The following is a 53777-nucleotide window of genomic DNA, read 5'->3' on the forward strand; positions in this document are numbered from 1 at the left end:
GTCTCGGCCGCTGGGAGGAGGCGCTGGCCGAGGCCCGGGAGGTGTGCGCGCTGCGCGAGCGGGTGCTCGGCGCCGACCATCCGGACACGCTGGTCAGCCACCGTGAGATCGCCGTCGGTCTGGGCTGGCTGGGCCGCTGGGCGGACGCCCTGACCGCGTACCGGCACGTCGCCGAGGCCCGGGAGCGCGTGCTGGGCCCCGAGCACCCCGACACCCTCGCCGCCCGCACCGACGAGGCCCACTGTCTGCGGCAGCTCGGCCGGCAGGTGAGTTGAATGGGCCGCGGCCCTACGGGTACCGGGACGAAGCGGTGATACGACACATTCCGCACGACCGTCCAAGGAGTTCCCATGGCGGACCTCAGCCCCATCGACCTGCAGAAGGCGCTCAGCGGGATGGACTACCCCACGGACAAGAAGCACCTGGTGGAGGTCGCCCGCAAGAACAAGGCCGACGACAAGATCGTGAGTCGTCTCGACGGCTTGAAGGAGGACCACTTCGACGGACCGAACGAGGTCCAGAAGGCGGTGTTCAACTCCTAGCCGGCAAGTGCCGTCCCACGGACCCGGTGCGTCCCCGGCCGCGTAGGCTCGGCGGATGGACCTGACCACCGCCCTGCTTCGGACAGAAGCCGCCGAGGGCGCACCGGCCCTGCTGCTGCGCCCCTGGGACCGTGGGGACGCGCCGCGGCTCGCCCGGGCCCACCGCGACCCGGCGCTGCGCCGCTGGGCCACCGCACCCGTCCATGACGAGGCGAGCGCGACCCGCTGGATCCAGGTGCAGCGCGACGGCTGGGACAGCGGCGACCGCTATGCCTTCGCCGTCGTCGAGCCGGCCCCCGCGGAAGCGGAGCTGGTGGGCCATGTGGCCCTCAAGAGGACGGCCGACGGCGCCGAGGTCGGCTACTGGACGGCCGCCCACGCCCGGGGCCGCGCCGTTGCTCCCCGCGCGCTGCGCGCCCTGACCGAGTGGGCCTTCGCGTCCTTCGGTCTGTCCCGGCTCGACCTGCTGCACCAGACGGACAACACCGCGTCCTGCCGCGTGGCGCAGAAGGCCGGCTACGCCCTGTGCGGCCTGCTGCCGGCCGCCCCGCCCGACTTCCCCCTCCCCGGCCACCTGCACACCCGCGTGCACACCGGGGCTTAGACCCCCGTCGTTCCGATCGTTCCTGCGTCGCGCGCCCTAGTCCGCCGACGCCGACCAGCCCTTCGCCTCGATGCGGGAGCCGTCCGCCGGGCGGCGTTCGTCGAAGAGAGGCCCGGCGCCCGTCTCGACCCGCAGCGCGTCGACGTACGCTCCCCGTCCGACGTAGAGCCGGTCCGTCGTGCAGCGCCAGCGCAGGGTGAGACTCGGGGCGGCCGGCAGCGGTGCTGTGAGCCGGTGCCAGACGCGGCCCGACCAGCCGGTGACCGTGCCCGAGGGATGCTCCTGGGCCGGTCCACCGGTCACGGCGGCCGTGCTGAACGGCACCGGCTGCCAGCTGCCGCCGCCGTCCGTGGACGCCTCCAGAGCCAGGACGTCCGCCCGCGGCTCGGTGTCCCACCACAGCCCGCAGGTCAGCCGCGCCCCGCCCGCCGCCGTGTCCAGCGGCGGCAGGGTCAGCGTGGCCGACGTGGCGCTCGCCGTTCCGGAGAACCAGGCGGTACGGCCTTGCCGTGGGCGCACCGGCACGGCGCGCGCCAGGTTGGTCCCGGCGGCCACGCGCGGCGCGGAGCCGGAGCGCCAGCCGCGCACCGGATGCACCGAGTTGCCGAGCACGACCAGGAACGAGTCGGTCGTCGGGTCCAGCACCAGCGACGTACCGGTGAAACCGGTGTGACCGGCGGTGCGCGGGGTGGCCATCGCCCCCATGTACCAGTGCTGGTAGAGCTCGAAGCCCAGTCCGTGCTCGTGGCCGGGAAAGGCGGTGTTGAAGTCGGTGAACATCAGCTCCACGGAGGCCGGGCGCAGGATGCGCGTCCGGCCGTGGCGGCCGCCGTCGAGCAGGGTGCGGGCGAGCACGGCCAGGTCCCAGGCGCAGGAGAACACACCCGCGTGACCCGCGACCCCGCCCAGGCTGTAGGCGTTCTCGTCGTGCACCTCGCCCCACACCAGCCCCCGGTCCAGACCGGACCAGGGTCTGCGGGCGTCCTCGGTGGCGGCGATCCTCGGCTTCCAGGAGGCGGGCGGGTTGTAGCGGGTGCCGGTCAGACCGAGCGGTCCGGTGATCTCCTCGTGCAGCAGGGCGTCCAGAGGGCGCCCGGTGATCCGCTCCAGGACCAGTTGCAGCGAGATCAGGTTCAGGTCGGAGTAGAGGTAGGCGGTGCCCGGCGGGTTCAGCGGGGCCTCGTCGTAGATCAGCCGCAGCTTCTCCTCGCGCGTCGGCGCGTTGTAGAGCGGTATCCAGGCACGGAAACCCGAGGTGTGGGTGAGGAGCTGACGGACCGTGACGTCCTGCTTGCCGGCGGCCCCGAACTCCGGCAGATACGAGGCGACCGTCCCCTCCAGGCGCAGCGCGCCGCGCTCGATCTGCTGGACGGCCAGCAGCGAGGTGAAGAGTTTCGAGACCGACGCCAGGTCGAAGACGGTGTCCTCGGCCATCGGGATCTGCTGCTCGGGCGGGAACTCGACGCCGGTGTCAGTCTTCTCGTCGTAGGCCCGGTAGCGCACCGCCATGCCGATCGGCTCGTGCAGTGCGACGGTCGCGCCGCGCCCGGCGAGCAGCACCGCCCCGGCGTACCACGGGTGCTTGGGGGAGGGCCGAGGAACGCCTTGGCGTCGCAGACCAGTTGCCGCAGATGCCCGGCGAGCAGCCCGGCCTGCTCCGGCGAGCCGTGCCGGAGCGTCGGTCCGCCGGTGTGCGGCTCCGCGGCCGCCGCCGGACCCGCCGGGAACGGGACGAGCGCCAGCGCTCCGCCCATGGACAGGGCCGCCGCGCCCAGTTGACGCCGGGTCAGTCCGCCCACCGTTTCCTCCCGCTCACTACCCGAAAGTATCTTTCCGCGATCGTGGAGCCGCGTGAAACTTTCCCGTCAGCCCGGAGGTGTGTCAACAGGGGCTGCGCGCGACAGAATCTGACGGAGTATCAGAAAGGGTCTTCCGCCCTGTCGCCGGCTGCGGCATCCTGCGCGCATGCAGACGGAGCTGAGCAGGAAACTGGGCGTCGAGCACGCCGTCTTCGGCTTCACGCCGTTCCCCGCCGTCGCCGCCGCCATCAGCAGGGCGGGCGGCTTCGGGGTGCTCGGCGCGGTCCGCTACACCGCCCCCGAGGAGCTGCGGCGCGACCTCGACTGGATCGAGGCGCACGCCGAGGGCCGGCCCTACGGCCTGGACGTCGTCATGCCCGCCAAGAAGGTCGACGGCGTCACCGAGGCCGACGTCGAGGCCATGATCCCCGAAGGGCACCGGCAGTTCGTCAAGGAGACCCTCGCCCGGTACGGCGTGCCCGAGCTGCCCGACGGGGAGGCCTCCGGCTGGCGCATCACCGGGTGGATGGAGCACGTCGCCCGCGCCCAGCTCGACGTGGCCTTCGACTACCCGATCCGGCTGCTCGCCAACGCCCTCGGCTCCCCGCCCGCCGACGTCGTCGCCCGCGCCCACGACCGCGGCGTGCTGGTCGCCGCACTGGCGGGCAGCGCCCGGCACGCCCGCAAGCACCGGCAGGCCGGCATCGACATCGTCGTCGCCCAGGGCTACGAGGCGGGCGGGCACACCGGCGAGATCGCCACCATGGTGCTCACGCCCGAGGTCGTCGAGGCCGTCGACCCGCTGCCCGTGCTCGCCGCCGGCGGCATCGGCAGCGGCCGGCAGATCGCCGCCGCCCTCGCGCTCGGCGCCCAGGGCGTGTGGCTGGGCTCGATCTGGCTGACCACCACCGAGGCCGACCTGCACTCGCCCGCCCTGACCCGCAGACTCCTCGCCGCCGGCTCCGGCGACACCGTCCGTTCCCGCGCCCTGACCGGCAAGCCCGCCCGCCAGCTGCGCACCGCCTGGACGGACGCCTGGGACGACCCCGCCGGGCCGGGCGCCCTGCCGATGCCGCTGCAGGGGCTGCTGGTCGCGGAGGCGGTCTCCCGCATCCAGACGTACGAGGTCGAGCCGCTGCTCGGCACGCCCGTGGGACAGATCGTCGGCCGGATGCGCGAGGAACGCAGCGTGCGCGCCGTCTTCGACGACCTCACCCGAGGCTTCGAGCGGGCCGTCGACCGCGTCAACCGCATCGCAGGAAGGAGCGGACAGCCGTGACCTCCACGGGATCAGCCGCGACACCCACGGGAGCGGACATGGCTCCCAGGGGATTCTGGGCCCAGGCCACCGCCGACCCCGGGCGCGTCGTGCTCGTCGCACCCGACGGCGAGCGGTGGACCGCCGGCCGGCTGCACCGCGCCGCCAACCGCCTGGTGCACGGGCTGCGCGCGGCCGGCCTGCGGCGCGGCGACGCCTTCGCGGTCGTCCTGCCCAACGGCCCCGAGTTCCTCACCGCCTACCTCGCCGCCACCCAGGCCGGCCTCTACCTCGTGCCCGTCAACCACCACCTGGTCGGCCCGGAGATCGCATGGATCGTCGCCGACTCCGGCGCCAAGGTCCTCATCGCCCACGAGCGGTACGCCGATGCCGCCCGCGCCGCCGCCGACGAGGCCGGGCTGCCCCCGGTGCACCGGTACGCCGTCGGCACGGCCGAGGGCTTCAGGCCGTACCCCGAACTCCTCGACGGCCGGCCCGAGTCCGCCCCCGACGAGCGCACCCTCGGCTGGGTGATGAACTACACCTCGGGCACCACCGGCCGCCCCCGCGGCATCCGCCGCCCGCTGCCCGGCACACCCCCGGAGCAGGCCCATCTCGGCGGCTTCCTCGGCATCTTCGGCATTCGGCCGTTCGACGACAACGTCCACCTGGTGTGCTCGCCGCTCTACCACACGGCCGTCCTGCAGTTCGCGGGCGCCTCCCTGCACCTCGGCCACCGGCTCGTGGTGATGGACAGGTGGACACCCGAGGAGATGCTGCGGCTGATCGACACCCACCGGTGCACGCACACCCACATGGTCCCGACCCAGTTCCACCGGCTGCTCGCCCTGCCCGAGGAGGTCCGGCAGGCCTACGACGTGTCGTCCCTGCGGCACGCCATCCACGGCGCCGCCCCGTGCCCGGACCATGTGAAGCGGGCGATGATCGAGTGGTGGGGCCACTGTGTGGAGGAGTACTACGCCGCCAGTGAGGGCGGTGGCGCCTTCGCCACCGCCGAGGACTGGCTGAAGAAGCCCGGCACCGTCGGCAGGGCCTGGCCGATCAGCGAACTCGCCATCTTCGACGACGACGGCAACCGGCTGCCGCCCGGCCGGCTCGGCACGGTGTACATGAGGATGAGCACCGGCGGCTTCGCCTACCACAAGGACGAGGACAAGACCCGCCGGGGCCGCATCGGCGACTTCTTCACCGTCGGCGACCTCGGGTACCTCGACGAGGACGGCTACCTCTTCCTGCGCGACCGCAAGATCGACCTGATCATCTCCGGCGGGGTCAACATCTACCCGGCCGAGATCGAGTCCGCGCTGCTCGCCCACCCGGCGGTCGCCGACGCCGCCGCCTTCGGGGTGCCGCACGACGACTGGGGCGAGGAGGTGAAGGCCGTCGTCGAACCCGCGCCCGGCCATGAAGGCGGCCCCGGCCTCGCCGCCGAACTGCTCGCGCACTGCGCCGAGCGCCTCGCCGGGTACAAGCGGCCCCGCAGCATCGACTTCGTCGCCGAGATGCCCCGCGACCCCAACGGAAAGCTGTACAAGCGCCGGCTGCGCGAGCCGTACTGGGCGGGCCGGGCCCGGCCGGTGTGAGCTACGGAAGGCCGTCGTCGTCGCGGGCGCAGGCGGCGTCCGCGACGTCGTCGCCGGTGTCCGCCGCGCCGGTGATCAGCTCGACACAGCACAGGCCCGCCTGCGGCTCCAGCACCGCGGTGGTGCGCGGATGCCCGGAGGCGGCGAGGTAGCCGCACAGGAAGGCGTGGTTCATCCCGCACACCAGCGCCGGCGCCTGAGCGGCCACCGGGTGGAACGGGCAGTTGTGCAGCACGGTACGGCCGCTGCCGTCCTCGGCGGGCTCGAACCCGAGGGACTCCAGGAAGCCGGTCACGTCCCGCCCACGCGCCTCGGCACCCAGGGAGGCGCCGCGCTCCTGCGCCACACGCAGCGCGGCGTGGTGCGCGCTCTCGCCCGGCTGCGCCCCCGTCACCGCCTCGGCCAGCAGGGACGCCAGCAGCTCGTGCCGGCGCGGCGGCAGCGTGATCTGCAGCGTCTGCGCGCTGGGCTCGTACACCTTCGGCGCGCGGCCCACCCGGCGCGGCCCGTGCCCGCCGTGCCGGGCCTGCAACAGCCCCGAGTCGACCAGCTTGTCGAGGTGGAAGGCGGCCAGCTTGCGGGAGATCCCGACCGCCGCCGACGCCTCCTCCCGGGTCACCGGCCGCCGGGCCCGCCGCACGAAGTCGAACAGCCGCCGCCGGGAGTCGTCACCCAGCACGGCGAGCGCGGCCACGGAGTCGGTGGTGGTCGGGCCCGGGGCTCCCGCGGCGGGGGAATCGAACGTCACCCGCCCACCGTAACTCCGCCGGGCGGGCGTTGACGCCGGCCTTGACCCGCGACCGGAATAAGACCAACAATCGTTGGTGAAATACCCCCCAGGTGAGGTGCCGGTATGACGGTCAACGCCGATCTTCGTCAGGCCAAACAGCCGGTCAGCGGTGCGCTGGCGGGGCCGTACGGTCACCCCTTCCATCCGATCCTGGTCACGGTGCCGATCGGCGCGTGGGTGAGCAGCCTGGTCTTCGACATCGCCTCCCATGTCGTCGACCGGCCCGCCTTCCTGGTGCGCGGCTCGATGTGGCTGATCGCCATCGGGGTGATCGGCGCGCTGGCGGCGGCCTGCGTCGGTTTCCTCGACCTGTTCGCGATCCCGACCGGCACCCCCGCGTTCCGCACGGCGCTGGTCCACATGACGCTGAACCTCGCCGTCACGGCCGCCTACGCCGGTGGCTGGGCCTGGCGGCACAGCGGCGGCCCCGCCGGACAGGAGGGCGTCGGCGCCGGACAGCTGGCGCTCTCCGCCGTCGCGCTCGCCGCCCTCGGCCTGTCCGGGTATCTCGGCGGAAAACTCGCCTACCGCTTCGGCGTGCGGGTCGCCGACGAGGCCGCACAGGCCGACGGCTACCGCACCCGGCCCCCGTCCTGACCCACCTGGAGACGCCCATGGACATCGCCGCTCTGATCGCCTGGATCGTCACCGCCCTCGGCGGTTTCGTCCTGCTCGCCCGCTGGATCGCACGCGGCGGCCTGCGCCCCGCGCAGCAGGCGTCGCCGACCCGCCTGCCCGCGCCCGTCGTCTTCGGCCACTTCCTGCTCGCCGCCGCCGGACTGGTGGTGTGGATCGTCTACCTCGCCGCCGACAAGGACGCCCTGGCCTGGACGTCCTTCGGCGTGCTGGTCGCGGTCGCCCTGCTCGGCTTCACCCTGTTCGGCCGCTGGCTGCCCGTCTACCAGGGCACGGCCGGCGAGACGGCGCCGCCCGAGCGTCATCTGCCCGTCCCGGTGGTCGCCGCCCACGGCGTCCTCGGCGCCGCCACCCTGGTGCTGGTGCTGCTGTCGGCACTGGGCGTCGGCGGCAGCTGACGGACGCACCGCACGGCGCCCGGGAGACGGACCCCGGGCGCCGCCGGTGTCACCGGTGCTCGCTCACCCGGATCACGCGCAGCCCCGGCGAGGTGAGGATGTCCCGCTCGCAGAACCGGGAGGTCACCCACTCGCCCCGGGAGAACAGCCGCGTCTGGTCGGCGAAGTGCGGCGAGGCGGGGTCCGAGGACTGGGAGTACGTCAGCAGGGTGCGGGCCACTGGGCAGCGCGAGCCGTCCCAGCCCACCGCCTGGATGTAGCTGGAGCCGTGGGCCACCTCGGTGTAGCCGCCGCCCGCCGCGTTCCACACCGGCTCGACCTTGTTCCACACGCCGAGCGACTCCGTTCCCCCGGGCACCGGGATGCGCTGCCCGCCGCGCACCACGAACTGGTGCTCGCCCAGCGGGGAGTCCAGCGCGATGCCCGCCGCCCGCAGCTCGGCCACCGTGTCCGCGAGGGCCGTGGCGAACGCCGGGGCGTCGGTGTTCAGCGTGTTCGGGGTGGACACCGGGTCGGCCGGCGAGAACGGCACCTTCCACAGCTGCGCGGCCGGCATCTTGCGCCACAGCCGGTCGAAGAGCAGCGCGCCCCGGCTCGCGGTGTTCACGGTGCGGTCCCAGGCCGCCAGCACCCCGCACGCCTCCCGCACGTCGACGGCCCTGCCGTCACTGCCGGTCGCCGTACCGCCCGGCAGCGCCGCGCACGCCGTCGCCGCGTCGGCGGCGGCCAGGTCGCCCGCGGGCACCCGGTTCGCGAACTGCTGTGCCTGCAGGTCCTGTACGGTCAGCCCGCCGCGCTCCGCCATCGCCGCCACGTCCCGCAGCGCGCCCCGGGTGCGCAGCGTGCGCGCGGTGCCGACGGTGCCGAAGATCCGCTCGTAGCCGGTCAGCGGCCGGTCCGCGTTGGCCAGCCAGGCGCTGTCGTTGGAGTTCTCCGCGTACGGCGCGTCCTTCAGCACCGGCATCCGCGCCGGCCCGAACACCCCGGGCTGCACCGCGTCGGGGTCGCTGCCGAGCGCGCAGTCGCCCCGCGAGCCGTCCAGGACGGCCAGGCCGGACGCCGGGTAGGTGGCCCGGCCCAGGGGAGTGGAGCAGCGCTGCGCCAGGTCGTCGGTGACCCGGGGCAGCACCTGCGACTGCGTGTACAGGCTGTGGCCCCGGAAGTCGGCGGCGATCGTGTTCACCCACGGCAGGCCCTGGGTGCGGCGCAGCGAGGCGAGCACGTCGTCCGTGGAGCGGGCCCGGCTGAAACCGAGCGCGGTGTCGGCGCCGCGCAGGTTGACGGCGTTCGGATCACCCACCGCGTACGCCGTCGTGGCCGTCCAGGGCAGCGGCAGCCCGGCACCGAGCGACGTCGTCACCGGGCCGTACCGGGTCCACCACTGCGTCCGCGTGAGGGAAGTGCCGTCCTGGGCCGCGACGGTGACGGTCCGCCGGGTCATCCGCTCCCGCTCGCCGTCGACCAGGTAGACCGTCGGGTCGGCCGGATCCAGCGTCAGCTGGTGGAGACTGAGGGTGACACCGGTGGCCACGGTGTGGCTCCAGGCGACGTACGCGTTGTGGCCGATGGAGATCGTCGGTGAGCCGAGCAGCGAGGCGCCGGACACGTTCAGCACGCCGGGGATGGTCTGCTGGGACTGCCAGAAGCGGCGGCCGCCCTGCCAGGGGTAGTGCGGGTTGCCGAGCAGCAGACCGCGGCCGTTCGCGGTCGTCGCGCCGCTGAAGGCGACCGCGTTGGACCCCATGTCGGCGGTGTCGGTGGCGAGCAGCGCCCGCGCGGCCCGCGCGGCGTCCGCCGTGCCGGGCGCCTGCGTGCCCGGCTGTCCGGCCACCGGCGGCCGGGCGGCCGTGATGCCGTCGATCGCCCTGCCCTGCCCGCCGAGCACGGCGAGCGCGTAGGAGCGCGCGGCCACGTCCAGCGCGCTGACCGGCCGCACCCAGGAGGCGCCCCGGCACGCCGGGTCGGTGATCGGGTTGCGGGCCAGCCAGGCGTTGTACCCGGCGGCGAAGCCGCGCATCAGCTCCTTGACGTCACGGCTCGGCCCGGCCGGCGCGGGCGTGGCCATCAGCCGCTCCACCGTGCCCGCCTCCCGTACGCCGCGGAAGTACAGGTCGCTGGAGAGGTTGGTGGCGGCCGAGGACAGCGAGCCGTCGGTCGGCGCGTCCGCGCCGAACCACCGCGAGCGCTCGCCCCGGACGGTCACGAAGCCGTCGGCCAGCGTGCAGACCTGGTCGGCGGCCTGCGCCCAGCCGGTGCCGAAACCGAGGTCGGCGTAGGAGCGGGCGAGGATGTGCGGGATGCCGTACTCGGTGTAGCGGATGACCGCGGACAGCCCGCCGTGCGCGGGGTGGTCCTGGCGGCCGGTCCGGTCCGCCGCGGCCGCCGGCAGCGCGGACACGGCGGTGAGCAGCGCGGCGGCCGCTACGGCGGCTCGTCTCAGGCGGGTGCGCATCGTGCCTCCCAACATCGTCGGGGGAAGGAGCGGTTGAGCGTACCAGCCGGTATGTGTCCCTGGCTGCAGGCGAGTTGACAGGGATCGCCCGCCGGGCGGCGCCACGACTCCGCCCCCGGCCGCCCGGGTGCCAGGGACGCGGGCGACCGTCCCCCGGACGCGCACATGTCTTGACCGCCCCGGCGCACCGGCCGAGGATCATGAGGCATGACGCCCGGACACGGCAGCACCGTCGACGGGGTGCTGCGCCGCAGCGCCCGCCGCACCCCCGCGCGCACCGCCGTCACCTACGGCGAGCGCTCCTGGACGTACGAGGAACTCGACGACGCCGTCTCCCGCGCGGCGAGCCTGCTCCTGGCCCAGGGGCTCGCACCGGGCGACCGGGTCGCCGCCTACGGCCACAACTCCGACGCCTATCTCATCGCCTTCCTCGGCTGCGCCCGCGCGGGCCTGGTGCACGTGCCCGTCAACCAGCACCTCACCGGCGACGACCTCGCCTACCTCGTCCACCAGTCGGGCAGCTCCCTCGTCCTCACCGACCCGGACCTCGCCGGCCGGCTGCCCGACGGCGTACGGACCCTGCCGCTGCGCGACGCGGACGACTCGCTGCTCGCCGGGCTGACCGGGGCCACGCCCTACGACGGGCCGGAGCCGCGCGGCGAGGACCTGGTGCAGCTGCTGTACACCTCCGGCACCACCGCCCTGCCCAAGGGCGCGATGATGACCCACCGGGCGCTGGTCCACGAGTACCTGAGCGCCATCACCGCCCTCGACCTGAGCGCCGGGGACCGCCCGGTCCACTCGCTGCCGCTGTACCACTCGGCGCAGATGCACGTCTTCCTGCTGCCCTACCTCGCCGTCGGCGCCACCAACGTGATCCTCGACGCCCCCGACGGGGAGCGGCTGTTCGACCTGATCGAGGCCGGCCGCTGCGACAGCCTCTTCGCGCCGCCCACGGTGTGGATCGCCCTGGCCAACCGGCCCGACTTCACCACCCGGAACCTCGACGGGCTGCGCAAGGCCTACTACGGGGCCTCGATCATGCCGGTGCCCGTGCTGGAGCGGCTGCGCGCCCGGCTGCCGCACCTGGCCTTCTACAACTGCTTCGGGCAGAGTGAGATCGGCCCGCTGGCGACCGTGCTGGGACCCGACGAGCACGAGGGGCGGCTGGACTCCTGCGGCCGGCCGGTGCTGTTCGTGGACGCCCGGGTGGTGGACCAGGACGGCAAGGACGTGCCCGCCGGGACGCCCGGTGAGATCGTCTACCGCTCGCCGCAGCTGTGCGAGGGCTACTGGGACAAGCCCGAGGAGAGCGCCGAGGCGTTCCGCGACGGCTGGTTCCACTCCGGGGACCTCGCGGTGCGCGACGCCGACGGCTACTTCACGATCGTCGACCGGGTCAAGGACGTCATCAACTCCGGTGGCGTGCTCATCGCCTCCCGCCAGGTCGAGGACGCCCTGTACACGCACGAGGCGGTCGCCGAGGCCGCCGTGATCGGGCTGCCCGACGAACGCTGGATCGAGGCGGTCACCGCGGTCGTCGTCCCGCGCGGCGAGGTGACGGAGGCCGAACTCATCGACCACGCCCGGGAGAAGCTCCCCGCCTTCAAGGCGCCCAAGCGGGTCGTCTTCGCCGACGCGCTGCCGCGCAACGCCAGCGGGAAGATCCTCAAACGGGAGCTGCGGGACCGGCTCAAGGAGGGATGAGAGGGCGTCAGCGCAAAGCCGCGTCCACCAGGCGCCGGATCTCCCGTGCGCCCACCGCGCCGCCGCTCACCAGCCGGTCGAAGACCAGCCCGTCCACGCAACGCAGCAGCGTCAGCGTGCGTTCCTCGGCGTCCGCGTGCCCCTGGGCCGCGACGAAGCCCCGCACCAGATCGCGGCCCGCGTTCTCACGCGGCAGCAGGATCTCCCTCAGCTCCGGGTGCCGCACGCTCTCCAGCGCGCACGCGTAGCGCGCGAGGGAGCGGCGCCGCCCCTCGCCGGTCAGCCGGCGCTCGGTGAGCGCGGCGATCCCGGCGGCCAGGTCCTCGGCCGTGCGCGGCGCCGGCGTCGCCTCCCCGGCCGCCCGCAACTCGGCCTGGTCGAGCGCCACCAGCCGGCGCACCAGCGCGGTCAGCAGCGCCTGCCGGGTGCGGAAGTACGCCGAGGTCGTCCCGGACGGCAGCCCGGCCGCCCGGTCCACCGCGCGATGGGTCAGAGCGCGCATCCCGGCGTCGGCGAGGACGCCGATGGCCGCGTCGGCGAGCACGGTACGTCGATCGGTGGACACCCCCTCTTTCTACACCCCGGTTTCTACAGCTGTAGAGGGCGGGCGTACGCTGCTGCCGGTCTTCTACAGCTGTAGAAGCCCGGTGCTCAAGGGAAGGGGGCGCGGTATGCGCGCAAGTGCGGTGGTCGTGGGCGGGGGCATCGGCGGGCTGGCGGCCGCGATCGGACTGCTCCGCACCGGCTGGGAGGTGACCGTCGTCGAACGCGCGCCGGTCCTCGCCGACGTCGGCGCCGGCATCTCCCTGCACGCCAACGGGCTGCGCGCGCTGGACGCGCTGGGCGTCGGCACGGCGGTACGGGCGGCCGCGCGGCCCGTGCGCACCGGCGGCACCCGCACGCCCGACGGCCGGTGGCTGACCCGGCTCGACGGCGCCGCGCTGGCCCGCGCCGTGGGCGACCCGATCCACGGCATCACCCGGGCCGACCTGCACCGGCTGCTGCGCGAGGCGTTGCCCGCCGACCGGCTGCGCGTCGCGAGCCCGGCCACCGGCGTCGACCTCACCGACCCCGCCCGGCCCCGGGTGCTGCTCGCGGACGGCGCCCTGGAGGCGGACCTGGTGGTGGCCGCCGACGGCGTCAACAGCCGGCTGCGCGCCCAGCTGCTGCCCGGTCACCCGGGACCGGTGCACAGCGGCTCCACCGTTCTGCGGGCCCTCACCGACGGGCCGCTCGCCCTGCCCACCGACTTCTCCCTCACCTGGGGCCGGGGCGCGGAGTTCGGTCATCTCGCTCTGGCCGACGGCCGCGCGGAGTGGTTCGCGGTGCTCGGCGCACCGGCGGGCACCCGGCACGCCGACGCCCTGGCGGCCGTGCGGACGAGGTTCGCCGGCTGGCACGACCCGATTCCCGCGCTGCTGGACGCCACCCGCCCGGACGCCGTTCTGCACCACGACATCCGCGAACTCGCCACGCCCCTGCCGACGTTCACGGCCGGCCGGGTGGCCCTGCTCGGCGACGCCGCCCACGCCATGACCACCAACCTCGGCCAGGGTGCCTGCCAGGCCCTGGAGGACGCGGTCGTCCTGGCCGCCGCGCTGGCCGGCGAACCGTCGGTGGAGGCGGCCCTGGCCCGCTACGACGCCGAGCGGCGCCCGCGCAGCGCCGGTGTCGCCCGCGCCGCGCGCCAGGCCGGCCGCATGGGCCACCGGCTGACCCACCCGTTGGCCGTCGGGCTGCGCAACACCGCCGTACGGCTCACCCCGCCCGCCGTGATGCTGCGCGGGCTGCTGCGGCACGCGGACTGGACGCCGCCCGCGCTCACGGGAACGACGCCCGCGGTCGGCTGACGGACGGCTCAGCGCGGGCGCAGGTCCACGATCCGGCGGATCTTGCCGACCGAGCGCTCCAGGGACTCCGGCTCGACGATCTCGACGGCGACCGAGACGCCGATGCCGTCCTTGACGGCCGCGGCGATGGACCGGGCGGCGGCCTCGCGGGTCTCGGGGCCCGCGTCGGGGCGGGCCTCGGCACGGACGGTGAGGGCGTCCATGCGGCCCTCCCGGGTCAGCCGCAGCTGGAAGTGCGGGGCCACGCCCGGCGTGCGCAGCACGATCTCCTCGATCTGGGTGGGGAAGAGGTTCACCCCGCGCAGGATCACCATGTCGTCGCTGCGGCCGGTGATCTTCCGCATCCGCCGGAAGACGCGGGCCGTGCCCGGCAGCAGCCGGGTCAAGTCCCGGGTGCGGTAGCGGACGACGGGCATGGCCTCCTTGGTGAGCGAGGTGAACACCAGCTCGCCGTCCTCGCCGTCGGGCAGCACCTCGCCGGTGATCGGGTCGACGACCTCCGGGTAGAAGTGGTCCTCCCAGATGTGCAGCCCGTCCTTGGTCTCCACGCACTCCTGCGCCACGCCCGGGCCGATCACCTCCGACAGCCCGTAGATGTCCACGGCGTCGATGCCGAACCGCTGCTCGATCTCCCGGCGCATCTCCTCCGTCCACGGCTCCGCGCCGAAGACGCCCACCTCCAGCGAGGTGGAGCGCGGGTCGACACCCTGCCGCTCGAACTCGTCGAGCAGGGTGAGCATGTACGACGGCGTCACCATGATGATCCGGGGCTTCAGGTCCTGGATCAGCCGCACCTGGCGGGCGGTCATCCCGCCGGACGCGGGGACGACCGTGCAGCCGAGGCGCTCGGCGCCGTAGTGGGCGCCAAGGCCGCCGGTGAACAGGCCATAGCCGTAGGCGATGTGCACGACGTCGCCGGGACGGCCGCCCGCCGCGCGGATCGAGCGGGCCACCATGTCCGCCCACATGGACAGGTCGCCTTCGGTGTAGCCGACGACGGTGGGCAGGCCGGTGGTGCCGCTGGAGGCGTGCAGCCGGCGGACCCGGTCGCGGGGGACGGCGAAGAGGCCGAAGGGGTAGTTGTCGCGCAGGTCCGTCTTGGTGGTGAAGGGGAACCTGGCCAGATCGTCCAGGGAGCGGCAGTCGTCGGGGTGCACGCCCGCCTTGTCGAAGGACTCCCGGTAGAACGGCACGTTCTCGTAGGCGTGCCGCAGCGAGGACCGCAGCCGCTCCAGCTGCAGCGCGCGCAGGGCGTCCCGGTCGAGCCGTTCCCCCGAGTCCAGCAGGTCCGCCGTCGCATCCGCCATCGGGACTACTCCCTCACCAACCATGTCAATCCGGGCGACCGATCATTCGGTCGAGGTGCTCGGGATCAGTAATCCAGGCGCGGCGGGAGCAGGCAAGAGGGGAGGGCGCACTTTTTGGCCGGGGCGGGGAAATCCCCTTGCAGCTCACGGGCGTGGCCCCCGATGCTCTCGCTCGTGCCGATCTTCACCGCCGCCGACGGAACGCCGCTCGCCTACCACGAGCGCGGCAGGGGCGAGCCCCTCGTCGTCCTGCCCGGAGGGCCGATGCGGGCCTCCGTCTACCTCGGCGACCTGGGCGGGCTCGACCGGCACCGCCGCCTGATCCTGCTCGACCTGCGCGGCACCGGCGACTCCGCGGCCCCGGCCGACCCGGCGACGTACCGCTGCGACCGGCAGGTGGACGACGTGGAGGCGCTGCGCGCCCACCTGGGCCTGGAGCGGATGGACCTGCTCGGGCACTCGGCGGGCGGCAGCCTGGCCGCCCTGTACGCGGCCCGCCACCCGCGGCGCCTGTCCCGGCTCGCGCTGATCACCACCGCCCTGCGCCCGCTGGGCCTGGCGGCGAGCGCCGAGGACCGGCTGGCGGCGGCCCGGCTGCGGCAGGGCCGGCCGGGCTTCGCCGAGGCGTTCGCGGCGCTGCGGGACTGGCTGGCGGGGGAGCGGGAGTACGACGCCGACCTCGCGCTCTTCTTCTACGGCCGCTGGGACGACGCCGCCCGGGCGCACGCGGAGTCCGAGGCGCCGCAGACCAACGAGGAGGCGGCCGACCGCTACTTCGACCCCGGGGCCTTCGACCCGCCGGCGACCAGGGCCGCGCTGTCCGCGCTCACCGCCCCGGTGCTGTTCCTCGCCGGCGAACTCGACGGCGGCCCCCGCCCGGAGCTGGCCCGCCGCGCGGCCGAGGCTTTCCCGCAGGCCGAGCTCGCCGTACAGCCGGGCGCCGGCCACTACCCGTGGCTCGACGACCCGGAATGGTTCGTGCGGTGCCTGACCGCGTTCCTCGACGGGACGCACTGACGCGCGGCCCCCGTCACCACCCTTTCCGCACCGCGCCGCGGCCCACCGCCGACAGCAGCGAGCCGATGGTGGCGCCGATGGCCAGGTTCACCGTCGCCGTGCCCAGCTGGGTGCCGGTGCTCGCGGTGGTGGTGAAGGGCAGGAGCGCGGCCGCCGCCGTGCCCGCTGTGGCCAGCCAGGTGAACAGGCGGCCGGGGCGCGGGACGGTCAGGGCGAGCACATGGACCAGGCCGGTCGCCGCGAGCGCGGCCAGCGCGGCACCGCCCGCCGGCAGCCCGGTGGAGGCGCTGGCCATCACGTCGTCGCCTCGCGGCACGAACAGGGCCACGCCCAGCACTCCGCGCACCACCAGCAGCGCCGCCACGGCCGCGAGCCCGGCGACGCCGGCGGCCATCACTCCGCCGGCCCACAGCCGGCCGGCGTCGAGTCCCGGCCCGCGCCGCCGCGCCGTCACGGGGGCGGCGTCGGTGGCCCGGGGGGCGTCCTGGGGCGGGTCGGATGTCTCCATGCGTGACCTCCTGCCGTGCCTTCGCTGTCCTCAGTCAAGAGCCCCGGCGCCCCGGCCGCATGTCGGGGCGCGGACGCGGGCCACGGTTCACCCGGACGGGCTCAGCCCAGCCGCTTGAGCAGCTCCGCCGCGAGCGGTGCCGAGGAGGCCGGGTTCTGGCCGGTGACCAGGTTGCGGTCGGTCACGACGTGCGGTGCCCACGGCTCGGCCGCCTCTACCCGCAGACCCGCCTCGGTGAGCCGGTCCTGCAGCAGCCACCTCGCCCGGTCGGCGAGCCCGCCCTGGATCTCCTCGGCGTTGGTGAAGGCCGCGACCCGGTACCCGGCGAACGCGTTCGCGCCGTCCGGCCCCTGAGCCGCCAGCAGCGCGGCCGGCCCGTGGCAGACGACGCCCAGCGGCAGGCCGGCGGCCAGCGCACCGGTCAGCAGCCGGCCGGAGTCGGCGTTCACCGCCAGGTCTTCCATGGGGCCGTGGCCGCCGGGGTAGAAGACGGCCGCGTAGTCGTCGAGGGTGACGTCCTCCAGCCGGACGGGCCGCCGCAGCTCGGTCATCGCCTCCAGCGCGGCGGCGATGCGGTCGGCGTTCTCCCGGCCGCCGTTGACCTCGGCCGCGAGGCTGGCCTTGTCCACGGGCGGCACCACACCGCCGGGCGTGGCGACGACGATCTCGTGGCCGGCGGCCTTGAACGCCTCGTACGGGGCGACGGCCTCCTCGGCCCAGAAACCGGTGGGGTGCTGGGTGCCGTCGGCGAGCGTCCACCGGTCGGCGCCGGTCATCACAAAGAGGATCTTGGACATGGGTGTCTCTTCCACGAGTTCCGTAACAACGGGCTGACTGCCACCGTCGACCGTAGGAGCATGAGCCATAGAGTTCCAATGAACTTCTCCATGGCTGCCATTGGTTCCCCTATGGCTCTGCCGCCACCCGACCGCGTAGATTCGACCCGTGACCGACCAGCTCGACCTCAACCATCTGCGCACCTTCCTCGCCGTGTACCGTTCGGGCTCCTTCACCGGCGCCGCCCAGCTGCTCGGCCTGTCCCAGCCCACGGTCACCACCCAGATGCGGGCGCTGGAGCGGCAGACCGGGCGCGAGCTGTTCGAGCGCGGGCCACGCGGTGTCGTGCCGACCGCTGTCGCCGACGAGCTCGCCACCCGGATCGCCCCGCCGCTGGACGCCCTCGCCGGCGTGGCCGGCCCCGACCCGGCCGCCGACGGCCGCCGCGTGCCGGTGCACCTCGCCGGGCCCGCCGAGCTGCTGTGCACCCGCGCCCTGCCGGCCTTGGCGCCGCTGGTCGCCGACGGCGTACGGCTGCGCGTGACCCCCGGCCTGACCGACCCGCTGCTCGACGAACTGCGCGCCGGCCGCCACGACCTGGTCATCGCCACCACCCGCCCGCGCGGCCGCACCCTGACCGCCGTGCCGCTGACCGACGAGGAGTTCGTCCTGGTCGCCGCGCCCGTCTGGGCCGACGCGCTCAAGGAGCGGCTCGCCGTCGAGGGCCCCGCCGTCCTGCACCCGGTCCCGCTGGTCAGTTACGCCGAGGACCTGCCGATCGCCCGCCGCTACTGGCGCCATGTCTTCGGCCGCCGGCTGTCCTGCCCCGCGGCCCTCACCGTGCCCGATCTGCGCGGGGTGCTCGCGGCGGTCGAGGCGGGCGCCGGTTTCACCGTGCTGCCCCGCTATCTGTGCCTGGACCAGCTGGCCCGCGGCACCCTCGTACCGCTGCACGAACCCGAGGACCCGCCCATCAACACCGGCTTCCTGGTGCAGCGCCCCGGCGCCGGCGACAACCCGGACGTGGGGCGCGTGCGGGACCTGCTGCTGCGGGCCGCGCGCGGCTGGTAGGCACCGGCGCCCGAGGCGTGTAGGTGCGCCCCCGCTGGGTACTGGGGCGCCGGTCAGGTGCCCTGCCCGCCCTGCCCGAGGAGGAGCCATGACCTCCCGCACGGTCCAGGTGCCCGTCGACGGTGTGTCCCTGACGGGCGACCTCGTTCTGCCGGACGGCGCCCGGGCCGTCGTCCTGTTCGCGCACGGCAGCGGCAGTTCCCGGCACAGCCCGCGCAACCGGATGGTCGCCGAGCGGCTGCGCGAGGCCGCCCTGGGCACCCTGCTCGTCGACCTGCTGACCGAGGAGGAGGACGACCGCGACCGCGTCACCGCCGAGCACCGCTTCGACATCGGTCTGCTCGGCGAGCGCGTCGCCGCCGCCCTCGACTGGCTCGGCCGGGAACCCGCCACCCGGGAGCTGCCCGTGGCCCTGTTCGGCGCCAGCACGGGCGCCGCGGCGGCGCTGGTGGCCGCGGCACGCCGGCCCGAGCGCGTCCTGACGGTCGTCTCCCGCGGCGGGCGCCCCGATCTGGCGGGGGACGCGCTGAAGGCCGTACGCGCACCGGTCCTGCTGCTGGTCGGCGGGCGGGACACGGAGGTGCTGCGGCTCAACGAGGACGCCGGACGCGAGCTGGGTGCCCCGCACACGCTGCACGTGGTGCCCGGCGCCACCCACCTCTTCGAGGAGCCCGGCGCCCTGGAGGAGGTCGCCGACACCGCCCGCCGGTGGTGCGCCGAGCAGCTCCGGGTCAGGGAAGCGGCGTCCCGCCCGTCGCGTTGACGATCTCCGCCGTGATGTACGACGCGTCCGGCGAGGCCAGGAAGACGTACGCGGGCGCCATCTCGGCGGGCTGCGCGGGCCGCCCGATCGGCGCCTGCTTGCCGAACTCGGCGGTGTCCGGCAGCGTCGCCGGGATCAGCGGCGTCCACACCGGCCCGGGGGCCACGGCGTTGACGCGGATGCCGCGGTCGATCAGCATCTGCGCGAGCCCCTGGGTGAAGGTGACGATCGCGCCCTTGGTCATCGCGTAGTCCAGCAGGTGCGGGCTCGGCTTGTAGGCCTGCACCGAGGTGCTGTTGATGACGCTGCCGCCCTCGGGGATGTGCGGCACGGCGAACTTCGTCACCCAGAACATGCCGTACAGGTTGGTGCGCATCACCCGGTCGAACTGCTCGGTGGTGATCGCCTCGATGCCGTCCGGCTGGGACATCTGGTAGGCCGCGTTGTTCACCAGGACGTCGATCCGCCCGAACTCCGCCACCGCCCGCTCGACCAGCGCGCGGCAATTGTCCTCCTCGCGGATGTCCGTCGACACCGCCACCGCCCGGCGGCCCGCCTCCTGAACCAGGCGGGCGGTCTCGGCCGCCTCGTCCTTCTCGCTGTCGAGATGGGTGAACAGCACGTCCGCGCCCTCCCGGGCGAACGCGAGGGCGACGGCCCGGCCGATGCCGGAGTCGCCGCCGGTGATCACGGCCTTGCGGTCCGCCAGCCGCCCGCTGCCCCGGTAGGACTCCTCACCGTGGTCCGGCGGCGGGTCCATGGGGCCGGTCCAGCCGGGGTGCGGCTGGTCCTGGGCGGGGAAGTCGGGCTGCGGGTGCCGCTCGGCGGGGTGCTGGGGTGTGTTCACGGTTCCCCTTCCTGAAGGAGTCGTCGGTCCGGCGGAGCCGTCCGGCTCACCGCTGGTAGAGGCCCACCAGCGTGCCGCTCGCCAGCTGGTGCTTCTCCACGGCCTCGTGCACCTGTTCGGCCGAGGGCGCGTCGGGCAGGACGCAGGGCTCGCCGAGTGCGTACAGACGGAAGAAGTACCGGTGGGCGTCGTCGCCGGGCGGCGGATGCGGCCCGCCCCAGCCGGGCCTGCCGTAGCCGTTGACGAGCTCCGTGCCGCCCGGCGGGGCGCTGCCCGTCTCCGCGCCCGGGCTGCCCGGGTCGACACCCACGACCACCCAGTGCACGAAGGTGCCCGAGGGGGCGTCCGGGTCCTCGCACAGCAGGACCAGCTCCGCGGTGCCGTCCGGCACGCCGGACCAGTCGAGCGGCGGGGAGACGTTCTCGCCCTCCAGCGCGTAGCGGCGCGGGATGACGGCGTGGTCGTTGAACGCGCTGCTTCTCAGTTCGATACCGGCCATGCGGCCGGAGTACCCGAGGTGCACCCGTGCATGCGGGGGCGCGGGAGGCGCGGGTTGCGCCGGGCGGGCCCGTCCCGGCAGGGTGGGGGCCTGTGGCCACCTTGCTGATCGTGCATCACACGCCGTCCCCCCACTGCCAGGCGCTGTTCGAGGCCGTCGTCGCCGGCGCGACCGCCCCCGAGATCGAGGGGGTCCGGGTCGTACGGCGTGCCGCGCTCGCGGCGACCGCCTCCGACGTGCTGGAGGCGGACGGGTATCTGCTGGGCACCCCGGCGAACCTCGGCTACATCTCGGGCGCCCTGAAGCATTTCTTCGACCAGGTCTACTACCCGTGTCTGGACGCCACGCGCGGCCGGCCGTTCGGCGCGTGGGTGCACGGCGGCAATGACGTGACAGGTGCGCTGCGGGCGATCGGGTCCATCACGACGGGCCTGGGCTGGCGCCGGGCGGCCGAGCCGGTGGCGGTGACCGGCGAGCCCGCCAAGGCCGACCTGGAGGCGTGCTGGGAACTGGGGGCCACCCTGGCGGCCGGCCTGATGGAGTGACCCCCTGCCCGGTTCCCGTGCTCGTCACCGACGCAGCTTCACCTTGCTGACGGCGGAGACGCCGAGCGCCGCGAGGGCGATCTGGATGAGCCACTCGACCCAGTCGACGCCCTTGGTGTCCGCGACGCCCAGTCCGGCGGCGATGCCGGAGCCGATGAACGCCGCGATGATGCCGATCACGATGGTCCACAGGATGCCGATGCGCTGGCGGCCCGGGACGACGAGCCGGCCCAGAACGCCGATCACAATGCCGATAACAATGGCGCTGATGACGCCGGAGATCTCCATGAGCGGTCTGTCACCCCTTCGTCGTTGTGGTGACGACCGAGTGCCCGCTCGGACCTGCGGCAGTCCTCCCCGGACGGCCCGCCCATCCCGTTTGCCGTCGCCCGTTCGGGCTACGCTGCAAGCAGTCAGCGTTCCGCGGACATGGGAGGTGCCCATGAGCCGGCTCATTCGTGACGTGATGCATCCCGGCGCGGTCGCGGTGGAACCGATGACCACGCTGGAGCGGGCCGCCCGGGTCATGCGCGAACAGGACGTCGGTGACGTCCTCGTCGCCTACGACTGCGACCTGTTCGGCGTCCTCACCGACCGCGACATCGTGATCCGCGCCGTCGCCGACGGCTGCGACCCGCACACCACGGCCGTCGGTTCGGTGTGCAGCCGGCCCCCGGTCGTGACCGTCGCCCCCACCGACACCACCGACCACGCGCTCAAGCTGATGAGCGAGCACGCCGTCCGCCGCCTCCCGGTGGTCGAGCGCGGCGGCTGCCCCGTCGGCATGGTCAGCCTGGGCGACCTCTCCACGCTGGAGGACTCCACCTCGGCCCTGGCCGAGATCAGCGCGGCGGCCCCCAGCCACTGAGGCGCGGCGGCCCGGGACTTGCCCTGTGTGATGTGCTCTGCTTGTATTGTGAGTCCAGGCATTGGACTGACAATCCAGGGAGTGCAGGGTGACCGCATCCGCCCGAGAGGCCGAACGCGACGCGATCCTCGCCGCCCTGGTCCCGGTCGTGCACGGGATCGCGGCCACCCTCGGCCCGGTCTGCGAGGTCGTGCTGCACGACTACCGGCAGCCGGAGCAGTCCGTCGTCGCCGTGGCCGGATCGGTGACCGGACGCGCGGTCGGCGGCGCGATGAGCGAGATCGGCATGCGCGTCCTGGCCCGCGGCGACGAGGCGGCCGACGACCTGAACTACGTCACCCGCACCGCCGACGGCAAACGCGTCAAGTCCTCCACGATCGTGCTGCGCGACTCCGCCGGCGCGGTCTTCGGCGCCCTGTGCGTCAACCTCGACGTCACCGCCGTGGACCGGGCCCACGCCCTGCTCGGCGCCCTCGCGGGAGCCGCGGGCGGTGCCGCCGAGCCGCCCGTCACCACCTTCGGCGACGACATCGACTCCGTCGTCGACGCGATCGTCGACGCCCATCTGCGCCGGCAGGACCAGACCTGGGCCGGCCTCGACCGCACCCGCCGCCTGGCCCTCTTCCGCAGTCTGGACGAACAGGGCGTCTTCGCCGTGCGCCGCGCGGTGGAGCAGGTCGCGGGCCGGCTGGGCATCTCCCGTGCCTCGGCCTACAGCTACCTGGCCCAGTCCCGCGCCGCCGCTTCCGCCGCCGACCGTTGCTGACCTCGGCGCCGAACCGACCTCGAAGGAGACCGTGCATGACCAGCGCGCCGATCACCCTGGACGACGTCCGCGACGCGGCCGAGCGGATCAAGGGCGTCGCCCACCGCACCCCCGTGGTGCGCTCACGCACCCTGGACGAGCGCGTCGGCGCGGAGGTCTTCCTCAAGTGCGAGAACTTCCAGCGCGTGGGCGCCTTCAAGTTCCGCGGCGCCTACAACGCCGCCTCCCGGCTCACCCCCGAGCAGCTGCGGCGCGGCATCGCCGCCTACTCGTCCGGCAACCACGCCCAGGCCGTGGCCCTCGCCGCCCGTGAACTCGGCACCACCGCGGTGATCGTCATGCCCGAGGACGCGCCGCCGTCCAAGCGGGCGGCCACGGCAGGGTACGGCGCCGAGATCGTGACGTACGACCGCTACAGCGGCGACCGGGTCGCCGTCGCCGAGGCGCTGGCCGCCGAGCGGGGCCTGACCCTGATCCCGCCCTACGAGCATCCGCACGTCATGGCCGGACAGGGCACCGCCGCGCTCGAACTGCTGGAGGAGAGCGCGGAACTGGACGCCCTGGTGGTTCCGGTCGGCGGGGGCGGGCTGATGGCCGGCAGCGCCACCGCCGCCACGAGCCTGCGCCCCGGCATCCGCATGATCGGCGTCGAGCCGGAGGCCGGTGACGACACCCGGCGCTCGCTGGAGGCCGGCCGGCGGATCGAGATCCCGGTGCCGCGCACCATCGCCGACGGACAGGCCCTGCACACGCCCGGCGAGCTGACGTTCTCGGTCAACCGGCGGCTCGTGGACGCCATCGCCCTGGTCAGCGACGACGAGATCCGCCAGGCGATGGTGTTCGCCTTCGAGCGGCTGAAGATCGTCCTGGAGCCCAGCGGCGCCACCCCGCTCGCCGCCCTGCTGGCCGGTCGCGTGGGCAGCCTGCCGGCGCGGGTCGGGCTGATCCTTTCCGGCGGCAACGTCGACGCCGAGCGCTTCGCACGGCTCGTGCAGGGCGGCGACTGAGCGGCGGCTGCCGGGCGGCACCGAGCAGCGGCTGCAGGGCGGCAACTGAGCGCCGTGTTCACCCGAATGGCGGTTGTGTGCGCGGGGGCGGACGATGGTTGCACGGGGCCCGGCCCCGCCGCTCACGCCTGCGTCCGCAGGGGGCGAGACCGGCCCGGCCGCCGGAAGACGGCAGGAAGGGAGGAGCGTCATGCTGGAGGCCAAGACGCTCGACAAACCGGACGAGCGGCGTGATTTCCCCAGAGGGCACCTCGAAGCAGTCCACCTGACGGGGTGCGACTTCGCCGTGGCGACGTTCGAACCCGGCTGGCGCTGGTCGGAGTCCGTGGGACCGATCGCGGGCACGGAGAGCTGCCAGATGAACCACAACGGCTACATCGCCCAGGGCCGCATGTGCATCCGTATGGACGACGGCACCGAGACCGAGCTCGGCCCGGGCGACGTCTTCGTGTGCTCGCCCGGACACGACGCCTGGGTCGTCGGCGACGAGCAGTGCATCGCCTACGACTTCGAGGGCCAGACCGCCAAGGAGTACGCCAAGGCCAAGGAGTGACGGGCGGTCGGACGGTGGGGCGTCACACCGGGAGCAGACGCCCCACCAGTGCGCTCAGCTGGCGCACGGTGCGGCACTCGTGCATCTCGACGACCTCGGCGTAGGCGGGCGCGGCCGAGTCGCCGGTGCCCCACCGGTCCGAAGGCTCGGGGTTCAGCCAGTACACGCGGCGGGCCTGACCGGCGATGTGCCGCAGCGCCGGCAGGTTCGGGTCGCTCATGTTGGTGCGGGCGTCGCCCAGCACGAACACGGTCGTGCGCGGGCCCACCGCGGCGCCGTACCGCTCGGCGAACTCGCCCAGCGCGACGCCGTAGTCGCTGCTGCCGTGCCAGCCGGTGAGCGTGGCCTCGGCGCGGATGCGCCCGCTGAGCCCCTCGGCGTCGGCGGCGCCGCGCACCAGCAGCCCGGTCACCTCGTCGACCCGGTTGACGAACGCGAACACCCGCACCTTGCTGAACTGGTCGTGCAGCGCCTGCACCAGCAGCATCGTGAAGTCCGAGAACCCGGACACCGAGCCCGACACATCGCACAGCAGCACCAGTTCGGGCCGGGCGGGCCGGCGCCGCCGCAGCACCGGCCGCATCGGCACCCCGCCGGTGGACAGCGAACCGCGCAGGGTGCGCCGCAGATCGATCGTGCCGCGCGCGGCACGCCGGCGCCGCGCGGCCAGCCGGGTGGCGAGCTTGCGCGCCAGCGGCTGCACCGTCCGCCGCAGCTCGGCCAGCTGCTCCCGGCCGGCGAAGAGGAAGTCGACCCGGTCCACGCTCGGGGCCACCGCCCGCCGGGCGATCTCGTCCCGACCGCGCCGCTCCGCCACCCGGCGCCGCGCCTCCGTCGCCACCAGCGCGCGGAAGGCGTCGATGCGGCGCCGGATCTCGTCCTCCAGCAGCCGGCCGGTGAACCCGCCACCACCGCCCTGCCCCCGCATCCGGTCCCGGACCGGCGCGAGCAGGGTCTGCGGCCGCAGCCGCTGCAGCGTCTGGTACGCGGAGAAGCCGTCCGACCCCGGTGAACTCCCGTATCCGCCCAGGGCGTCGACCGCCTCCGCCGCCAACCGCCCGAGCCCCGCGGTGTCGTCGGCCGCGAGCGCCGCCGCGAGCCGCTCGCGCAGCTCGTCCCGCCCGGCCGGTTCGGTCCCTGGCCCGCCCACGGTCCGCGGGAAGTACAGGTCGAAGACCGGGTCGAAGACCTGCCGCTGCCCGGCGGTGTGCAGCAGCGTGGCCGCCAGCCCCTCCCGCAGCAGCTCCCGGTCGGCCAGGCCCAGCGCCTCGACGGCCAGCGCCGCGTCCACGCTCTCCCCGGTGCCGATCCGCACCCCGTGCGCCCGCAGCGCGGCGACGAGCCCGGTCAGCCGCGCCGCGAGATCCGTCCGGCCGTCCGTGAGCGTCATACGGCGTCCAGGTCCAGCTTGGCCGCCGCCTTCAGCACGTCGTCCTGGTGTTTGAGCAGCACGCCCAGCGTGTCCCGCACGACCGTCTCGTCGAGGCTGTCCGCGCCGAGCGCCAGCAGGGTACGCGCCCAGTCGATGGTCTCCGCCACCGACGGCACCTTGCGCAGGTCCATCGCCCGCAGCGCGCCGACCACCCGCACCACCGACTCGGCCAGCGCCGCCTTGAGCCCCGGCACCTTCAGCCGGACGATCCGCCGCTCCAGCTCCTGCTCGGGGAAGCCGATGTGCAGGAACAGGCAGCGGCGGCGCAGCGCCTCCGACAGCTCACGGGAGGCGTTGGAGGTGACCACCACGAACGGCCGGCGGGTCGCGGTGATGGTGCCCAGCTCCGGCACGGTCACCTGGAAGTCGCTGAGCACCTCCAGCAGCAGCCCCTCCACCTCGACGTCGGCCTTGTCCATCTCGTCGATCAGCAGCACCTTCGGCTCCTCGCCGCGGATCGCGGTCAGCAGCGGCCGGGAGAGCAGGAACTCCTCGCTGAAGATGTCGGTGCGCGTCTCGTCCCAGGTCTCGTCGCGGCCGGCGCTGATCCGCAGCAGCTGCTTGGCGTGGTTCCACTCGTACAGCGCCCGGGACTCGTCGACGCCCTCGTAGCACTGCAGCCGCACCAGCCGGGCCCCGGCGACCTCGGCGACGGCCTTGGCGAGCTCCGTCTTGCCGACTCCGGCCGGGCCCTCCACCAGCAGCGGCTTGCCCAGGCGGGCGGCGAGGAAGACGGTCGTGGCCACGGCCGGGGAGGCCAGATAGCCGGTCTCGGCGAGACGGGCGGAGACATCGTCGACGGACGTGAACAACTGCGCCTCCGGCGGTACGGTCGCGGGCGGATCGAGATGCGGCCTCTATCTAAGCGCTTGTTCAGCACGGTGTCATCCGGATACGGCGGAGCGCCGCCCGTCCCGTCACAGGCGCTTCGCACCCCGCAGCGCCTTGGCGTAGAAGCCCTTGCCGTCCAGCCGGGACGATCCGCCCAGGTCACCCATGGTCGGGCCGTTGGCCTCCTCGCGGCTGGACAGGAACCGCGGGTGGCCTTCGGTGTCCAGGCCCAGGTAGATGGCCGCGTGGTCGAGGGCGGCCCCCGTGCGTGCGTCGAGTTCGAAGAAGAGGAGGTCCCCGGGCTGAAGCGCGCCGATCGACGCGGGGCGGGCCTGGCCGAGCGGGATGACGGGCACACCCGGGCCCCTGCGGGCGATGGCGTCCGCGCTGCGGGGCAGCCCGTGGGCCCGTGAACGGTCGCTCGCGTTCAGCGGGAATCCGGCACGGTACCCGTAGACCAGGCGTATGTAGCCGGAGCAGTCGACCGCGCCGTAGCGCTTGTGTTCCGCGTGCAGTCGGCGGCCGTCCGTGAACCGCCAGGCGACGCCGAGGTAGTCGTAGAAGTCCGACGACTCCAGGCGCAGGTCGGCGTGCAGGGCGCCCTTCGGGTTGAGCGGGCCGAACTGGGCGTCGCCGGCGTACCTGAGCCCGTGCGCGTCCTTCCTGGGCGGCACCCGGTCCCCGTACTGCATGGCCATCGCGAGGATGTCGGGCCGCGCGCTGCCCTCGTACTGCGCGAACCAGTCGCGGAACCAGGCTTTGCCCTCCGTGCCCTTGGACCAGGGCCGTGGCATCAGCCGCACCCAGCTGTCGCTGGTCACCACGGCGGCGGTGGTGCGTGGTTCGGTGAAGGTGCGGCTGGGGCCGGTGAGCACGGCGGTGCGCGCGCCGTCGGTCAGGGTCGCGACGACGGATCCTCGGGCGTCGCGGACGACGGTGCGGGCCGGGCCGGTCAGCCGCTCGTACCGGTAGGACGCCTGCCGGCCCGCGTGCCGGCCGAGGTGGGGGGAGGCCACCTCGTCCAGGCCGGGCTGCCGCTCCCGCACCGCGACGGTGAGGAACGCCGTCGCGCCCAGCAGGCCGAGCATCGCGAGGACGATCCCCACCGTCCTCGTCGTGCGCTGATCAGCTCTCATGAGTTCGTTCCGCGAGGTGTGGGACCGGGTCAGGTGGCGGGCATGACACCGAGGAGCAGGCCCGCCGCCAGCACGATGTACGTGGCGAGGGTGATGGCCGAGGTGGACAGCAGCGTGGCGCCGCTGGGCTGGCGGACCAGCTGGTAGGCGATCAGGCCGGGCACGATGTAGCCGAGGGTCTGGGTGGCGTACATCAGCGGGAACTGGTTGTGCAGGGTCAGGGTGAGGGTCGCCTGCAGCAGGACGCCCGTCAGCACGATCGCGGCGAACAGCCGCTTCCCGTACAGGATGACGTATCGCTGCAGCAGCACGGCACCCACGTAGGTGAGCACGGTGACGGCGACGACGATCAGCGCCTGCCGGAGGTCCTCGATGACGGTGAGGGCCAGCCATCCGGGAGTGATCATTCCGCCCGGGGACAGGTTGGTCGTCAGATAGCAGACGAGTGAGAACAGCAGCCCGAGCGCGATGCCGATCGCCGCGATGGCCGGGGTGAGCACGAAGGGGATCACAGCACGGCTCCAGAGCTGAGCGGGGCGAGGAGATCGTTCGCCGGGGCGTCGTCCGGGGGCAGCTCCCCGAGCTGCTCGATGAGGCGCTCACCCTGGCCATGGATGTTGCCGACCGCGACGAGCGAGGAGTCGGGACCGAGCGCGGCGAGCATCTCGTCCACCATCCGTCGTGGATCGAGGCGGTCACCGCCGAGGTCGACCACCCGTCCGCCCCAGTCGCCGGGGATGCCGTTGCGTGCGCTCCTGGTGGGGTGGCCGATCAGGAAGACGGTCGAGGGGTCGAGCCGGGGGACGATCTCTCCCATCTGGTTGTTGCGCTCGATGCGGTCGGGGCGGCAGTTGATGACGACGTGCGGCCGGGGAGTGATCGCGCCCAGGCCGATGAGCTGATGGACGTTCATCAGCGTCGACTCGGGGTCGTTGGCGGCGAAGACGTTCGCGAAGCGGAGCCGCTGTCCGCCCCGGGTGCGATACCGCTCGACGGAGAGCACGCCGGGGTCGGGCGGCGCCTCCCGCATGCCCGCCAGGGCGGTGCGCCGGTCCACGCCGAGCAGCCGGGCGACCGCGAGGGCCACGGCCACGTTCTCCTTGAACGTGAACCAGGAGAAGCCGCGCAGCTCCTCGTCGGTCACCGCGTCGGGGTCCACGGCGACGAGCTCGCAGCGGCGGGCAGCCGCCTCCTCGCGCAGAACGGGCAGCCGGTCGCGCTCCGCGGTGACGCAGACCCCGCCCACCGGCATCGAGCGGCTCAGCGAGCGGGCGACGTCGTCCAGCGTGGGCCCCATCTCCGCCAGGTGATCGTCGCGCACGTTGCACAGCACGCCGACGGTGGAGCGGATCAGCTTGGTCTGGTTGATCTCCTGCAGGGCCGGCGTCACCGCCATGCACTCGATGACCAGGGCGTCGGGCCGGTACGCCGCGGCGCGGCGCACGATGCCGATCTGCTCGGCGACGTTGGCGATCCCGAACTTGCGGTGGACCGGCTCCTCGGTGCCGTCCGGGTGGATGAAGCGGGCCGCCGTGCCGGTCGTCTTGGCGACCGTGACCAGGCCCGCGCCCCGCAGGGCGCCCGCGCACAGGCGGGTGATGGAGCTCTTTCCCCGGATCCCGTTGACCAGTACCCGCGTGGGGATGCGCTCCAGTTGCGCGAGGTGGCGCCGCTGCTCGACGACCCCGGCGACGAGCAGGGCCAGGCAGTTCAGCAGCAGGACGCAGTAGAGGAACAGCACGGTCGGTCAGATCCTTCGGCCCGAGAACACCGGGGAGCTGCGGCGGCCCGGTGGCGGGATGCGGGCGGTGTGAGTTCCGGGGGGAGCGGGAGCCGCGCCAGGGCTTGGCCCCACCAGGTGCTGGCGGACGATTTCGAGGCTGCGCACGATCGAGCCCACCTCGTCGTGCCGGCGTGGGTACAGGACGGTCCGGCGGTCCCCGTCCGCGAGTGCCCGGGCGCTGACGTCCAGGGCCCGCAGCGGCCGGACCACCACGATGTACAGCCAGGCGAGGCAGGTCACGGTGGCGGACAGACCGAGCAGCCCGGAGAGCATGGTGCGCCGCTGGACCTCGTAGGCGGGCAGCGACAGCCAGGAGACCGGCTGGTCGGAGACGACGTGCCAGCGCAGGCCGTTGACCGGACCGGGCCCGCTCACCGGCGCCGCGGCCGCGACCGCGGGTGAGGGTCCGCGCAGCACGGAGGCGGCCGGGGCCGTCGTGGCGGCGTCGACGAGCGGGCCGAGCCTGCTGTCGGGCAGGCCGGCGAAGGCGATGAAGCCCTGGTCGGCGGCGAGGACGCGCTTGTTGTCGTCGACGAGCCACACGTTGCCGAGCCCGGGCCTGGTGAGGATGTCGCTGACGAAGGCGGTCCTGAACTCGCCGACCACGGCGCGCTTGCCGTCGCCCAGCTGGGCCACGGCGGCGATGACCGGTTCCTTGCCCGAGCGGTTGAGCAGGGCGACACCGGCCGTGGTGCGGATCGAGCCCGGGTCGTGCGGCGTGCCACCGACGTGGACGGCGACGCTCCCGGAGTCGACGAGGTAGATCGAGCGGTAGCGGGGGTGCTCGGCGAGCGTGGCGTCCAGTGTCCGGCGGATCGGCTCACGCCCGGTGCTGCCGGCGATCCTCCCGGTGAGGGAGAGGAGATCCGCGTAACCCTCGACCAGGCTGCGGCGGACCCGGTCGGCCGCGGTGTCGGTGCGCAGCCGCTGGTCGGTGACGGACTGCTGCGGCAGCGCCTGGGCTGCCTGCGGGCGGTTGAGCCCCGACAGCAGAGGGGCCGCCCAGCACGCCAGCACCAGGGCGCACAGCGCCACGACGGCGCGTGCCCCGGGACGGGCCCGTAGCCGGCGGGATGTCGTGCGGCCCGGCCGTGGCGGCGCTCCGAGGAGCTGCCGGCGCAGGGACTCCAGGGCGGCGCCGATACGGGCGGGCTCGCCGTGGCGGGGCACGGTCACCGGTCGCTTCACATCGCCCCGGGCGAGCCGCCCGGCCTCGGTGAGGAGCTTCGTCACGGGCTTGTGGACGAGCGTGAACAGCGTGCCCGTCACGGCCGCGGCGAGAAGCAGCAGCGTGCCGGCGACGGCCAGCCAGAAGAGCGGGTGACCGGCTCCCGCCACCTTCTGCGGCACCTGGACCGCGGTGATCACCGTGAGGCCGAGTGCTCCGGCGGGATCGCTGTGCGCCCGGTCGAGCCGGGGATCCAGGGCGGCGAACCCGACCACCGTGCCGGAGCCGCCCGGTGCGTCGCGGTGCAGGCTGCCGCTCGGTCCCGGGAAGCCCCGGGAAGCGGCCGTCTCGGCCAGGGGCGTGCCCGCGGCCGCGTGGACGGCGTCCCGGGCGAGGGCCCGGGCACCCTCGCCGAGGGCGCCGGGCCCCTCGGCGGCGAGGAGGCGGCCGTGGGAGTCGGCCACCTGGAGCGTGCGGCCCGTGCCGACGCCGATGCTCGGCACCCGCAGGCTGTCGGACGCGACGAGCAGCTGCTGCCCGCCGGGCCGGGACAGCAGGGCGAACATCAGCAGCCGGGTCTGCCCCGAGCCCTGGTGGACCAGGCGCGGCGGCAGCCCCTCGGCCAGATGGTCGAGGTCCTCGGCGGCCAGCGGAACGGTTTCGCCGTGGGCGGCGAGCAGCCGTCCCGAGGGCAGGTCGAGTATCGCCGTGCCCCGCCACTTGTGGTACCAGGTGCCGAGCGTGGCCAGCACCGAGCCCGGGTCCTGCGGGGGCGCGGCGTTGAACATCGAGGCCGCTCGGCGCAGGTCCGTGGCGCTCTCGTTCAGGGAGGCGCCCAACGCGGTGGCCCCGTCCTCGGCCACGTGCTGCTGCGAGGCCCTCACCGCACGCGGAACGCCGTCGTCCTGGACCCGGCCGAGGACGAACGCCGTGGCCCCGGCGACCAGCACGAGGAGGGCGAGCAGCGCGGTGAGCGGCGGGCGCAGGCCGCCGAGCAGGGGCATGGCGAGCGGCCTGGCGTCGTGACCGGTCTCCGAGCGGTACGGGGCGCTCTGTGTGCCGTCGGGGACGGGCTGCCGGGCCGTCCGGCGCACCGCGGCCCGGGGGACGTTCTCCGCGTGGACGGTCATCCGAGCGGCACCTCCGACACGTATGCTTACGCAACACGTTTACGTCGTATACGTGCCATCCTTGCCTCTCGGATGCGCCAGGTCAACCGCTGGGGCGAGGTCCCGTCGGCCCCCTTGGGTGCACCACGCTCAGTGGACGAGCACGACCTCCAGGGTGCGCGGTCCGTGCACGCCCTCCACGCGGTCGAGCTCGATGTCGCTCGTCGCCGACGGGCCGGAGATCCACGTCAACGGGCGGGTGGGGTCGAGGCGCTGGAGTGCCTGCGGCACCGAGGAGACGACCTGATCGGGCACCCGGACGACGCAGATGTGGTGGTCGGGGATCAGCGTGATCCGGCGGCGGCCCTGGTCGGGGGAGCCGTCCAGGACGATGGTGCCGGTCTCGGCGATCGCCACCGCGCAGCCGGTGACCACGCTGCCGACCTTGTCCAGCTCGTGCGGGGTGCTCACCGCACGGTCGTGGACGCGGGTGGCATCGGCGGACGACATCCAGTCCGGCGGCAGCCACGGCGGCACCAGGACCTGGTCGGATCCGCGCATGGCGAGCAGCCGCATGATGACGTCGGGCAGCTCCTCGTCGTCCGTGCGGTGCACGATCGCCCGGTAGTCCGCCAGGTTCTCCGCCAGCAGCTCCACCGTCTGCTCCACGGTCCGCTCTCCGTGCGCGCGCAGATAGTCCCGGGGGACCGCCCGCTCGTACGGGGGGTCGTCCGCCGGCACGTCGGCCAGGGCGCGTCGCACCCGGCCCAGGATCCGCTCCCTGCTGCTCACTTGTCGCCGTCCTTCCCGCCGCGAGTGCGCTGCCACCAGTCCCGGAACGGTTCCGCCGGCACCGCCGGCAGCTCCCGGCTCCCGGTCCACGCCCGGCCCGGCCCGGGCAGCGTGCGCGGATGGAACCGGCGGGTGCGCGAGGCCAGCCGCTGCCCGGCGGCGAGCGCACCGGGATGCGTGAACGCCCAGCGCGCCGCCCGCATCGCCGCCCGCTCGGCGGCGTGCCCCTTGGCGGGCCTGAGCACGACCTTGTTGCCGCCCCGGGTGGCCGGGCCGCCCTCGACGACCCGTTCCCGCAGGTGCACCAGCACCTCGGGGATGTCGATGGCGACCGGGCACACCTCGTAGCACGCCCCGCACAGCGACGACGCGTACGGCAGCGAGGCGTCGATCTCGCTTGCCGTGCCCCGCAGCTGGGGGCTGAGGATCGCGCCGATCGGACCCGGGTAGACCGAACCGTAGGCGTGCCCGCCCGCCCGCTCGTACACCGGGCACACATTGAGGCAGGCCGAGCAGCGGATGCAGCGCAGGGCCTGGCGGCCGACGGTGTCGGCGAGGGTGTCGGTGCGCCCGTTGTCGAGCAGCACCAGGTGGAAGACGCTCGGCCCGTCCCCCTCGGTGGTGCCGGTCCAGGTCGACGTGTACGGGTTCATGCGCTCGGCGGTGGAGGAGCGCGGCAGGGTCTGCAGGAACACCTCCAGGTCCCGCCAGGTGGGCACGACCTTCTCGATGCCGACGACCGAGATCAGCGTCTCGGGCAGGGTCAGGCACATCCGGCCGTTGCCCTCGGACTCCACGACCACCAGGGTGCCGGTCTCGGCGACCATGAAGTTGGCGCCGGAGATGCCGACCTTGGCCCGCAGGAACTTCTCCCGCAGGTGCAGCCGGGCCGCCTCGGCGAGTTCGGCGGGTGTGTCGGTGAGGCCCTCGGGGGCCGGGCGGCCCCAGTCGGCCATCTGGGAGCGGAAGATGTCCCGGATCTCCCCCCGGTTGCGGTGGATCGCCGGGACCAGGATGTGCGAGGGCCGGTCCTTGCCCAACTGCACGATCAGCTCGGCGAGATCGGTCTCGTAGGCGCGGATGCCCTCCGCCTCCAGGGCCTCGTTCAGCCCGATCTCCTGCGTCGCCATCGACTTGACCTTGACGACCTCCGACTCGCCGGTGGCCTTGACCAGTTCGGTGACGATCCGGTTGGCCTCCTCGGCGTCGGCCGCCCAGTGCACGACACCGCCCGCCGCGGTGACCGACTCCTCCAGCTGTTCGAGGTAGCGGTCGAGGTGACGCAGCGTGTGGTCCTTGATCCGGGCACCCGCCTCCCGCAGCGCCGCCCAGTCGGACACCTCCGCGACCGCCCTGGCCCGCTTGGCACGGATGGTGTGGGTGGCGTGCCGCAGATTGCCGCGCAGCGTCGGATCGTTCACCGCCTCGCGCGCGGCCTTCGGGAAGGCCGGCATCCCCACGAACGTCCCGCTCATACCGCCGTCTCCTCCTGAGTGCTCGCCAGGATCTCCGCGATGTGCACCGGCCGCATGCCCACCTTCAGCCGGGCCATCGTCCCGCCGATGTGCATCAGACAGGAGTTGTCGGCCGCGCACAGCACCTGCGCGCCGGTCGACTCGGCGTTGCGCACCTTGTCCGCCCCCATCGCCGCCGAGACGTCGGCGTTCTTCACCGCGAACGTGCCGCCGAACCCGCAGCACTCCTCGGCGCCCGGCAGCTCCACCAACTCCAGCCCCTTGACGGCCCGCAGCAGCCGCAGCGGCCGGTCGCCCAGCCCCAGCGAACGCAGCCCGTGGCAGGTCGGGTGGTAGGTGACCGTGTGCGGATACCAGGCGCCGACGTCCGTCACCCCCAGCACGTCCACCAGGAACTCCGTCAGCTCGTACGTCTTCGGCGCCACCGGAGCCAGCGCCGCGGCCAGCGAGTCCCCGCGCCCCTCGGCCCGCGCCCGCTCACCCATGCGCGGATACAGCTCCCGCACCATCGCCCCGCACGAACCCGACGGCGTCACCACGGCGTCGTAGTCGCGGAACACCTCCGCGTAGCGCCGGGCCAGCGGTTCCGCCTCGTGCCGGTAGCCGGTGTTGTAGTGGGCCTGACCGCAGCAGGTCTGCGCGGTGGGGAAGTCCACCTCGACGCCCAGCCTGTTCAGCAGCCGCACCACGGCCCGGCCGGTGTCCGGATAGAGCGTGTCGTTGACGCAGGTCAGGAACAGGGCGACACGCATCGCGGCTCCTTGTGATCGATCATCGGACGAGTGCAGGGTAATCGGCGCCCGGGGGCGCGGAGAGGCCCGGCTCACCGCACAGGGAGCCGGGCCTCGGCCGCCCGCCAGCGTTCCGTGCCGCCGCGCGGCTCGTACCGCGTCAGCGGCTGGGTGCGCACCAGCAGGCGCCGCATATCGGTCAGATCGCCGACGATCCCGTGCGCCCGGGCCTGCACCAGGACGTTGCCGAGCGCCGCCGCCTCCGTCGGCCCCGCCACCACCGGCAGCCCGCACGCGTCGGCGGTCAGCTGGCACAGCAACGCGTTGCGGGTGCCGCCACCGACGACGTGCACGACGTCCACGGCGTGGCCGGCGAGCCGCTGCGCGTCCTGAACCGCCCGCCGGTGGGCGAGCGCCAGGGAGTCCAGGATGCAGCGCGTGATCTCCCCGGGCGTGCCGGGCACCGGCTGACCGGAGGCACGGCACGCCTCGGCGATCCGCTCCGGCATCCGGCCCGGCGCGAGGAACGCCGCGTCCCCGGCGTCCACCACCGACCGCAGCGCCTCGGCCGCGGCCGCCTCCCGCAGCAGCGCCCCCAGATCCCGCTCGCCCCAGGCCCGCTGGCACTCCTGGAGCAGCCACAGCCCCATGATGTTGCGCAAGTAGCGGACCGTGCCGTCCAGGCCCAGCTCGTTGGTGAAGTTGGCGGCCCGGCTCTCCTCGCTCAGCACCGGCGCGTCCAGCTCAAGACCGGCCAGCGACCAGGTGCCGGTGCAGATGTAGGCGAACCGCTCGGCCGCCGCCGGCACCGCGGCCACCGCCGACGCCGTGTCGTGCGACCCCACCGCCGTCACCGGCACCGGACCGGTCAGCCCCGTCTCCTCAAGCACCTCGGCGCGCAGCACGCCCGCCGGATCGCCGGGCTCCCGCAGCGGCGCGAACAGCCCCAGGTCGATCCCGAGCCGGTCGGCGATCTCCCGCGACCACGACCGCGTCCGGGAATCGATCAGCTGGGTGGTGGAGGCGTTGGTCAGCTCGGTGCCCTGCTCACCGGTCAGCCAGTACGTCACCAGGTCGGGGATCAGCAACAGCCGCCGTGCCCGCTCGAACTGGGCGGTGCCCGAGGCCGCCGCCAGCTGGTAGAGCGTGTTGAAGGGCGCGTACTGGATGCCGGTCGCCGCGTACAGCTCGGCCACCGGCACGGTCGCCCACACCTTCTCCGCGACACCCTCGGTGCGCGCGTCCCGGTAGTGCACCGGGTTGCCCAGCAGCGCCCCGTCGGCATCCAGCAGGCCGTAGTCGACGGCCCAGCTGTCGACGCCGACCGAGTCCACCGGGCCGGCCGCCCGCAGCCCGTCCAGCACCCCGGCGTACAGCGCCAGGATGTCCCAGCGCAGCCCCTCGGGCGTGCGCACGGGCCGGTTGGGGAAGCGGTGCGCCTCGGTCAGCTCCAGCGAGTCCGTGCTCACCCGCCCGGCCATCACCCGCCCGCTGGAGGCGCCCAGGTCGACAGCGGCGTACGCCTTCACGCGCCCGCTCACCGCAGGAACGCGGCGGCGACGCCGGCGTCGACCGGGATGTGCAGACCGGTGGTGTGGGTCAGATCGCCGCCGGTGAGCGCGAAGACGGCGTTCGCCACGTGCTCGGGCAGCACCTCCCGCTTGAGGATGGTCCGCTGCGCGTAGAACTCGCCCAGCTTCTCCTCCTCGATGCCGTAGGTGGCGGCCCGCTGGGCACCCCAGCCGCCCGCGAAGATCCCGGAGCCGCGCACCACACCGTCCGGGTTGACGCCGTTGACCCGGATGCCGTGCTCGCCCAACTCGGCCGCCAGCAGCCGCACCTGGTGGGCCTGGTCGGCCTTGGTGGCGGAGTAGGCGATGTTGTTCGGCCCGGCGAAGACGGCGTTCTTGGAGGCGATGTACACGATGTCACCGCCGAGCCCCTGCGCGATCATCACCCGGGCGGCCTCCCGGGACACCAGGAAGGAACCGCGCGCCATGATGTCGTGCTGCAGATCCCAGTCCTTCGCGGACGTCTCCAGCAGCGGCTTGGAGATGGAGATCCCGGCGTTGTTGACGACCAGGTCCACCCCGCCGAAGGCGAGCACGGCGGCCCGGAAGGCCGAGGCGATCTGCTCCTCGTCCGTCACGTCCACGGTGACGGCGACGGCCCGGTCCGGCCCGCCCAGCTCCTCGGCGACCTTGGCGGCGTTCTCGCCGTTCAGATCGGCGATCACGACACACGCACCCTCGGCGGCCAGCCGGTGGGCGATGGCCTTCCCGATCCCACTGCCCGCGCCGGTCACCAGAGCCACCCGGGTGGCCAGCGGCTTGGGCTTCGGCATGCGCTGGAGCTTGGCCTCCTCCAGCGCCCAGTACTCGATCCGGAACTTCTCCGACTCCTCGATGGGCGCGTACGTCGACACGGCCTCGGCGCCGCGCATCACGTTGACGGCGTTGACGTAGAACTCGCCGGCCACCCGCGCGGTCTGCTTGTCCTTGCCGAAGGAGAACATGCCCACGCCCGGCACCAGCACGATGGCCGGGTCGGCGCCGCGCATCGCGGGGGAGTCGGCGGTGGCGTGCCGCTGGTAGTAGGCGGCGTACTCCTCGCGGTAGGCGGCGTGCAGTTCCTTCAGCCGCGCCACCGCCTCGTCGAGCGGTGCGGTCGGCGGCAGGTCCAGCACCAGCGGCCGCACCTTGGTCCGCAGGAAGTGGTCGGGACAGGACGTGCCCAGCGCCGCCAGCCGCGGATGCTCCGCCCGTGCCAGGAAGTCGAGGACGACGTCGGAGTCGTCGAAGTGCCCGACCTGGGCCCTGTCCTGCGACGCGACGGCCCGGACGTGCGGGGCGAGGGCGGCGGCCCGCTCGCGCCGCTCGGCCTCGTCCAGGGGCTGGTAGCCCTCGATCACGGGCCCGAACGGCTCGGCGTCGCCGCGCTCGGCGAGGAACGTCTCCGCCGTGCGGATGATGTGCAGGGAGTTGCGCTCGCACTCCTCCGAGGTGTCACCCCACGCGGTGATCCCGTGCCCGCCGAGCACGCACCCGATGGCCTGCGGGTTGGCCTCCTTGATCGCGGCGATGTCCAGTCCCAGCTGGAACCCGGGCCGCCGCCAGGGCACCCACACCACGGTGTCACCGAAACACTCGGCGGTCAGCTTCTCGCCGTCGGCGGCACAGGCCAGCGCGATCCCGGAGTCGGGGTGCAGATGATCGACGTGCGGGGCGTCGACGAGCCCGTGCATGGCCGTGTCGATCGACGGGGCGGCCCCGCCCTTGCCGTGCAGGCAGTAGTCGAACGCGGCGACCATCTCGTCCTCGCGCTCGACCCCGGGATACGTCCCGACGAGCGCCCGCAACCGATCGAGCCGCAACACGGCGAGCCCGCTCTCGGTGAGCGTGCCGAGGTCGCCGCCCGACCCCTTCACCCACATCAGCTCGACGTCCCCACCGGTGACGGGGTCGGTGTCGGTGCCTTTGGCGGACGCGTTGCCGCCGGCGTAGTTCGTATTCCGCGGATCGGAGCCGAGCCGATGAGAACGGGCGAGCAGAGCAGCGGCCTCGGGGTGGGTGGTCATGGAGATTCCTCAGCTTCTTGAAAAGGGTGAGTGGACTTCCCTAGGGGCGCGGGGCCGCATCGATATGCGGCTCCGCCGCGTGGGCGCGACCAGCCACAACGGACCCGCACCCCGCAACGGACAACAACCCGGCAGACGCGTCACGCCCCCCAACCGGCCTGCCGCCCACCCACCCGCTCAGCCACGATCTTCTCGCCCCACCCGGACCGCGCATACGCGGCAAGCGGCTCGGGATCCAACCCCATCTCCTCCCGAACCTCCCGCAGCAGCGGCCGCACATCCGTGTTGAACGCGTCCATCAGCACGGCGTTGGCGCCGAGGACGTCACCCGAGGCCTGGGCGTCGGCCAGAGCGGCGCGGTCGACCAGCAGCGCCTTCGCCGTGGCCTCCTGAACGTTCATCACCGAACGGATGATCGCCGGAATCTTCGCCTCGATGTTGTGACACTGGTCGAGCATGAACGCCACCTCGGAGGTGAACCCACCCCCGCGCACGACCTCGTACATGATCCGGAACAGCTGGAAGGGATCGGCCGCCCCCACCATCAGGTCGTCGTCGGCGTAGAACCGCGAGTTGAAGTCGAACCCGCCGAGCTTGTCCTCCCGCAGCAGCGTGGCGACGATGAACTCGATGTTGGTCCCCGGCGCGTGATGCCCCGTGTCGACGACGACCCGCGCCTTCTCGCCGAGCCGCAGACAGTGGGCGTAGGCCGTCCCCCAGTCCGGCACATCGGTGGTGTAGAAGGCCGGCTCGAACAGCTTGTACTCCAGCAGCATCCGCTGCCCGTCCCCGAGCCGCTCGTACACCTCCGCCAGCCCCTCGGCGAGCCGGTCCTGCCGGGCCCTGATGTCGTCCTGCCCCGGATAGTTCGTCCCGTCCGCGAACCACAGCTTCAGATCGGTGGAGCCCGTCGCGTCCATGATGTCGACGCACTCCAGCAGGTGGTCGACGGCCTTCCTGCGCACCGCCGCGTCCGGGTGGCAGATGCTGCCGAGCTTGTAGTCGTCGTCCTGGAAGGTGTTGGAGTTGATCGCGCCCAGCTTCAGCCCGCGCTCCTCCGCGTGCTTGGCCAGCGCCCCGTAGTCGTCCACCGTGTCCCAGGGGATGTGCAGGGCCACCGTCGGCGCGACGCCCGTCGCGGCGTGCACCTGGGCGGCGTCGTCCAGCTTCTCGAACGGGTCGCGGGGTACGCCCGCCTGGGCGAACACCTTGAAGCGGGTGCCGGAGTTCCCGTACGCCCATGACGGCGTCTCGACGGCCTGGGTCTTGAGCGCGGCCTTCACCGCGGCGAGGTCGGTCACTTCCGGACTCCTGATGGCATCGGTGAACGTGGGATCGATGCGGCGGCATCGATGAACAGCATCAATGAACAGCATCGGTGAAACGATTCAGAAGGCGAAGCTATGAGCCCCCCGGAGGCGTGTCAAGACCCCGGTCGGGCCGTGTTCGTCGTAACCTGTGCGTGACCTTCTGGCGTCGAAATTTTTTCGATACGAACCCATTGACGCGGGCGAGCGCCGCTGCCTACGGTCCCGGCAATCCAGTTGAAACCTTTCACGACGCCCCGAGGGTGCGACCCGCCGGCGTCGTCGAGGAGCCCTCATGACCCACCCGTCCGCCTCGGGGCCGGCCCCGGTGCTCGCGCTGAAGGACGTCTCCAAGTCCTTCGGTGCCGTACGGGCCCTGCGGGACGTCTGTCTGGAGCTGTTCCCCGGCGAGGTGCACGCCCTCGCCGGGGAGAACGGCGCCGGCAAGTCGACCCTGATCAAGACGCTCGCCGGAGTGCACCGGCCGGACGCCGGCCAGGTGCTGCTCGACGGCGAGCCCGTCGCCTTCCACGGCCCCGGCGACGCCCGCGACGCGGGAATCGCCGTGATCTACCAGGAGCCCACGCTCTTCCCCGACCTGTCGATCGCCGAGAACATCTTCATGGGCCGCCGGCCCAGAAAGGCCCTCGGCCGGATCGACCACAAGGCCACCCACGCCGCCACGCTCGCCCTGATGCAGCGCCTCGGCGTCGATCTCGACCCGGACCGCCCGGCGCGCGGGCTGTCCATCGCCGACCAGCAGATCGTCGAGATCGCCAAGGCGCTCTCCTTCGACGCCCGCGTGCTGATCATGGACGAGCCGACCGCCGCGCTCACCGGCAGCGAGGTGGCCCGCCTCTTCGGCGTGGTGCGCACCCTGCGCGAGCAGGGCGCCGCGGTGCTGTTCATTTCCCACCGGCTTCAGGAGATCTTCGAGATCTGCCAGAAGGTGACCACCCTGCGCGACGGCGCCTGGATCGCGAGCGAGCCGCTGGCCGGCATGACCGAGGACGACCTGGTGCGCCGCATGGTCGGCCGCGACCTCGACGAGCTCTACCCCAAGCAGGACGTCCGGCCCGGCGAAGTCGCCCTGAGCGTACGGCGGCTGACCCGGGAGGGCGTGTTCACGGACGTCTCCTTCGAGGTGCGCCGCGGGGAGATCGTCGGCCTCGCCGGCCTGGTCGGCGCGGGCCGCACCGAGGTCGCGCGGGCCGTGTTCGGCATCGACCGCTGGGACGCCGGCGAGGTGGAGGTCGAGGGCCGCAGGCTCACCAACGGGGCGCCCTCCACCGCGATGGCCGCCGGACTCGCGCTCGTGCCCGAGGACCGGCGGGCCCAGGGCCTGGTGATGGACATGTCCATCGAGCGGAACATCGGCCTCACCGGCCTGCGCACGACCGTGAAGGCCGGTCTGATGGACCGCGGCGCCGAACGCAGCCGCTCCCTCGACTGGGCGGTCCGGCTCCAGGTGAAGTACGCCCGGATCGCGGACGCCGTCTCCACCCTCTCCGGCGGCAACCAGCAGAAGGTCGTCCTCGCCAAGTGGCTGGCCACCCGCCCCCGGGTGCTCATCGTGGACGAGCCGACCCGCGGCATCGACGTCGGCACCAAGGCCGAGGTGCACCGGCTGCTGTCCCAGCTCGCCGCCGACGGGGTCGCCGTCCTGATGATCTCCTCCGATCTGCCCGAGATCCTCGGCATGGCCGACCGCGTGCTCGTGATGCACGAGGGCCGGCTCACCGCCGAGATCCCCCGCTCCGACGCCACCGAGGAGACCGTGATGGCCGCGGCCACGGGGAGGGCGGCATGACCGTCATCACCCCCGATCCCACCCCCGTCGCCGACGTGCCCAAGTCCGGCGGCACCCGTCTCGTCGACCGCGTCTTCAAGATGCGCGAACTCGCCATCCTGGTCGTCTTCCTGGTGATGATCGCCGTCACCCAGGCCGGCAACAGCGAGTTCCTGTCCGAGCAGGGCATCAAGGACCTGCTGCTGAACGCGACGATCCTGGTGCTGGTCGCCACCGGACAGTCCCTCGTCGTCATCACCCGCAACGTCGACCTGTCCGTCGGCTCCGTCCTCGGCATCAGCGCCTTCGCCGCCGGCACCTACCTCCAGGGCGGCGGAAACCCCGTCGTGGCCGTCGTCCTCGCCGTGCTGCTCGGTATCGGCTTCGGGCTGCTCAACGGCCTGCTCGTCAGCCTCGGCCAGGTGCCCGCGCTCGTGGTCACCCTCGGCACCCTCTACATCATCCGCGGCATCGACTCCATCTGGGTCGGCTCCCGCCAGATCACCGCGGCCGACCTGGCCGGCTCCTTCGTCGACTTCGGCTCCGGCGGCATCCGGGCGGTGCCGTACCTGGCGCTGATCGCGCTCGTCGTCCTCGTCGCCACGGCCTACTACCTCAAGCACTACGGCAGCGGGCGCGAGCTGTACGCGCTCGGCTCCAACCCCGAGGCGGCCCGGCTCGCCGGCATCCCCGTGCGCAAGCGGATCCTCGCCGCGTACACCTTCTGCGGCGCGCTCGCCGGACTCGCCGGCGCGATGTACCTGGCCCGGTTCGGCAACGTCGACTCCGGGACCGGCAGCGGCTACGAACTCACCGTCGTCAGCGCGGTCGTGGTCGGCGGCGTCGTCTTCACCGGCGGCTCCGGCAGCGTCTACGGCGCCGCCCTCGGCGCGCTGCTGCTGACCTCCGTCAACAGCGTGCTGCCCGCGCTCGGCGTCAGCAGCGTGTGGGTGCTCGCGATCAACGGCGCCCTGCTGCTGCTCGCCATCGCGGTCGACCGGGTCGTCGCCCTGCGGGTGGCCGCCGCCCTGAAGAAGAAGCCGGCCCCTGTGAAGCCGCTCCCGCAGAAGGGGGACACCCGACATGCCTGAGTCCCTGACCCGTGCCGTCCGCTGGGACACGGTGGTCGGCGCCCTGCTGATCGTCCTGCTCCTGCTGTCGTTCTCCTTCGTGGACGGTTTCGGCAACGCGCTGAACCTGTCCTTCCTGATCGGCAACACCCTGCCGATCGCCCTGATCGCCCTGCCGATGACGTTGCTCGTCGTCTCCGGGGAGATCGACCTGTCGGTCGCCTCCACGGCCGGGCTGTCCGGCGCGGTGATGGGCCGGCTGTGGAACGAGGGCATGGCCATCGAGACGATCATCCCGCTGTGCCTGCTGCTCGGCGTGGTGTGCGGGCTCGTCAACGGCCTGCTCGTGACCCGGCTGGGCCTGCCCTCGCTCGCCGTCACCATCGGCACGCTCGCCCTGTACCGGGGCATCGCGCAGATCGTGCTCGGCTCGAACGCGGTGACCGACTTCCCGTCCCAGTACCTGGACTTCGCCGCCGGCCGGATCGGGGACAGCTTCCTGCCGCGGGCGTTCCTGCCGTTCCTCGCCCTGCTCGTCGTCGCCGTCCTCGTGCTGCACGCCACGCCGTTCGGGCGGTCGCTGTTCGCGATCGGCGCGAGTGAGGAGGCGGCGCGGTTCGCCGGCGTCCGCGTCAAGCGGTCCAAGCTGATCCTGTTCGTCGCGACCGGTCTCATGGCCTCGCTGACCGGCGTCTTCTGGGCCCTGCACTATGCGAGTGCGCGGTACGACAACGCCACGGGGCTCGAACTGTCCGTCGTGGCCGCCGTGCTGCTCGGCGGGATCGACTTCGACGGCGGCAAGGGCACGTTGGGCGGCGCGATCGCCGGGGTGTTCCTGCTGGGTGCGCTGCAGAACGTGATGAGTCTGCTGAACGTTTCGGCGCAGTCGCAGATCGTCGTGACCGGGGTGTTGCTCGTCGTGTCCGTGCTCGGGCCTCGTGTTGCCCGTCAGGTCGCCGTCGCCCGCGCGGCACGCTCCGCGGCTCGCTCCGCTGGTTAGGCCGTCTTTCGGCTGCGGGCCGGTTGTGGCTGGTCGCGCAGTTCCCCGCGCCCCTTGGGGGCGTGTTCAGGTCACCCCTCGTTTTCAAAGGACTCCCCTCCATGCCCAAGTCATCACTCCGCCGTGCCTGTGCCGCCCTCGCCGCCGGGACCTCTCTCGCCCTCGCTCTCACCGCCTGTGGCGGCACCACCAAGAGCGACGTTCAGAAAGAGGGGGCGGGCGCCGCGGCCGCCGCCGGCAAGGCCGATCCCCATGCCGTCACCAAGACGGGGCTGACCGTCGGCTTCCTGCCCAAGCAGGTCAACAACCCCTACTTCACCACCGCCGACAAGGGCGGCCGGCAGGCGCTCGCCGAGTTGGGCAGCAAGTACAAGGAGGTCGGGCCGTCCAGTGCCACCGACACCTCCGGGCAGGTCTCCTACGTCAACACCCTCACCCAGCAGCAGGTCGACGCGATGGCCGTGTCCGCGCAGGACCCCGGCGCCCTGTGCACCGCGCTGAAGCAGGCCATGAGCAACGGCATCAAGGTCGTCACCTACGACTCCGACACCAAGACCGACTGCCGCAACGCCTTCGTCTCGCAGGCCTCCGCCGAGGACCTCGGCCGCACCGAGGTGCAGCTTCTCGCGCGGCAGATCGGCTACAAGGGCGAGATCGCGATCCTGTCCGCCGCGCAGACCGCGACGAACCAGAACACCTGGATCGACTTCATGAAGGACGAGCTGAAGGACCCCAAGTACAAGGACGTCAAGCTCGTCAAGATCGCCTACGGCAACGACGACCCGCAGCAGTCCTTCCAGCAGACCCAGGGCCTGCTCCAGGAGCACCCGAACCTGAAGGGGATCATCTCCCCGACCACCGTCGGCATCAAGGCGGCCGCCCAGTACCTGTCCGGCTCCAAGTACAGGGGCAAGGTCGAGCTGACCGGCCTCGGCACCCCCAACGACATGCGCAAGTACGTCAAGAACGGCACCGTCGAGGCGTTCGAGCTGTGGGACCCGGCCAAGCTCGGCGACCTCGCCGCCCGTGCCGCCGTCGCGCTGGCCTCCGGCCAGATCACCGGCAGGGAGGGCGAGACCTTCAAGGCCGGCTCCACCACGTACACGATCGGCAAGGACGGCGTGATCAGCCTCGGCAAGCCGACCGTGTTCGACGCCAGGAACATCGACCAGTACCACTTCTGAGCCACCCGGGGGGACCACCCGATGCAGCGCGTCTGCTTCCTGCTGAAGGTCCGCGCGGAGCGGATCGCCGAGTACCGGGAACGGCATGCCGCCGTGTGGCCGGAGATGCGCGAGGCGCTCTCGGCCACCGGCTGGCACAACTACTCGCTCTTCCTGCGCGACGACGGCCTCCTCGTCGGCTATCTGGAGACGGAGGACTTCGAGGCGGCCAGGGCCGGCATGGAGGCCACCGAGGTCAACGCCCGCTGGCAGGCCGAGATGGGGCCCTTCTTCGAGGCCCTGGACGGGGCCCGGCCGGACGAGGCGATGAAACCGCTCACCGAGGTCTTCCACCTCGCGTGACGTAGTGTGAAGCTCTCCCCGCCGCTCCCAGTTCTCCAGGAGGTTCCCGCCTGATGGCCCAGTCGGTGGGTATCAAGGACGTCGCCCGTGCCGCCGGAGTCTCCGTCGGCACGGTGTCCAACGTGATCAACCGGCCGGACACGGTCGCCAGTGAGACCCGGGCGCGGGTGCTGTCCGCCATCGACCGGCTCGGCTACGTCCGCAGCGAGTCCGCGCGCCAGCTGCGCGCGGGCCGCAGCCGGATCATGGGGCTGCTCGTCCTCGACATGGGCAACCCGTTCTTCGTGGACGTGGCGCGCGGTGCCGAGCGGGCCGCGCGCGAGGCCGGGCTCGGCGTGATGGTCTGCAACAGCGCGCAGAGCGCGGGCGAGGAGGCCGAGTACCTCTCGCTGTTCGCCGAGCAGCGGGTGCGGGGCGTGCTGCTCACCCCCACGGACGCCTCCGGCCGCAACATCGGCGCCTTCCGCCGGCACGGCATCCCGTTCGTGCTGGTCGACCGGGTCGCCGAGGGCGCCGCCGAGTGCTCCGTCTCCGTCGACGACGTCGCCGGCGGCGCCCTGGCCGTGCGGCACCTGGTGGACGCCGGGCACCGCTCGATCGCGTATGTCAGCGGCCCGCCCGGCCTGAACCAGGTCCGCGACCGCCGCACCGGCGCGCTGAACGCGCTCGCCGAGGCCGGGCTCGGGCCCGAGGCGCTGCGGGAGATCCCCACCGAGCGCCTCGACGTCGCCGCCGGCCGGGACGCCGGGGCCCGCCTGCTCGGTCTCGCCGACCGGCCCACCGCCGTCTTCTGCGCCAACGACCTGCTCGCCCTCGGCGTGCTGCAGGCGATGTACGCGGCCGGAGTCGGCGTCCCCGACGACCTCGCGATCGTCGGCTACGACGACATCGAGTTCGCCGCCGCCGCGGCCGTCCCGCTCACCTCGGTGCGCCAGCCCGCCGTCACCATCGGCGCGCTGGCCGCCGAACTGCTGCTGGAGGAGACCGAGGAGCGCGGCAGGCAGCCGCACGAGCACCGCCGGGTGGTCCTCCAGCCGGAGCTGGTGGTGCGCCGCTCCAGCCTTCCGGGACGCTGACCGGCGGGTCAGCGTCAGGTGTACGACCGGTCAGCAGCCGTCGACCGAACGTTCAGTAGCCCCGGGCGCACCGGCCCGCCCGGCATGTGCTGAACTGGGACCCGCCGCACCTCGCCCCGTCCCTTTCTTCCGCACCGGGAGACGCGTTGACCGACAGCTACCGCCAGCCCGGCGTCCGGCTCACCGACCGCCGCTTCACCGTGCCGCTCGACCACGACGACCCCACCGGGGAGACCATCGAGCTGTACGCCCGTGAGGTGGTGGCGAGCGACCAGGCCGGCCAGGACGTGCCGTGGCTGGTCTACCTCCAGGGCGGCCCCGGCTTCGGCGCCCACCGCTTCGTCGGCCGCAGCGCCTGGCTGGACCGCGCCCTCAAGGAGTTCCGGGTGCTGCTGCTGGACCAGCGCGGCACCGGCGCCTCCACCCCTGCCAACCGCCAGACCCTGCCGCTGCGCGGGGGCCCGGCCGAGCAGGCGGACTACCTCACGCGCTTCCGCGCCGACTCCATCGTCCGCGACTGCGAGGCGATCCGCCCGCAGGTCACCGGCGGCGCCCCCTGGACGGTGCTCGGGCAGAGCTTCGGCGGCTTCTGCACCGTCACCTACCTCTCCACCGCCCCTGAGGGCCTGGCCGCCGCCGTGATCACCGGCGGGCTGCCCTCCCTGGACGCCCACGCCGAGGACGTCTACCGGGCCGCCTACCCACGCATCGAGCGCAAGGTCGCCGCGCACTACGCCCGCTACCCGCAGGACGTCGAGCGGGCCCGCCGTATCGCCGACCACCTGCTCACCCACGACGTCGTCCTGCCGGGCGGCCACCGGCTCACCGCCGAGGCCTTCCAGTCCCTCGGCATCCTGCTCGGCACCGGCGACGGCAGCCACCGCCTGCACTACCTGCTGGAGGACGCCTTCGTGCGCACGCCCGGCGGCTGGGAGCTGTCGGACACCTTCCAGGAAGAGGTGCGGGGCCTGCTGTCGTACGCGGCACACCCGCTGTACGCCCTGCTCCACGAGGCGATCTACGGCCAGGACGCCCGCCCCACGGCGTGGGCCGCCGAGCGGGTCCGTGCCGAGTTCCCGCAGTTCGACGCGGCCAAGGCGCTCGCGGGCGACGGGCCGCTGCTGTTCACCGGCGAGACGATCCACCCCTGGATGTTCGACTGCGACCCGGCGCTGCGCCCGCTGAAGGAGACCGCCGAACTGCTCGCCGCCCGCACCGACTTCACGCCCCTGTACGACCGTGACCGGCTGGCCGCGAACGAGGTGCCGGTCGCCGCGGCCGTGTACCACGACGACATGTACGTCGACGCCGGCCACTCCCTGGCCACCGCCCGCGCGATCCGCGGCCTGCGCACCTGGGTGACGGACGAGTTCGAGCACGACGGCGTCCGCGCGGGCGGCCCCCGGGTCCTGGACCGGCTGCTCGCCCTCACCCGCGACGAGGTGTGACGCCGGGGCGCAGTGCCCGCTCGCAAGATCCACAAAAGGGCGGGCCGTGGCCGGTGACGCGGGCTACGCTGCGCCCATGACCGAGCCGACGAACGCCCCACTGCAGCCCATGCCCGAGGACTGGCAGCGCGCCCTGGCCGTGGTGGCCCACCCGGACGACCTGGAGTACGGCTGCTCGGCGGCCGTCGCCGCCTGGACCGACGCGGGCCGCCATGTCGCCTACGTGCTGACGAGCAGGGGCGAGGCCGGCATCGACACCGTGGACCCGGCGATCTGCGGGCCGCTGCGGGAGCGGGAGCAGCGGGCGAGCGCGGCGGTCGTCGGGGTGGAGAGCGTGGAGTTCCTCGACCACCAGGACGGGGTGATCGAGTACGGCCCGGCGCTGCGCCGGGACATCGCCGCCGCGATCCGCCGCCACCGGACCGAACTGGTGATCACCCTCAACCACCGGGACACCTGGGGCGGCGTCGCCTGGAACACCCCCGACCACGTGGCCGTCGGCCGGGCCACCCTCGACGCGGCCGCCGACGCCGGCAACCGCTGGATCTTCCCGGAGCTGATCGAGCAGGGGCTCCAGCCCTGGAACGGCGTGCGCTGGGTCGCGGTCGCCGGCTCCGCCTCACCCACCCACGCCGCGGACGCCACACCGGGGCTGGAGCGCGCGGTGCGCTCCCTGCTGGAACACCGCACCTACATCGAGGCGTTGACCGACGAGGACCCGGAGACCTATGTCCGCGGCTTCCTGACGGCGAACGCGAACGCGGCGGCGGAACGCTTCGGCGGCCGTCCGGCCGTGACCTTCGAACTGTTCGGCAGATGACCCGGCGGACGACGACGGACGGGGGAGAGGCAGGCATGGACACCACCCAGGCGCTGGCCGACCGCTTCGAGGAGCACCGCGGACACCTCAGAGCCGTGGCCTACCGCATGCTCGGCTCACTGGCCGAGGCGGAGGACGCGGTGCAGGAGACCTGGCTCAAGCTCAGCCGCACCGATGCCGAGGCGATCGGCAACCTCGGCGGCTGGCTGACCACGGTGACCGGCCGGGTCTGCCTCGACCTGCTGCGCTCGCGCGGCGCGCGCCGCGAGGAGCCGATCGACGACCGGTTCGACACCTACATCCCGGACCCCGAACTGCGGCCGTTGTCCGGCCTCGATCCGGAGCAGGAGATCCTGCACGCCGACTCGGTGGGCCTCGCCCTGCTGGTCGTCCTGGAGAACCTGGGCCCGGACGAGCGGCTGGCGTTCGTGCTGCACGACATGTTCGCGGTGCCGTTGGAGGACATCGCGCCGATCGTGGAGCGCACCCCGGCCGCCACCCGCCAGCTGGCCAGCCGGGCCCGCCGCCGGGTGCGCGGCGCCGAGCCGGCCGCCGACCCGGACCTGGGCCGGCAGAAGCAGGTCCTCGACGCCTTCCTCGCCGCCTCGCGCACCGGTGACTTCGAGGCGCTGGTCTCCCTGCTCCACCCGGAGGTCACCCTGCGCGTCGACTCCGGCACCCTGGTGCGGGGCGCTGCCGCCTCCCGGGTGCTCCAGGGCGCCAGGGCGGTGGCCGAACAGGCGCTGCTGTTCGCCCGGTTCGCCCCGTCCGCACGGATGGTGCTGGTCAACGGCGCGCTCGGGTTCGTCAACCAGCCGGAGGCCGGCCCGGCGTCGGTCGTGGCGGTCACCGTCGCCGACGGAAGGATCACCGGCATGTACATCCTGTCCGACCCCGAGCGGCTGGCCCGCCTGGACCTGGACGGCCTCACCGGCTGACGTCGCTCAGCTCCCGGCCCCGTGCACCGGGCAGCGGGGCGTGTGCGGCTCGTCCGCCCGCGCGTCGCCGTCCGGCTGCGGGGCCGGGGCCACGGGCACCCGGCGTTCGAGGCGCAGCCGCAGTCCCTCCGGCATCAGGGTCAGCCGTTCCGTCACCCGTAGCCGGTAGCCGGGGTCGGGCGAGAAGGAGTAGCGGCGCAGCAGCAGGCCGAGCACCAGGGTCGCCTCGTGCAGCGCGAACTGGCGCCCGATGCAGGCCCGCGCCCCGGTGCCGAACGGTTTGAAGACATGCCCGGGCCGGGCCCGTACCGCCGCCGCGTCGAAGCGGTCCGGGTCGAACCGCTCGGCGCCCGCGCCCCACACCTCGGGGTCGCGGTGCAGCATCGGCGTCAGCACCAGCGCCCAGGCGCCGCGCCGCATCGGGTGGTCCCCGGCCAGCAGGGTGTCCTCGCGGGCCTCCCGGGCGAAGGCGGGCGCGGTGGGCCACAGCCGCAGCGACTCGTCGAGCACCCGGCGCACGTACCGCAGCTTGGCCACCTGCTCGTAGGCGGGCACCTCCGCCCCGCCCCACACCCGCTCCACCTCGGCGCGGGCGCGCTCGGCGACGTCCGGGTGCCGGGAGAGGTAGTGCAGCGCGAAGGACAGCGCGCCGGAGGTGGTCTCGTGCCCGGCGACCAGGAAGGTGATGACCTGGCGCCGCACGTTCAGCGCGGACAGCCGCTCCCCGGTCTGCGGGTGGGCGGTGTCCAGCATCCGGTCGAGCAGGTCGCCGTCGCCGCCGCCCGCCGCGCGACGGGCCCGCACCACCTCGTCGACGGTCTGGTTGAGGAAGGCCATGTCGGCCTCGTTCTGCCGGCTCGCCCGCCGCAGCAGCAGCCGGGCGGCGGGCGCGGGCACGGTGTTGAGTCGCTGGGCGTAGGTCAGGGTGCCGACCATGGCGGTCACGAAGGGGTGCAGCCGGGGCCGCTCGAAGGAGCCGAAGTCGTAACCGAAGCCGGTGCGGGCGATCGTCTCCAGGGTCAGCTTGGTCATGTCCCCGGGCACGTCGACGTCCCGGCCCTCTGCGGCGGCCCGGTCCCAGTGCTCGGTCAGCCGCGCGGCCACGTCGAGCATCATCGGGTGGTACCCGGCCATCGCGTCCCGGCTGAAGCCGGGCGCCAGCACGTCGTGCGCGAGCTGCCAGTTGGGCTCGTGGTTGTACGCCGTGAACAGCGCGTCCCCGACGACGGGGCGCAGGTTGGCTATGCCGAGCCCCACGTGCTTGGCGAAGCGCGACTCGTCGGAGAGATCCCCGACGAGGCCGGCGCCCCACACGAACACGAACTCCTTGCCGAAGGCCCGCCGCCGGAAGATCGGGCCCAGCTGACGGGCCAGCCGCGTGGAGTCCTGGATGGGGGTGGTGCGGCTCACGCCGAGCACGTCACCGAGCAGGGGCAGCCGGTGCGGCGGACGCGGAATGCGCTCCAGCTCGGGCCAGCCCAGCTCGGCGCTGCGGAACCCCCCGGACGAACGGCCGTGGTCTGCCCTGGCGTCGGCCATGCGCGATCTCCCTTGATCCTGCGGCATGTTGAGCAGTGTGTTGTACGTGAGTTCAATAACGTGTTTCAGTCTGGTCCTGTTGTTGAATCCGCGTCAAGTACAGTGCGCGCATGGCCGCGAACCAGGGGGAGCGCACCCGCCGCCGGCTCAGCACCGCGCAGCGCCGGGAGCAACTGCTGTCGGTGGGCGCCCGGCTGTTCTCGGAGAGTCCGTACGACGAGGTATGGATCGAGCAGGTCGCGGAGATCGCCGGGGTCTCGCGCGGCCTGCTGTACCACTACTTCCCGACCAAGCGGGACTTCTTCGCCGCGGTCGTGGAGCGGGAGAGCGAGCGCATGCTGCGCATGACGGCCGCGGTGCCCGGGGTGCCGGTGCGCGAGCAGCTCTCCGCAGGTCTCGACGCCTACCTGGAGCACATCCAGGCCCACGCCCACGGCTACCGCGCCTTCCACCGCGCCGACGCGGCCGGGGACCAGGAGGTCCGGCGTGTCTACCGGCGCGCGCTGGCCACCCAGGAACGGCAGATCCTCGCGGCCCTCGCCGCCGACCCCGAGTTCGGCCAGCTCTTCGGGCAGCGCCCCGACGTCCGCCTGGCGGTGCGTGGCTGGCTGGCCTTCACCACGGCGGTCTGCCTGGAGTGGCTGCGGTCGCCGGACCTGAGCCGGGACCAGGTGCGGGAGCTGTGCGCACGGGCGCTGCTCGGGGTTCTCACCGGCTGAGCCTGCGGCGGGCAGGGGGCCTGGTTGGCGGGCACCCCGATCTCCGATAGGTTAGGCAAGGCTTACCTAAGAGGAGGTTGGGATGGGTGACAGCCAGACGTGGGCCGCCGTGCCCTCAGCGGCCGAGCGGGCCCGGTCGGTGCTCACCGCCGCGTGGTCCTGCGCGGTGACCGCCGAGGGCGGGCGCGAGGAACTGATCGGGGCGCACAGCGTGAGCGACGACGGGCGGGTGCTGCTGCGGCTCCCCGAGGACAGCGCCCTGTTCGCCGCCGCGATCTGCGCGCCGCGCGGCGAGCCGTCCGCCGTGCTGGAGTTCGCCGACGTCGCCCCCGTCCCCGTCCGCCACCGCATCCGCGCCCGGCTGTGGCTCGCCGGCTGGTTCGGCCCCTTCGGCGCCGACGGCGACCACGTCGCCTTCCACGCCACCCGGGTGGTGCTGCGCCGCCCCTCCGGCGCCGTCGTCGTCGGCCTCGACGACTTCGCCGCCGCCGCGCCCGACCCGCTGGCCGCCGCCGAGGCACGGCTGCTCACCCACCTCGCCGACGCCCACCCGGACGCCGTCGAACGCCTCACCCGGCTCGTCGACCCCGGCAGCCTGTACGGCGCCGTACGGATCCGGCCGCTCGCCGTCGACCGGCACGGACTGACGCTGCGCATCGAACGCGCCCGCAGCCACGGTGACGTACGCCTGCCCTTCCACACCCCCGCCGACGACATCGCACAGCTCACCGAACGCATGCACCACCTGCTCACGCAGGCGAGCGCCGCCGGCTGCCCGCGCGCCCTACAGCGGCAGCGCGCAGACGGCGACCGGTGACGGGAACGGCCTGCCGGCGAGCCGCAGATCACCGGTGCGGCCGTCCACGTGGAAGACGCTGACCGTGCCCGACTTCTGGTTCGCGGCGAACAGCAGCCGCCCGTCGGGGGACAGGGCGATCTGCCGGGGGAAGTCACCGGCCACGTCGGTCGTGCCGAGCAGCCTGAGCCGTGCGCCGTCCGCCTCCACCGCGTACCGGGCCAGGGTGTTGTGGCCCCGGTTGGCGAGAAAGGCGTAGCGTCCGTCTCCCGTGACGGCGAACTGCGCCGGGTAGTTGGTGCCGGACTCCGCGCCCGTGGACTGCGGGGCGCCGACGGTGAGCCGGCCGCTTGCCGGGTCGTAGCCGCAGACCATCACCGTGTTGCCGACCTCGCCGACCAGGTAGGCGTGGCGCCCGCCGGGGTGGAAGGACAGATGGCGCGGGCCGGTGCCGGGGCGGGTGCGGGCCTGTGAGACCTCGGTGAGCTTCCCGGAGCGCTGATCGAGGCGGTAGCCGTACACGGTGTCCGTGCCCAGGTCCACGGCGAGCACATGACCGCCGTCGGGGCTCGTGACGACCTGGTGCGCGTGCGGTCCCTGCTGTCCGGGGCCCGGCGCGGGACTGCCGTGCGTGACCAGGTCGGCCCGCTCGCCCAGCGCGCCGGAGGCGTCGATCGGGTGCACCGCCACGCTCCCGGAGCCGTAGTTGGCGCTCAGCAGCCACCGCCCGCCCGGATGCACCGACAGATGGCAGGGGGCCGCGCCGCCGGTGCTCCGGCTGCCCAGCACCCGGCGGTCGGCGAGCCGGACGGCGGTGACCGCGCCGTCGTCCCGCTCGTCGACCGCGTACAGCGTCCGGCCGTCCGGATGCAGCGCCAGATACGACGGGTCGGGTACGCCGGTCAGCGTGCCCCGCCCGGTGATCCGGCCCGTGCCGGGATCGTAGGAGGCGACTCCGATGCCCCTGCCGCCGCCCTCGGCGGAGGTGTAGGTGCCGAGGTAGAGCGGGCGGGGGCCGGACACGCTCGGCGTGGCCCGCCCGGACGGCCCGGGAGCCGTGCCCGAAGCGCCCGGGGCCGTACCCGATGTGCCGGGAGCCTCGTCCGCCGTACCGGAGGCCGTTCCCGGGGCGCCGGCGGGGCCGCGCTCCGACCCGCAGCCGGCCAGGAAGGCCCCGGCGGCGAGGGTGCCGCCGAGCGCGCCGACGAAGCGCCGCCGGCTCCACGCCGCCGCGCCCGCCGCTTCCCCGCCACTGCTCATGTCCGCACCTTCAGGTCGTCGCCTCGCCCCGGTCGTGACCGCCACCCTCGCAAGATCCGCCCGGCGCGTGCAACCACGCGTGCTGTGCGGGGCGGGTCACCAGTCCCCGTCGGTCACCGGCCGGCCCGGGGCGTCCTTCAGGGGGTGGATCTGGTGCTGCTGGGGCGCCTGCCACGGGTCGTGGTCGTCGCCGAGCCAGTCGCCCACGGGCTTGACCGACCCCAGGGCGTCGGCGGGGGAGAGGTCTTCCGCGTCGGCGTCGTAGTAGTCGAACCAGGGCAGGCCCG

At 73.5% G+C, this 53777-nt stretch carries 51 protein-coding genes and 2 pseudogenes; 28 read left to right on the forward strand and 25 right to left on the reverse strand.

All coding sequences use genetic code 11. The features are described 5' to 3' along the window. From C3489_RS26130 to C3489_RS26140, 3 genes are all read left to right on the forward strand, one after another. The coding region (locus C3489_RS26130; protein ID WP_146075350.1) for a tetratricopeptide repeat protein at positions 1–275 on the forward strand (275 nt) is incomplete at its 5' end. 75 nt (positions 276–350) lie between these two features. Next, positions 351–542, forward strand: a complete 192-nt coding sequence (locus C3489_RS26135) for a DUF2795 domain-containing protein (protein ID WP_103784522.1) — start codon at positions 351–353, stop codon at positions 540–542. Positions 543–597: 55 nt separating this feature from the next. Next, a complete protein-coding gene (locus C3489_RS26140) occupies positions 598–1146 on the forward strand; it encodes a GNAT family N-acetyltransferase (protein ID WP_103784523.1) in 549 nt (182 codons plus the stop codon). A gap of 36 nt (positions 1147–1182) precedes the next feature. Here the strand turns inward: C3489_RS26140 and C3489_RS26145 are convergent. After that, positions 1183–2900: pseudogene (locus C3489_RS26145) on the reverse strand (serine hydrolase). Between the two features lie 211 nt (positions 2901–3111). Here C3489_RS26145 and C3489_RS26150 point away from each other — a divergent pair. Then, entirely contained in the window at positions 3112–4224 is a 1113-nt protein-coding gene (locus C3489_RS26150; protein ID WP_103784524.1) for a nitronate monooxygenase family protein, read from the forward strand. Between the two features lie 38 nt (positions 4225–4262). After that, a complete protein-coding gene (locus tag C3489_RS26155) occupies positions 4263–5807 on the forward strand; it encodes an acyl-CoA synthetase (protein ID WP_103784525.1) in 1545 nt (514 codons plus the stop codon). A gap of 1 nt (position 5808) precedes the next feature. On the opposite strand, the gene C3489_RS26160 is transcribed toward C3489_RS26155, so the two are convergent. Continuing rightward, entirely contained in the window at positions 5809–6555 is a 747-nt protein-coding gene (locus C3489_RS26160) for a metalloregulator ArsR/SmtB family transcription factor (protein ID WP_103784526.1), read from the reverse strand. 105 nt (positions 6556–6660) lie between these two features. Between C3489_RS26160 and C3489_RS26165 the strand changes: the two genes are divergently transcribed. After that, a complete protein-coding gene (locus tag C3489_RS26165; RefSeq protein ID WP_103784527.1) occupies positions 6661–7194 on the forward strand; it encodes a DUF2231 domain-containing protein in 534 nt (177 codons plus the stop codon). Positions 7195–7211: 17 nt separating this feature from the next. Next, positions 7212–7631: a hypothetical protein gene (locus C3489_RS26170; protein WP_103784528.1), complete on the forward strand. Its 420-nt coding sequence runs from the start codon at positions 7212–7214 to the stop codon at positions 7629–7631. A gap of 49 nt (positions 7632–7680) precedes the next feature. Here C3489_RS26170 and C3489_RS26175 read toward each other — a convergent pair whose 3' ends face one another. Continuing rightward, on the reverse strand, positions 7681–10083 hold the full coding sequence (locus C3489_RS26175; RefSeq protein ID WP_103784529.1) for a penicillin acylase family protein: 2403 nt from the start codon (positions 10081–10083) through the stop codon (positions 7681–7683). Positions 10084–10290: 207 nt separating this feature from the next. Here C3489_RS26175 and C3489_RS26180 point away from each other — a divergent pair, with 207 nt between their 5' ends. Further along, the gene (locus tag C3489_RS26180; RefSeq protein WP_103784530.1) at positions 10291–11790 is read left to right on the forward strand and encodes an acyl-CoA synthetase; all 1500 of its coding nucleotides are present in this window, start codon (positions 10291–10293) and stop codon (positions 11788–11790) included. A gap of 7 nt (positions 11791–11797) precedes the next feature. Here C3489_RS26180 and C3489_RS26185 read toward each other — a convergent pair whose 3' ends face one another. Further along, a complete protein-coding gene (locus tag C3489_RS26185) occupies positions 11798–12355 on the reverse strand; it encodes a TetR/AcrR family transcriptional regulator (protein WP_103784531.1) in 558 nt (185 codons plus the stop codon). A gap of 106 nt (positions 12356–12461) precedes the next feature. On the opposite strand from C3489_RS26185, the gene C3489_RS26190 reads away from it, so the two are divergent. Continuing rightward, positions 12462–13640: an FAD-dependent monooxygenase gene (locus C3489_RS26190; RefSeq protein WP_103784532.1), complete on the forward strand. Its 1179-nt coding sequence runs from the start codon at positions 12462–12464 to the stop codon at positions 13638–13640. Between the two features lie 8 nt (positions 13641–13648). Here the strand turns inward: C3489_RS26190 and paaK are convergent, their stop codons facing one another. Beyond that, positions 13649–14947 (reverse strand): phenylacetate--CoA ligase PaaK, encoded by a 1299-nt coding sequence (paaK, locus tag C3489_RS26195; protein ID WP_103784533.1) that lies wholly within the window; start codon positions 14945–14947, stop codon positions 13649–13651. 174 nt (positions 14948–15121) lie between these two features. On the opposite strand from paaK, the gene C3489_RS26200 reads away from it, so the two are divergent. Further along, on the forward strand, positions 15122–15964 hold the full coding sequence (locus C3489_RS26200) for an alpha/beta fold hydrolase (protein WP_181139851.1): 843 nt from the start codon (positions 15122–15124) through the stop codon (positions 15962–15964). 13 nt (positions 15965–15977) lie between these two features. On the opposite strand, the gene C3489_RS26205 is transcribed toward C3489_RS26200, so the two are convergent. Together C3489_RS26205 and C3489_RS26210 are read right to left on the reverse strand one after the other, a co-directional pair. Further along, the gene (locus C3489_RS26205) at positions 15978–16472 is read right to left on the reverse strand and encodes a DUF6069 family protein (protein WP_103784535.1); all 495 of its coding nucleotides are present in this window, start codon (positions 16470–16472) and stop codon (positions 15978–15980) included. 101 nt (positions 16473–16573) lie between these two features. Next, positions 16574–17269 (reverse strand): type 1 glutamine amidotransferase domain-containing protein, encoded by a 696-nt coding sequence (locus C3489_RS26210; RefSeq protein WP_103784536.1) that lies wholly within the window; start codon positions 17267–17269, stop codon positions 16574–16576. A gap of 148 nt (positions 17270–17417) precedes the next feature. On the opposite strand from C3489_RS26210, the gene C3489_RS26215 reads away from it, so the two are divergent. Next, the gene (locus tag C3489_RS26215) at positions 17418–18320 is read left to right on the forward strand and encodes a LysR family transcriptional regulator (protein ID WP_103784537.1); all 903 of its coding nucleotides are present in this window, start codon (positions 17418–17420) and stop codon (positions 18318–18320) included. Between the two features lie 88 nt (positions 18321–18408). Then, a complete protein-coding gene (locus tag C3489_RS26220) occupies positions 18409–19083 on the forward strand; it encodes a dienelactone hydrolase family protein (protein WP_103784538.1) in 675 nt (224 codons plus the stop codon). Here the strand turns inward: C3489_RS26220 and C3489_RS26225 are convergent. Both C3489_RS26225 and C3489_RS26230 read right to left on the reverse strand, forming a co-directional pair. Beyond that, a complete protein-coding gene (locus C3489_RS26225) occupies positions 19052–19930 on the reverse strand; it encodes an SDR family oxidoreductase (protein WP_103784539.1) in 879 nt (292 codons plus the stop codon). The genes C3489_RS26220 and C3489_RS26225 overlap by 32 nt on opposite strands. A gap of 46 nt (positions 19931–19976) precedes the next feature. After that, entirely contained in the window at positions 19977–20429 is a 453-nt protein-coding gene (locus C3489_RS26230) for a YbhB/YbcL family Raf kinase inhibitor-like protein (protein ID WP_103784540.1), read from the reverse strand. 92 nt (positions 20430–20521) lie between these two features. On the opposite strand from C3489_RS26230, the gene C3489_RS26235 reads away from it, so the two are divergent. Beyond that, a complete protein-coding gene (locus C3489_RS26235; protein WP_103784541.1) occupies positions 20522–20974 on the forward strand; it encodes a flavodoxin family protein in 453 nt (150 codons plus the stop codon). A gap of 24 nt (positions 20975–20998) precedes the next feature. On the opposite strand, the gene C3489_RS26240 is transcribed toward C3489_RS26235, so the two are convergent. Further along, complete coding sequence (locus C3489_RS26240) at positions 20999–21262, reverse strand: GlsB/YeaQ/YmgE family stress response membrane protein (protein WP_103784542.1); 264 nt, start codon at positions 21260–21262, stop codon at positions 20999–21001. A 154-nt stretch (positions 21263–21416) separates the two neighbouring features. On the opposite strand from C3489_RS26240, the gene C3489_RS26245 reads away from it, so the two are divergent. From C3489_RS26245 to C3489_RS26260, 4 genes are all read left to right on the forward strand, one after another. Further along, positions 21417–21842: a CBS domain-containing protein gene (locus tag C3489_RS26245; RefSeq protein WP_103784543.1), complete on the forward strand. Its 426-nt coding sequence runs from the start codon at positions 21417–21419 to the stop codon at positions 21840–21842. 88 nt (positions 21843–21930) lie between these two features. Continuing rightward, on the forward strand, positions 21931–22608 hold the full coding sequence (locus C3489_RS26250) for a transcriptional regulator (RefSeq protein ID WP_103784544.1): 678 nt from the start codon (positions 21931–21933) through the stop codon (positions 22606–22608). A gap of 35 nt (positions 22609–22643) precedes the next feature. Next, positions 22644–23615, forward strand: a complete 972-nt coding sequence (locus C3489_RS26255; RefSeq protein ID WP_103784545.1) for a pyridoxal-phosphate dependent enzyme — start codon at positions 22644–22646, stop codon at positions 23613–23615. A 190-nt stretch (positions 23616–23805) separates the two neighbouring features. Continuing rightward, positions 23806–24168 (forward strand): cupin domain-containing protein, encoded by a 363-nt coding sequence (locus C3489_RS26260; RefSeq protein WP_103784546.1) that lies wholly within the window; start codon positions 23806–23808, stop codon positions 24166–24168. 22 nt (positions 24169–24190) lie between these two features. On the opposite strand, the gene C3489_RS26265 is transcribed toward C3489_RS26260, so the two are convergent. The 12 genes from C3489_RS26265 to rhaI form a co-directional block, all read right to left on the reverse strand. Further along, the gene (locus tag C3489_RS26265) at positions 24191–25558 is read right to left on the reverse strand and encodes a VWA domain-containing protein (RefSeq protein WP_103784547.1); all 1368 of its coding nucleotides are present in this window, start codon (positions 25556–25558) and stop codon (positions 24191–24193) included. After that, positions 25555–26412, reverse strand: a complete 858-nt coding sequence (locus C3489_RS26270) for a MoxR family ATPase (RefSeq protein WP_103784548.1) — start codon at positions 26410–26412, stop codon at positions 25555–25557. The genes C3489_RS26265 and C3489_RS26270 overlap by 4 nt, the downstream gene beginning before the upstream one ends. 105 nt (positions 26413–26517) lie before the next feature. Further along, positions 26518–27567: an NlpC/P60 family protein gene (locus C3489_RS26275; protein ID WP_103784549.1), complete on the reverse strand. Its 1050-nt coding sequence runs from the start codon at positions 27565–27567 to the stop codon at positions 26518–26520. A 29-nt stretch (positions 27568–27596) separates the two neighbouring features. Continuing rightward, positions 27597–28079 carry a poly-gamma-glutamate biosynthesis protein PgsC/CapC gene (locus tag C3489_RS26280; RefSeq protein WP_103784550.1) on the reverse strand — a complete coding sequence of 161 codons (483 nt, stop codon included), beginning with the start codon at positions 28077–28079 and terminating at the stop codon, positions 27597–27599. Beyond that, a complete protein-coding gene (pgsB, locus tag C3489_RS26285) occupies positions 28076–29308 on the reverse strand; it encodes a poly-gamma-glutamate synthase PgsB (RefSeq protein ID WP_103784551.1) in 1233 nt (410 codons plus the stop codon). The genes C3489_RS26280 and pgsB overlap by 4 nt, the downstream gene beginning before the upstream one ends. 6 nt (positions 29309–29314) lie before the next feature. Next, a complete protein-coding gene (locus C3489_RS26290; protein ID WP_258054950.1) occupies positions 29315–31648 on the reverse strand; it encodes a HAMP domain-containing protein in 2334 nt (777 codons plus the stop codon). Between the two features lie 129 nt (positions 31649–31777). Continuing rightward, complete coding sequence (locus C3489_RS26295) at positions 31778–32419, reverse strand: lactate utilization protein C (protein WP_103784552.1); 642 nt, start codon at positions 32417–32419, stop codon at positions 31778–31780. After that, positions 32416–33894: a lactate utilization protein B gene (locus C3489_RS26300; protein ID WP_103784553.1), complete on the reverse strand. Its 1479-nt coding sequence runs from the start codon at positions 33892–33894 to the stop codon at positions 32416–32418. Before C3489_RS26300 ends, C3489_RS26295 begins: the two co-directional genes overlap by 4 nt. Then, the gene (locus C3489_RS26305; RefSeq protein WP_103784554.1) at positions 33891–34646 is read right to left on the reverse strand and encodes a (Fe-S)-binding protein; all 756 of its coding nucleotides are present in this window, start codon (positions 34644–34646) and stop codon (positions 33891–33893) included. Before C3489_RS26305 ends, C3489_RS26300 begins: the two co-directional genes overlap by 4 nt. A 71-nt stretch (positions 34647–34717) precedes the next feature. After that, entirely contained in the window at positions 34718–36106 is a 1389-nt protein-coding gene (locus C3489_RS26310) for a rhamnulokinase family protein (protein WP_103784571.1), read from the reverse strand. Positions 36107–36162: 56 nt separating this feature from the next. Continuing rightward, entirely contained in the window at positions 36163–38202 is a 2040-nt protein-coding gene (locus C3489_RS26315; RefSeq protein WP_103784555.1) for a bifunctional aldolase/short-chain dehydrogenase, read from the reverse strand. A gap of 140 nt (positions 38203–38342) precedes the next feature. Then, complete coding sequence (rhaI, locus tag C3489_RS26320; protein ID WP_103784556.1) at positions 38343–39503, reverse strand: L-rhamnose isomerase; 1161 nt, start codon at positions 39501–39503, stop codon at positions 38343–38345. 301 nt (positions 39504–39804) lie between these two features. Between rhaI and C3489_RS26325 the strand changes: the two genes are divergently transcribed. The 9 genes from C3489_RS26325 (at position 39805) to C3489_RS26365 (ending at position 49176) form a co-directional block, all read left to right on the forward strand. Further along, a complete protein-coding gene (locus C3489_RS26325; protein WP_103784557.1) occupies positions 39805–41319 on the forward strand; it encodes a sugar ABC transporter ATP-binding protein in 1515 nt (504 codons plus the stop codon). Further along, positions 41316–42389 carry an ABC transporter permease gene (locus C3489_RS26330; protein WP_103784558.1) on the forward strand — a complete coding sequence of 358 codons (1074 nt, stop codon included), beginning with the start codon at positions 41316–41318 and terminating at the stop codon, positions 42387–42389. The genes C3489_RS26325 and C3489_RS26330 overlap by 4 nt, the downstream gene beginning before the upstream one ends. Then, positions 42382–43368, forward strand: a complete 987-nt coding sequence (locus tag C3489_RS26335; protein WP_103784559.1) for an ABC transporter permease — start codon at positions 42382–42384, stop codon at positions 43366–43368. The genes C3489_RS26330 and C3489_RS26335 overlap by 8 nt, the downstream gene beginning before the upstream one ends. A gap of 101 nt (positions 43369–43469) precedes the next feature. Next, entirely contained in the window at positions 43470–44552 is a 1083-nt protein-coding gene (gene rhaS / locus C3489_RS26340) for a rhamnose ABC transporter substrate-binding protein (RefSeq protein ID WP_103784560.1), read from the forward strand. A gap of 21 nt (positions 44553–44573) precedes the next feature. Next, positions 44574–44894: an L-rhamnose mutarotase gene (locus C3489_RS26345; protein ID WP_103784561.1), complete on the forward strand. Its 321-nt coding sequence runs from the start codon at positions 44574–44576 to the stop codon at positions 44892–44894. A gap of 53 nt (positions 44895–44947) precedes the next feature. Then, the gene (locus C3489_RS26350; RefSeq protein ID WP_103784562.1) at positions 44948–45970 is read left to right on the forward strand and encodes a LacI family DNA-binding transcriptional regulator; all 1023 of its coding nucleotides are present in this window, start codon (positions 44948–44950) and stop codon (positions 45968–45970) included. Between the two features lie 146 nt (positions 45971–46116). Then, positions 46117–47418, forward strand: coding sequence for an alpha/beta fold hydrolase (locus C3489_RS26355; protein WP_103784563.1), 1302 nt, complete (start codon positions 46117–46119; stop codon positions 47416–47418). Between the two features lie 76 nt (positions 47419–47494). Beyond that, the gene (locus C3489_RS26360; RefSeq protein ID WP_103784564.1) at positions 47495–48238 is read left to right on the forward strand and encodes a PIG-L deacetylase family protein; all 744 of its coding nucleotides are present in this window, start codon (positions 47495–47497) and stop codon (positions 48236–48238) included. A gap of 35 nt (positions 48239–48273) precedes the next feature. Continuing rightward, on the forward strand, positions 48274–49176 hold the full coding sequence (locus C3489_RS26365) for a sigma-70 family RNA polymerase sigma factor (protein ID WP_103784565.1): 903 nt from the start codon (positions 48274–48276) through the stop codon (positions 49174–49176). A gap of 6 nt (positions 49177–49182) precedes the next feature. On the opposite strand, the gene C3489_RS26370 is transcribed toward C3489_RS26365, so the two are convergent. Beyond that, positions 49183–50715 carry a cytochrome P450 gene (locus tag C3489_RS26370; RefSeq protein WP_103784566.1) on the reverse strand — a complete coding sequence of 511 codons (1533 nt, stop codon included), beginning with the start codon at positions 50713–50715 and terminating at the stop codon, positions 49183–49185. Between the two features lie 110 nt (positions 50716–50825). Here C3489_RS26370 and C3489_RS26375 point away from each other — a divergent pair, with 110 nt between their 5' ends. Both C3489_RS26375 and C3489_RS26380 read left to right on the forward strand, forming a co-directional pair. Beyond that, entirely contained in the window at positions 50826–51434 is a 609-nt protein-coding gene (locus C3489_RS26375; protein WP_103784567.1) for a TetR/AcrR family transcriptional regulator, read from the forward strand. A gap of 82 nt (positions 51435–51516) precedes the next feature. Then, on the forward strand, positions 51517–52251 hold the full coding sequence (locus C3489_RS26380; protein WP_103784568.1) for a DUF2470 domain-containing protein: 735 nt from the start codon (positions 51517–51519) through the stop codon (positions 52249–52251). On the opposite strand, the gene C3489_RS26385 is transcribed toward C3489_RS26380, so the two are convergent. Then, a complete protein-coding gene (locus tag C3489_RS26385) occupies positions 52219–53490 on the reverse strand; it encodes a lactonase family protein (RefSeq protein WP_103784569.1) in 1272 nt (423 codons plus the stop codon). The two genes, C3489_RS26380 and C3489_RS26385, sit on opposite strands and share 33 nt — an antisense overlap. A 96-nt stretch (positions 53491–53586) precedes the next feature. Beyond that, positions 53587–53777 (reverse strand): annotated as a pseudogene (locus tag C3489_RS26390) (hypothetical protein); the annotation flags it as partial.

It is taken from the genome of Streptomyces sp. Ru71 (assembly GCF_002920535.1).
In the GTDB taxonomy this organism is placed as follows: domain Bacteria; phylum Actinomycetota; class Actinomycetes; order Streptomycetales; family Streptomycetaceae; genus Streptomyces.

Coding starts and splice junctions, on each gene's coding strand:
- C3489_RS26330 (WP_103784558.1), top strand. CDS start 41,316: ATGACCGTCATCACCCCCGATCCCACCCCCGTCGCCGACGTGCCCAAG.
- C3489_RS26260 (WP_103784546.1), top strand. CDS start 23,806: ATGCTGGAGGCCAAGACGCTCGACAAACCGGACGAGCGGCGTGATTTC.
- C3489_RS26325 (WP_103784557.1), top strand. CDS start 39,805: ATGACCCACCCGTCCGCCTCGGGGCCGGCCCCGGTGCTCGCGCTGAAG.
- C3489_RS26150 (WP_103784524.1), top strand. CDS start 3,112: ATGCAGACGGAGCTGAGCAGGAAACTGGGCGTCGAGCACGCCGTCTTC.
- C3489_RS26265 (WP_103784547.1), bottom strand. CDS start 25,558: ATGACGCTCACGGACGGCCGGACGGATCTCGCGGCGCGGCTGACCGGG.
- C3489_RS26375 (WP_103784567.1), top strand. CDS start 50,826: ATGGCCGCGAACCAGGGGGAGCGCACCCGCCGCCGGCTCAGCACCGCG.
- C3489_RS26255 (WP_103784545.1), top strand. CDS start 22,644: ATGACCAGCGCGCCGATCACCCTGGACGACGTCCGCGACGCGGCCGAG.
- C3489_RS26245 (WP_103784543.1), top strand. CDS start 21,417: ATGAGCCGGCTCATTCGTGACGTGATGCATCCCGGCGCGGTCGCGGTG.
- C3489_RS26305 (WP_103784554.1), bottom strand. CDS start 34,646: ATGCGTGTCGCCCTGTTCCTGACCTGCGTCAACGACACGCTCTATCCG.
- C3489_RS26275 (WP_103784549.1), bottom strand. CDS start 27,567: ATGAGAGCTGATCAGCGCACGACGAGGACGGTGGGGATCGTCCTCGCG.
- C3489_RS26180 (WP_103784530.1), top strand. CDS start 10,291: ATGACGCCCGGACACGGCAGCACCGTCGACGGGGTGCTGCGCCGCAGC.
- C3489_RS26335 (WP_103784559.1), top strand. CDS start 42,382: ATGCCTGAGTCCCTGACCCGTGCCGTCCGCTGGGACACGGTGGTCGGC.
- C3489_RS26170 (WP_103784528.1), top strand. CDS start 7,212: ATGGACATCGCCGCTCTGATCGCCTGGATCGTCACCGCCCTCGGCGGT.
- C3489_RS26300 (WP_103784553.1), bottom strand. CDS start 33,894: ATGAGCGGGACGTTCGTGGGGATGCCGGCCTTCCCGAAGGCCGCGCGC.
- rhaS (WP_103784560.1), top strand. CDS start 43,470: ATGCCCAAGTCATCACTCCGCCGTGCCTGTGCCGCCCTCGCCGCCGGG.
- paaK (WP_103784533.1), bottom strand. CDS start 14,947: ATGGCGGATGCGACGGCGGACCTGCTGGACTCGGGGGAACGGCTCGAC.
- C3489_RS26370 (WP_103784566.1), bottom strand. CDS start 50,715: ATGGCCGACGCCAGGGCAGACCACGGCCGTTCGTCCGGGGGGTTCCGC.
- C3489_RS26365 (WP_103784565.1), top strand. CDS start 48,274: ATGGACACCACCCAGGCGCTGGCCGACCGCTTCGAGGAGCACCGCGGA.
- C3489_RS26240 (WP_103784542.1), bottom strand. CDS start 21,262: ATGGAGATCTCCGGCGTCATCAGCGCCATTGTTATCGGCATTGTGATC.
- C3489_RS26290 (WP_258054950.1), bottom strand. CDS start 31,648: ATGACCGTCCACGCGGAGAACGTCCCCCGGGCCGCGGTGCGCCGGACG.
- C3489_RS26345 (WP_103784561.1), top strand. CDS start 44,574: ATGCAGCGCGTCTGCTTCCTGCTGAAGGTCCGCGCGGAGCGGATCGCC.
- C3489_RS26155 (WP_103784525.1), top strand. CDS start 4,263: ATGGCTCCCAGGGGATTCTGGGCCCAGGCCACCGCCGACCCCGGGCGC.
- C3489_RS26230 (WP_103784540.1), bottom strand. CDS start 20,429: ATGGCCGGTATCGAACTGAGAAGCAGCGCGTTCAACGACCACGCCGTC.
- C3489_RS26310 (WP_103784571.1), bottom strand. CDS start 36,106: ATGGCCGGGCGGGTGAGCACGGACTCGCTGGAGCTGACCGAGGCGCAC.
- C3489_RS26220 (WP_103784538.1), top strand. CDS start 18,409: ATGACCTCCCGCACGGTCCAGGTGCCCGTCGACGGTGTGTCCCTGACG.
- C3489_RS26350 (WP_103784562.1), top strand. CDS start 44,948: ATGGCCCAGTCGGTGGGTATCAAGGACGTCGCCCGTGCCGCCGGAGTC.
- C3489_RS26140 (WP_103784523.1), top strand. CDS start 598: ATGGACCTGACCACCGCCCTGCTTCGGACAGAAGCCGCCGAGGGCGCA.
- C3489_RS26360 (WP_103784564.1), top strand. CDS start 47,495: ATGACCGAGCCGACGAACGCCCCACTGCAGCCCATGCCCGAGGACTGG.
- C3489_RS26135 (WP_103784522.1), top strand. CDS start 351: ATGGCGGACCTCAGCCCCATCGACCTGCAGAAGGCGCTCAGCGGGATG.
- C3489_RS26210 (WP_103784536.1), bottom strand. CDS start 17,269: ATGTCCAAGATCCTCTTTGTGATGACCGGCGCCGACCGGTGGACGCTC.
- C3489_RS26190 (WP_103784532.1), top strand. CDS start 12,462: ATGCGCGCAAGTGCGGTGGTCGTGGGCGGGGGCATCGGCGGGCTGGCG.
- C3489_RS26175 (WP_103784529.1), bottom strand. CDS start 10,083: ATGCGCACCCGCCTGAGACGAGCCGCCGTAGCGGCCGCCGCGCTGCTC.
- C3489_RS26380 (WP_103784568.1), top strand. CDS start 51,517: ATGGGTGACAGCCAGACGTGGGCCGCCGTGCCCTCAGCGGCCGAGCGG.
- C3489_RS26315 (WP_103784555.1), bottom strand. CDS start 38,202: ATGACCACCCACCCCGAGGCCGCTGCTCTGCTCGCCCGTTCTCATCGG.
- C3489_RS26385 (WP_103784569.1), bottom strand. CDS start 53,490: ATGAGCAGTGGCGGGGAAGCGGCGGGCGCGGCGGCGTGGAGCCGGCGG.
- C3489_RS26205 (WP_103784535.1), bottom strand. CDS start 16,472: ATGGAGACATCCGACCCGCCCCAGGACGCCCCCCGGGCCACCGACGCC.
- C3489_RS26165 (WP_103784527.1), top strand. CDS start 6,661: ATGACGGTCAACGCCGATCTTCGTCAGGCCAAACAGCCGGTCAGCGGT.